Genomic DNA, 57,671 nt, shown 5'->3' with positions numbered 1-57,671 from the left:
CCTGCCGGGTCGCTTCTTCCTTTTGCGCCTTGCGCAGTTTAAGGATTTGGTTGAGACTGTTTAGAACCTGATCGTGCGTTCTTTGATTATAGACAAAGCCACGGACGTTCAGCTCTTGCAGAGTCGCATGCGGCAGCCAGCGCAGCCAATCCCATTGGTCGCGCTCCTCCTCTGGCATGATGGTAATCACCTGCACATCGTGGTAGGAGTGAAAGACCGCTAACTGCATGACTAAGAGCTGGAGCTGTTCCAGGACTAGATTGCGCGGGCCGATATAGCCGACCGGCCCATGGCTGAGATTAGCTACAATCGGAAGATCGGGAATTTTCTTATGCCGAGTATAGAGAGCATAACCTTCCTCTTCCAGCGCATCTTTCTTTCCGCTCCGCTCCTCTTGACCGTAGGTCAGCTTATAGGAGGTCGGCACTTGCCCAAGCCCCAAGCGGTAGTAGAGAAAGTCAAAGTGGAGCGGTGTCTTCTCGTAGATGCGGTGACTGTAGTCTGTCACCAGACTCGTTAATTCGTTAATGTTTGGGAAATGGTAAAGCATGCCATCACGCTGCTCACGTTCCAGCTTGTTCAGTTCAATAGCCTTGTCTTTTAGATAGAGGTGATAAAGATCGATGCGCTCTTTCTTGTCTTCCTTGAACTTCTTGCGGTTTTTGAAGAAACCGCGAACTGAAAAGATAGCACTAGCAATTGACATCGTCACCGTAACGAGGATATAAATCCCCCGCGGCTGAACCAGTGTAATCAATACCGTCACCCCAACCATAAGGAGCGGCGGCACAATCAGTCTCAAGAGCTCATCATTGGGCTTTTGAGGCTCCTTGCTTGGCGGAGCAATCTGGATTTTGTCCTCTGAGCTCCGATAGATAATCCGCGGTGAGCGGTGATAGTCTGGATAGTCTGGATAAAAACCATGGCGAGAAGCCCCCCGCAAGGTCAGGTTAGATCTGACCGTAGCTGGACCAGTCACCCAGATTTCTTCTGGATAGACCTTGAGGCAGATACCCTCCAAGCTTAGCTCGTCGCCGGCTTCCAGCTGGATTTGGTCTCCCGTCCACTCAACGTGATTGAGGTAGACTTGACCTCGCATCTTGGTCAAAATCCAAGAATCATTTGTTCGCTTCAAGAGCAACTCCAAAGGAGCTCCCAAGCTGATGTCAGCCCCCTTCTGGTCGCTGATGAGCAACTCTTTTCTGTCCAGCAGGTCGTAAACGGCCGATTCTGAATCAGATTGATACAAGGTCAGATTACCCAAGGTCAGGCCGTCAGTTACGACACCCGTATCTTCCCCCATCTGATAAAAGACTTGTCCCTCAGCTAGCTGAAGCTGGATAGGAGTTTCCTGATGGGGCAGGTAAAGCTGAGCCTTCTCACTCGCAGCTAGGAGAACTTTTTTGTCCTCTGTCAGCTGTAGCTCATAGCGCAGATGGTCTGTATAGATGATGATTGTCTTGCTCATACTTACTCCTTCGCGCTACTGCTAGATGACGCTTCACTGCTGGAGGAAGAACTTGCTCCTGAAGAACCTTCCTCGCTAGAAGCGCTTGAGCTAGAATCACCAGTTAAAAGCTCCTTGCGGCTATCCCAGTATTTCTTATACTCGCCTTCCAAGGACTCAAGCTTAGTCTCCCGATCCTTACCAGACAAACTATCGTCCTCACGCACCTTTTTCATCTCCTGCGTCAAGGCATAGATAATCAGATCTGAGTCATTAATCCGTTTGGCTGTGTCCAAAGCATCTTCAAAATCATTACGTCCAACTTGAATCCAGTAATTGAGATACAAATCATCTGATTTTAGCGTGACGTTGTTCAAGATGACCTTGCGCTGATCATCGGAAAACTCCAAACCCTGGATATAAGAGTAGGCTAGTTCATATTTTTGTGTATTCGGCAGACTCTTAGGAGAGATTCCCTCCAGCTCATCGATGACCTTGCTGTAGTCCACTTTGATAAAGGCAGTATCCGCCTGTAACAGCTTTTCCTTAAAAGGATTTTGTATGAAAATCAGGTAAATCAAAGGAATAGTCAAAATCACAACAGCTGCTGTCAGCCAGATGGTCGCCAGTTTGTAAATCTTATGCTGGCGCTTGGAGACCAGTGTCTGCTTCTCTGCTTCTTCTGCAGCCTTTTCCTGATAGGATTTCTCCAAAACAGCAACCGCATCTTCCAGAGTCTCAGCCTCACGCAGTTCCACTAGGAAATCTGGCAGAGTTTCTAGCTCTAGCGAGCCCTTGTAAAGCTCCATAAAGTCCAGATCTGCAAAGAGCGTCACCGCAAAGCACTTAGCCTGACGCAAAAAGTCCTCCCGAGAAATAGACTGAGGTGTCATGATGCCGGGAACCCCGCGATAAGCAATCTTAGCCTGCGCATCCTTGGTAATAAATAGATTGCTAGGATGCAGCAAAAAAGTAACCGGCAATTCCAGTGCTGCTTCCAAAGCAAACACATTGAGAGCCAGACGAATCCGCTCAGAAATCGTGCGCTTTTCAATCTCTTCTTTAGAAAGCCCTAAAGGCTCAATCTGATAGGTGAAGTAGACACTATCGTGGTCGGCCTTAGTCTCCTGTTCCAAGAAAAGCGGATGGTGCAGGTCCAAAAGCAAGAGCTCCCGCAAATCCTGCGTTGCTACATCCGAACGCTTCAGTGTTAGGCTCCAATTCTTGTCATTTTTTTCATAGATAAACTCTTGTTCAGCAAATACAAATTTTTCCTCAGTCACCTTAAATCTCCTCAATCTCTACTAAATCTCCTGTTGTGACTGGATAATCAGCCAAAACCTTGCCCTCATCCAGTATCAGCCCCTTGTTAATAATCCGCAGCTGATACTTATGACGCTTTCCTTCGATATTGAAAATCTGATCAATCTCCCGAATGAAACGACGGACCTCAATCCGCTTAGGAATGCGAATATCCACATCCTTATCCCGCAAACGGAGGGTGATATTGATATGTCCTTCCATTTTATACTTCTCCCTTACTGATACGATAGCTGACAAAGACAGTCATACTGACCAAGAGTATGGCTGCTACAAAGTAGACTACTCCCGGCAGAAAATCATCCCAGCTGCTTTCATCATCACTTTTCAAACTCGTCTGCAGCTTGGACAATTTTTCCGTTCCCAGCTGAAAAAGCTCCTTGGAATGGTAAATATCCGTCGGCCCCTGTATAGCAGAAAACAGTTGTCCCGCTTCTGTGGCCAACTGTTTGTTTTGATACTGCTTCATTTCCTGAATTTTTTCCTGATTTTCAGCAACGAAAAGAGACTTGGTGCCTTCCGATTGTGCACCAAAGTTCAGTTCTTGCTCTTTTTCAATCCGCGAATTATCTATCTGCAGACGATTATCCTTTAGCTCATCTGCGGCGACAGCCGTCACCGCAAACGAACTTAGGAGTAGGAATAAAAACAGAATTCTTTTCATACTCTTTTAAACTTCCTCAGTTTTTAATGTTCTAGTCTTGATAAAGATATTAGCTGCAACTAGCAGAGCCAGTAGGACAATCAGACCAAAGATGGCAAAGAAGCCAGCGGTCTTGCCGTCAAAGTAACCTGACAGCATGCCTTCTAGCACAGACAAGGCATTCAAGCTCTTGATAAAGGCTGGGAAGCCAGTCAAGCTAGCTGTCGTACCAATGGCATTAGATAGGTAGACAAAGCTAATAATCATGAAGAAAGCCAAGCCCATACCTATCACGCGCAGATGCTTGAGGAACAAATACTGCCCCTGAATCAAGACAAAGCTAGCAACCACAATCAACAAGACCCAAGATGGTACATATTCCTTGCCGATGTGAAGCTGCATACTGGAGACAATCCCAATAACTAGCCCAATCGTCAGAGACAGGAAGCCTAGGATGCCCACAGTCGTAATATCGGTATCTTGTAGCTTATTAAGCTTAAAGCGGTCTTTAACCTTGCGCACAATATTTTGCGTTGCAAATAGATAGGCCGTAAAGAGGCTAACAATTTCCAACAAGAGAATCCAAGTAAATGGACGGTAAACATTGACAGTCGCTTTGACAGATGAAGAAGACTGAGCAACTGGATTAGACAAGAAGTCCAACAATACTTCATTAGGAACCCCGTTCTCATAGGCATTGTTAAGAACCTTGACAAAAGATTCCACAAAGTTGCCATTATCTTCCAATTCCTTATTGAATTGCCCCATCAAGCTCTCAGCATTCGCAGACAGTTTCTCTGTTGTTCCTTGTGCATTTTCCAGCTCACGATTGAAGCTGCTGAAGATCTGGTTGACACTATCAGCTGCCTGCACATTGGTCTGTGAAGAAGACTTAACGCCAGAAGTTGAAGACAGCAAGGATGAGAATTCTGAGTTCAGAGATGACAAATCGGTGTCTGTCTTTTTCAATGCATCCGTAGAGGTTTCCCGAGAAGTTGAGATGCCTTTCAATTTCTCTCGTACATCTTTGTAAAGATTGAGCTGTTTATCAATCTCAGTTGCGAGTTCTGAATTGGTCCCTTTGACGTCTTCAATCTTGTTTTTCAAGTTACTAATCGTTTCATCCAAGGTTTCTTTAACGCCTTGACTCTTCCCATCGTTACTTTTAGACAAGCTATTTTGATAACTATCTAGATTCGAATTAATAGCATTTATCAAAAGGGTAGATAAAGATTCGGACATATCTTTATTTTTTAACTCATCAAAAGAATTATAAGCTTGGATTAAAGACATAACGTGTTGATAGGCAGAAGAAATCTCCTGTACTTTAGCTCCATATGCTGCTGCCGCTTTTTGTGCATCCTCTACATTCACCGGCGCACTTGCAACCTTAATACCATTCAGAGAAATATCAATTGAGCTGTCAACTGAAGTGGCTGCAGCATCATTAGCTACATTGAACTGCACATTAAAATTAGCGCCTTCAGCCAAATTAATTTCTTGCCCATTTGTTACTGTTTCGCCATTGTATGTAATAGTTTTAATTGTTACACCTGTTGGTGGAGTGACTGACAAAGTAGCCTTTCCAACCTGGCTATTAACTGGGCCGGCTGTAGAGCTAGCTGCTTTCTCTGCAGCTGCTGCCAGATTGTCTAACTCAGCACTTCCATTTCCTTGTGGTGTTCCAAATTGCGAAATGGTTGAATAATCAAGAACAGGAACAGACAATCCGAATTTCACCTCTGTTGGTTGAGAAGCTGGCAAAGCTTTTACTGCTTCAGCTATTTGTGCCTTCAAAGAAGCATCGTAGCTTGTTATAGCATCTCCTAACACTGCGCTAAGAGTAATAGGCTTGCCTTCTTCAACACCATAGTAGGTCCTTAATTTATTATCAACAAAGTCCTTAATCTGTTGTTTATGGACATCTAATTGCCCACGTTCTGCTTTTAAGGCAGCTTCCAACTGCTCTAGTTGCTTGCTGACATTATCAGATTGATTTTGATTTGGCTGATTATTATTATCGTCTGAATCATCACTAGATTGTTTTTTGGCAAGTTCAAGCTGTGCAGTCAATTTTTGTTGCGATTCGCTCAAACTATTATAAAGCGTCTCAGTTTCATTTGCCAAAAGCTGACGATCCATCTCAATCAGCTGGGTCATAAATTCTTCATAACTAGTTTGGTCACTAACTCGCTGTTTGAGAAGACTATCAAAATTCTTTCCATAAGTGGCCTGAGAATTATCCAAGTCATCGAAAGCCTTAGCATAAGTTTCCAGAGTCGTCTTCAGAGAGTTATTGGCTTCAACAGATGAAGCAGACATACTGACCAATGTTGGGAAGATATTCTTAGAGCCAATGGCAGACTCCAACAAGTTGGTTCGATAATTGCCAATATTGGTAATTTGCACCTCTGAACTAGCCTGCACATTTTGCTGAGCTGTGTACAGATTGCTCAAGATACTTGCCATATACATATCAACCAACTGGCTATTCAGATCCGCGATAATATCCTTAGCTAGATTATTGGCTTCATTTTCAATCTGCTGATTTCCCGCAGCATTGACCTTATAAGTAACGATTGTCCGATCAGCACTGATAGCATTGACATCTAGCACTTTCTCTGAAAAGTCACTTGGAATCGTCACGACCAGTTGATATTTCCCATTTTCCAGGCCAGCATCTGCAGCTCCACGCGTCACAATATACCAGTTTTGAGAGTCATCCCGTTCTAGATTTTTGACATAGCTAGCTCCAAGATTATACTCTTTCTTGTCAACCTTAACAGCCCGATCCTCATTGACAACCGCGACATTAAGCTTAGTTTTTTGGTCCGTTCTGAGCTTGCTATCTCTAGCACTGCTTGTATTCTTCTGCACTGCTACATTCAGCGTCACCACTGCTGCCAGCAAGGCGATGACTAAAACAACATTTCCTATATATTTAAATAATTTTTTATTTCCCATGGATACTTTTTCTTTTTTCTTCATTTATTTTTTACATAAGGAGCACTCAAAAAAGACACAGATAGCCCTAACATTCTAATTCAAATACTGATCCAGATTGTTAGAGCTTGTCTTGACATTGTAGCAGTTTTCTTATTTGATATGAAAGAAACCGCCATTTTTTCATTTTTAATCTTTACAAAAATAGGAAGGCTCTCGCCTTCCTAAAGCCGTTATAACAAAATTAGTGAATTTGTGCAGCGATATCTTGGTCAGTTTGCTCAACGATGTCAGCAACTTTAATCAACTGAGCATTGATATCTTGGAGCAATTGTGCAAATTCTTTGATTTTTGGAGACAATTCATTGAATTGTGCTTCAAAGCTATCAAATGCAGAACCATCCCAGTTATCAGCAATAATTGCTTGTTCATTAGTCAATGTGGTCAAAACTTGAGTTACATTTTCAGAACCTTCAGTGTATCTGTTTGCAGATGTACGAAGTTCTTCTGGAGTTAATTTAATTTGTGCCATAGTTGTTTCTCCTTTAGCAAATTTATACAACAAAAACATTATATCAACAATCACTTTAGGTTTCAAGCTTTTAAAGATATTTTTTTAGAAAACATATTGACAAGTTGTCAACCAAATTCATTCAAACATCTGATACTATAACGTTTTCTCCTGTTAGAATTAAGCCTTTAAAACCCCAATTTCTCAAAAATAAGCTGATAGTTTTCTTGGATTTGGTCTAGGCTAACAGTAATCTCCTCACGATTATGGTTGTTCTTAACAGTTACCCGACCACTTTCCACTTCGCTTTCACCCAAGGTGATAAGAGTTTTGGCTTTAAAGTTATCAGCTGACTTGAACTGAGCCTTAAGTTTGCGGTCGAGATAATCTCTCTCCGCAGCAAATCCCTGTGCGCGGAGAGCCTGTACTAACTCCAAAGCTCTGCCATTGGCATCTGCTCCTAGAACGGCTACATACACATCCAGAGCAGTTTCAATCGGCAGCTCTACTCCCTGCTTGTCAAGTACGAGAAGTAGGCGTTCTAAGCCCATACCAAAGCCAACACCTGGCGTTTCAGGGCCACCAAAGTAAGCCACCAGCCCATCATAACGGCCGCCAGCACAAATAGTCAGCTGACTGCCAGCCACCTCTGTCGTAAACTCGAAAATTGTGTGATTATAGTAGTCCAAGCCACGGACCATGTTGGTATTGATGACATAAGGAATCTGTAAGGTCTCTAGCATGGAGCGAACAGCCGCAAAGTAGGCACTGCTCTCCTCATCTAGATAGTCCAGAATAGACGGTGCACCTTCTACAGCCGCCTTGTCCTCGGGCTCTTTAGAATCCAGCACGCGCAGCGGATTCTCCTCCAAGCGACGTTGGCTATCTGCTGATAGGCTAGCCTTCAATGGGGTCAGATAATCAATCAAGGCCTGACGGTAAGCAGCTCTGCTCTCAGGATTCCCCAGTGAGTTAAGCTCCAAGCTGACATTGGTAATGCCAATATCCTTGAAAAACTGAGCCGCCATGGCAATCATTTCTACATCTGTAGCAGGATTACTAGAGCCAAAGCACTCTGCACCAATCTGGTGAAACTCCCGCAGACGGCCAGCCTGAGGCCGCTCATAGCGGAACATAGAGCCCATATAATAGACTTTGACAGGCTTTTGCACTTCAGGAGCAAAAAGTTTATTCTCTACATAAGAACGCACCACAGGCGCTGTCCCCTCTGGACGCAGCGTGATATGACGGTCGCCCTTATCATAGAAGTCATACATTTCCTTAGTCACAATGTCTGTCGTATCCCCGACAGAGCGGCTAATGACTTCATAGTGCTCAAAAATTGGCGTACGAATTTCACCGTAATTATATTTTCTAAATGTCTTGCGGGCAAAGTCTTCTACATACTGCCACTTGGCTGATTCCTGAGGAAGAATGTCCTGAGTTCCTTTAGGTTTTTGTAATTTCATCTTCTGACCTCCGCCTTCTTTAGTACTTATATTCTATCATAAGTCCGCCATTTTGAGGAGCCCGAAAGGGATTTTTCATTTGGAAGAACTAAATCCGTTTTCATGTTCCAAAATAGCTTGAAAAAAAGTCTGAATTGTGAGAAAATAAAAACAATTCAACTCAGATAGAAGGGGATAGCCATGAGAGACGATATCAAAATCAATGATCGAGCAGCTGCCATTCAGGATAAATTGGTGGAGAAGCTCGAGCGTATTTACGATCCGGATGTAGAGCTGGATGTCTATAACTTAGGGTTGATTTATGAAATTAACTTAGACGAAAATGGCCACTGCAAGGTTGTCATGACCTTTACCGACACAGCCTGTGATTGTGCTGAGAGTCTGCCCATCGCCATCATGGACTCTCTTAAGAAAATTGAGGAGATTGAAAGTGCCTCTGTCGAGGTTACTTGGTCTCCTGCTTGGAAAATCACCCGTATCAGCCGCTTCGGCCGCATTGCATTAGGGATCAGTCCTAGATAAGAAGGAACTTAGTTTATCTACATTTAAAATAAAAACACCAAACCCGCTAGAAAAACTAGCGGGTTCTTTTGTCATATATAGGCTATTTCTTACCTGTTTCTTCTGGTTTCCAGAAGTCAGTAACAGCACCTTTAGCGGCAGACGATACCATGTGAGCATATTTACCAAGTACCCCGCGACTATAAAGCGGTGGAATAGTCGTTTCTGCCTTACGTTTCGCCAGCTCTTCGTCAGAGACTGCCATGGAAATTTCCTTGGTATCTTGGTCAACCGTGACCATATCACCTGTACGAAGATAGGCAATCGGACCACCATCTTGAGCTTCCGGAGCAATGTGTCCGACAACCAAGCCGTAAGTACCGCCTGAGAAGCGACCGTCGGTTAGAAGGGCCACCTTGTCCCCTTGGCCTTTCCCTACAATGATAGATGAAAGTGACAGCATTTCTGGCATACCAGGGCCACCCTTTGGTCCAACGTAGCGAACTACAACCACGTCGCCATCGACCACTTCATCGGCCAGTACCGCATCAATAGCAGCTTCTTCCGAGTCAAAGACCTTTGCTGGTCCGACGTGACGGCGTACTTTAACACCAGAAACCTTAGCAACAGCGCCGTCTGGAGCCAGATTACCATGCAAGATAATGAGCGGACCGTCCGCACGTTTTGGATTTTCAAGCGGCATAATAACCTTTTGACCTGGTGTCAGATCAGCAAATTCTGCTAGATTTTCTGCTACAGTCTTACCTGTACAAGTAATGCGGTCGCCATGCAGGAAGCCGTTCGCCAAGAGATATTTCATCACAGCCGGCACTCCCCCAACCTCGTAAAGGTCTTGGAAGACATACTGACCGGACGGTTTCAAGTCAGCCAAATGTGGCACCTTCTCTTGAATGACATTGAAGTCATCAAGTGTCAGCTCGACATTAGCCGCGTGTGCCATGGCCAACAAGTGCAGGGTAGCATTAGTAGAGCCACCCAGAGCCATGGTCACCGTGATAGCGTCTTCAAAGGCTTCGCGCGTCAAGATATCAGAAGGCTTCAGCCCCATTTTCAGCATTTTTACAACAGCACGGCCAGCTGCTTCGATATCCTCTTGCTTGTCTTTAGACTCAGCAGGGTGAGAAGAAGAGCCTGGCAGGCTCATGCCTAGAACTTCAATAGCAGTCGCCATAGTATTGGCTGTATACATACCGCCACAGCCACCAGGGCCAGGGCAGGCATTACACTCAATGCGGCGCACTTCCTCAGCTGTCAAGTCACCATGGTTCCATTTCCCGATTCCTTCAAAGACAGAAACCAAGTCAATGTCCTTACCGTCCAGATTACCCGGTGCAATTGTTCCACCGTAGGCAAAGACAGCAGGGATATCCATGTTAGCAATGGCAATCATGGAGCCTGGCATATTTTTATCACAGCCCCCGATAGCTACGAAAGCATCCACATTATGCCCGCCCATGGCAGCCTCGATGGAGTCTGCGATGATGTCGCGTGAGGTCAGAGAGAAGCGCATCCCTGGAGTTCCCATGGCAATTCCGTCCGCAACCGTAATAGTTCCGTACTGGACAGGCCAAGCACCCTCTGCTTTAATACCTTCCTTGGCTAGCTTGCCCAAGTCATGCAAATGGATATTACAGGGTGTATTTTCCGCCCAAGTGGAAATCACCCCAACAATAGGCGTCTCAAAATCTTTATCAGTCATCCCCGTCGCGCGAAGCATGGCACGGTTAGGAGATTTAACCATACTGTCATAAATCTTACTTCTGTGACGAATGTCCTTATCTGTCATATCTTTCCCTTTCATTACAGTAATCTTTGTGCTTTATTATACCACACTTAGGCTGTATTTTACAGAGGAAAATTTTTAAATTTTCAGAAGATTGGGAAAATATAGAGGCGGATTTGAAACTTTTTCCTATCAAGTCGAAAGAAGACAACTAGAAGCTCAGGGTTTTCTCAATAAAGAAGAAAAAAATCTGTCAAGTAACTTTACTTTACAAAAAAGTTTTGTTATACTGTTAAAGTTGATGAAAATCATCAAATTGAATCGAATTCATAAACTAAAAGGAGAAACAAACAATGGCAGTACCTGCACGTCGCACTTCCAAAGCGAAGAAAAACAAACGCCGCACTCACTACAAAGTGACAGCTCCAACTGTAACTTTTGACGAAACTACTGGTGATTACTCACGCTCTCACCGTGTATCCCTTAAAGGATACTACAAGGGCCGTAAGATTGCCAAAGCTGCTGCAGCAGAATAATAGAAGGGAGCTACCATGCGCGTAAATATCACACTTGAACACAAAGAATCTGGTGAACGCTTGTACCTTACTTCTAAGAACAAACGTAACACACCAGACCGTCTTCAATTGAAGAAATACTCACCAAAACTTCGCAAGCACGTTGTATTTACAGAAGTGAAATAAGGGGTCACTACACGTCACTAGACTTTAGAAACCTTGATTTGAAGCAATTCTTGGAATTCAAAATTTCACTACATTGCAATATAAATCAATCGAATCACTACCTTTTTCACTACCTTTTATGAAATAAGAAACTGATTTGTTTATTTAAAAAGAAAAGGAATTTTAAAATGAATTCCTTTTTTTAATTTCTAAAACGGTAAGACACCCTTATTACTAACTGACTTACACTTGTAACATTACTTTGGTATAATAGAAATGGAGGTAAGCAAATGAAAAGATTTATCACATTAATTTTAGTGTCTCTATCTGCAATTTTATTAATTGCCTGTTCTAACCAATCAAGCAATTCTTTAGATGGCGAATACTACTGGATAAACGAGAGTAGAAATGAAGTTGCCTTTACCATTTCAGGTAACAAAGGAAATATCAATAAAGGGGAGGCTGATGCCTTTACAATTGATAAAGACAGTTCAACAATCGAACTGTCTGGTTCTAATATCATAAACCGAAAAGAGAATTATACATTCAAGGATGGCGTATTCACTGTAGATATTTCAGGAACGAAGCAAGACTATTACAAAAAGGATAGTGAAGCATATAAAGAAGCAGTGAAGAAATACGGCAACAATTAAAGCTCTCAAACTATTCCTTGTTCTTTATACAATAAAAACGCTGATTGAAGCGTTTTTTGTTATCCTATTAACAGAGAAAAATTGGGCATAATTTATTTTTTAGTGCTTTTCAGGTTATATTTTGATCATTTGAGGAAAACAACATTATTTTTAAGAATTTATCTGATAAGATAGGAGTATGAAAAATTTAAAAGAAGATAACATTCAAAAATCCTTATGGCATATCAAACGACATTGCGAAAATATAGAGAAAAATACTGATGATCTTAGAAGAAAAATAGAACTTCTCCATTTGAAGGAAAGTGTCGAGATACTAAAGAGAGTTTTTAACGATGAAAAACCCTATCCAAACTTGGATAGGGAGGAAGTGTTTTGAAACCTCGTTGCAATGAGTTTTAGTTCAGATTCCACTTTTTGTAAAACCTAATTTGACAAGGTCGCTTTTCTTTTAATTTCAAAAAACCTCTATCACAGCGTTTATAAATGCCAATATTGGAAAAAGATTTCAATAAATTTGAATGAATTATTTTGACTTAGGTGAAAAGTTTCCCTATACTCATATCATTGATGAAATCAGTATATGACAACTTTTAATTATATGAATCGTAGTGTAGATAAAAGAAAACAATAATATTAACGAAATTATCCAAACAAAATCTGATGCATTGCTTTAAGGAATTCTTTAGTTATTGGGAATCCAGAGCTTGCACCAATTACAGAATCAATACCACAGTATGGGCATAATGCGGTTCCTCTGTAGTCTATTTTGGTATCTTCCACTAGCCATTCATCAATTTCAAGTGGAGAAAAAATCTGCATACAATAAAAACAACCACAAATTTCATCCCTTTCCAACTCAGGTTTATTATTACTACAATAAGCATGAGCTAAACTGTAATCACGTTTGTTCAAAATCTTTCCCCTTTCTCTCTTTTCTATGATTGAGTCGGAACAATTGTAAGGTCGCTGTGGTTATTTAAAAAAATATACATTGGAACTCCAAAACCATCTTCCGACATATTCTCACATAGAGTTTTTAGAAAAAATTCTATCCATTCACTAGAAGGTTCCACAGCATCGTCAGTCTGAGGAGTGAACCACATTTGAGGAATAAATTCCATTGTGTCTAAATCGAATGCAATCCCAATCATCATATCATAGAAATCAAAGGAAGCACAAAAAACACGCATATTATCGCTAACTTTATCAATTCCTAATTCAGGAGGTATTTCCGTCATCGTAATCATCATATGACCAGTTATTTCTCCATTTTCCTCTTCAAACTTTTCAAGTATCCCTTGCTCACGAAGGATATTTTCCACTTTGAAGAACATTTCTTTATCAACTAACATAATATTCTCTCCAACAATTTGAATTAGCTTTATTATACCATTTACTAACACTATGTTTAGTAAGCATTTATTTCAACCAGTTCCAAAAAGCTTTAACTTCAGCATTTCTAAAGATTCCGTTCAAATTTATTTTTTGCTATATTTGATTAAGTTTTAGTTGAGTGGTGTCAATTTTGACTCCTAGTGTAAGCAAGTTTGTTATTTTAAATCTCGTTACTTTTATTAGCATTATATCATAAATTCGATTCAATCATTTTACGTTATAACGAACATTTTCAAAACTTTTCGTTATAACGGACTTCACATATTTAATTGTAGAGAAATAATTATCTGTTATAATAGTAGTAGAAAAGGAGGTCGTTTGAATGGAAATCAACACAGAGATCTATGATAATCTATATGAATTTATATCAAACCTAGAAATTAGAATCAAAAAGAATGTCTTTCATTCTAATCACTCAGAGCAACTATCAACTTTCAGCAATGAACTGTTCCAACTATGCAAGACTAAAGAACTGAATGTCTTGCTAAATGACATTACTTCACTACCTTCTTATGAAGAACTCATATTAGCTACACCTGATCAATCAAAAGGTTATGTCTTGATGAGCGTTGAAAACATCTATACTGAGATTATTGAACCGTCAAAAATTGAATACTATGAATAAACACTGGAAAAATCTGGTGTTTTTTCATAGCAAACTCAACCACAAGCGGTTGAGTCTGTGATATAATATATCTCAGTATGAAAAAAATAGATAATAATTATTCTAAAATCAGTTTTGCTCCTTTGTGGAAAAAACTAACTACTTTAGGAATGGCAAAAAATGAATTTCAAAAAATTTCTGGTCTTGGCTCAAGTACCCTAACTAAATTACGAAATAATAACTGTGTAACAACCGACACTTTATTAAAAATTTGTAATGTGTTAAATTGTGAGCTCAAAGATATTATAGAATTAAAGGAGAATTCTGATGCGTAAGTACAATGTAATCGATCTGTTTTCTGGCGCCGGAGGATTAAGCCAAGGATTTAAACAAGCAGATTTCAATATTTTAATGGGAGTGGATTTTGACGATCCAGCACTCAAAACATATAAACATAACCTAAAAGATTCAGTTGCACTTAAAGCTGATCTCTTCGATGAAGAATCTGCTATTAAAGATATTGAAAATAATTTAAACGGTAATATAATTGATGTTATTATTGCAGGGCCACCCTGCCAAGGATTTAGCTTAACTGGTTCAAGAGATATAAACGATTCTAGAAATAAATTATATGTCGCTGTTGTTCATGCCGTAAGGCATTTTAAACCTAAAGCATTTTTGATTGAAAATGTTCCAGGTATGGCAACACTATACAAAGGAAAAGTAAAAGAACAAATCATCAATACATTTGAAGATTTGGGGTACGCTGTTTCAGTAACCGACAAACCTTTACTGGCTGCTGATTATGGGGTTCCTCAAATTAGAAAAAGAATGTTTTTTGTAGGTTATCGAAAAGATTTAAATTATGAATATTTCAAATTCCCAGAACCAACTTTAACACCTGAAAAATACATTGGTACTGCTGATGCGATTTCTGATTTACCTACACTCGTTAATGAACTTGGAGAAGAAAATGTTCCATATCACATGGAACCTCAAAGTGAATATCAACGCCTAATGAGGGAAAACTCTCTCGTTATTCACAATCATATTGGTACTAGACATACTGATGAAGTGAAATGGGTAATTAGCCAAGTTCCTGAGGGTGGAAACCATAAAGATCTTCCGCCTGGTGTAGGAGATTCTCGAAAATTCAATGAAGCTTGGACTCGTTATCATAGTCAAAAGCCTTCAAAAACAATTGATACTGGACATCGTAATCATTTTCATTACAAATGGAATCGTGTCCCGACTGTTCGTGAAAATGCTAGATTACAGTCTTTTCCAGATGATTTTGAATTTTTGGGAACTAAAACTCAGCAAAATCGTCAAGTCGGAAACGCCGTCCCTCCATTACTAGCTCAAGCAATTGCCGAAAAAATGCTTATTCATTTAGAAAAAGGATTTACTGATGAAAATAAATAACATTGAATTATTTGCTGGCGCTGGCGGACTTGCAGATGGTTTAGAGCAATCAGGTAATATTCAACTGCTTTCCGCAGTGGAATGGTTGAAACCTCAGGTTAGAACTTTAGTTAATCGTTTAGAAAGCAAGTATAACATCCAAGATGCCAAGGAGATTGTACTTAATTTTGATATCCAGAGAACCGAAGAACTAATCAATGGATGGTCAAACGATGAAGAGTTTGGCTCTTCACCAGGGCTTGCAAAAATAGTGGGAAACAAAGAAGTTCATATGATTTCTGGTGGTCCTCCATGTCAAGCTTACTCTTTAGCAGGCCGAGTAAGAGATAATAATGGTATGAAGGATGATTATCGTAATTTTCTTTTTGAATCTTACATTAAAGTTGTAGAACATTTCCAACCTAAAATTATTTTATTTGAAAACGTTGAAGGAATTCTTAGTGCTATACCAACTGGCGAAAAGATTACATCATTGATAAAACAAGGTTTTAACAATATCGGATACGAAATTATTGATGACCTAAGAAAAAACGCTCTCTTCGACATGTCAGATTTTGGAGTCCCCCAAAAAAGAAAACGAGTCATTATTATTGGAGTTAGAAGAGATAATCAATCAACTGATTATCAGGAAATTTTAAACCAGATTTATTCTTCAATCCATAACTTGAGCACTCTTCAACAAACTAAAACTGTCCGTGATGCAATTTCTGATTTACCACCACTTTATCCAGTTGAAAATCCAACTCGTACAAAAGCTTATACAAATGATACCTCTATCAATGGCCACAGTTCACGTTTTCATAATGAACGTGACAAAAAAATTTTCAAAATGCTAGCGAAAGACCTTGAGGAAGGTACCAACAAGTACACTTCAACTGATGCTCTTAAGGAACTATATTTTGAAGTTACGGGAAAAAAATCAAATGTCCATAAGTATTTTGTATTAAGATGGGATGAACCAAGTAATACTATTCCCGCTCATCTGAAAAAAGATGGCTTACGACATATCCATCCTGATTCTTCTCAGAGCAGAAGTATTACAGTACGAGAAGCTGCTAGATTACAAACTTTTGATGATGACTTTATATTTAATGAGTCACAAATGAATAATTTCGAGATGATTGGAAATGCTGTTCCGCCATTATTTGCGAAAAAAATCGGCGAAATTATACCATCTATTCTAAAGTTAATAAAAGACATGGAAAAAGCTTAGAAGATTAGTTCTAAGCTTTTTTAGTTAGTTGTCTTTAACTGAAAAGTCGGCAAAATATACTCCTTCACCAATCAAAGACAATGTGATAGTATTCCTACCGTAATTATCTAGCATTTCTTTAGTAATCAGATCATCAACATCGACGCCTAACCTATTTCTCAAATATCTCCCTAAGATACTTTTTTTAGAAATTCTCTTCCCATCCAAAAACGGTGTTTTAGGAGAATAGGATGCTAATTGTTTTGGATATTGTTTACCATCATGTTTTTGTTCTCCTTCTAACGAAGCTTCCATGATTGTCCCATCGTCCCATATTAGCTCAATTGGATCAGAATTACGTTTACGTTTGCCGTCAGGTGTAGAAAAAGTTGGATCTAGCGGAGAAATAAGCCCAGGTACCTCTTTTATTATCTCTTTAGGCAATCTTATATAAGCATCTCCTTCAGCCGTATGAGCCCCATTTAGCCTTGCCAAACCCCAATTTAGTCCACTTGATACAGGTACTTCATCAGTTCGTGGATCATAAATAGGAATATCAAAGGATAGTTGAATTTCAAGATCAGCAATATCTTTCCCCTGCTTCATACTACTGTAGTCTATGACAGCCTGATCTTTACGAAACAGTGGTTCTCTAGACGAATTATCTAATACAAACTTGTAATAAGTATCTAGCGGAGCGAATGTATCACGGGTAGCATCCGCTAATGACTCACGATAGTCTGTCCTCAATCCATTTGAAGAAAAATTTGCTGACCCAATTAACGCTCCTAAAGTCTTACTCTGTTTTTTCCAGATATAGATTTTTGAATGGATTTCACGATTAGTAAATAAGATATCGATATGGTCGCTCTCTTTGGATATCTTTTCTAGGGAACTCCATAGCCTAGCATCTAACCCACTCGGATACATCCCTCCAATTACTGTGATTTTCATATCACTTAATTCATTTAGACGTTCTACAGGAGCTGGCCCTAGAAAACCACTTATAACTACAAGTTCATCTGGTTCTTCAGACAACAACTCGTGTTTTGAGAAGATAACTTCTTCTAAACCTTCATAATAAAGCATATTTTCCTCCTAAGCTCAGAATTTAACTTGAAAAAGAAGCTTCATAATAGCCATCCTGAATATACGTAAATTCTACGTATTTGTTTTTAAAAGAATTTAGATCCGACATTGTAATTATGTGAGTAGATGATAACCCCATTCTTCTTCTGATATATGCTCCCAGTTCAGCACCACCGCCATCAGCACTTGTCAATTGCTTAGGATACTGCCTATATGGATCATTAGGGTTACGATTACCTTTAGAGGGTCTCTCTACACCAGTACCAGAAAAAATCATTTCCATTACAGTACCATCATCCCACAAAACGGTAATAGGATCATAATCTCTTGTAATTTTGCCAGAAGTTGTATTTCTTTTTTGAGGTTTAAAAGGAAATACAATAGGATGATTATCTATCAATTCTGCTGTCACTGCAAAATATGATTCCATGCTACCTTTTTTCGTATGGCCTTTTTGATTACCCCAATTTAAACCACTACTGTCATGAACAACTTTTTTAGTTCCCTCAATTCTAAACAAAGGTATCAGTGCAACAAAAGGATTCTTTGAAATCTTATATTTGTTTCTACCTGTACCTTTAGAACGAGTTGTAACGCTTTGTGACGAAACCAAAATTTGGCTACTATTTATCGGAAGTGAAGACTGAGCAACTTCTAAACAGTACGAATCTAAATCATTCAAGTAGTGTTGATTTATCAGTTCGTTTTTGTTCAAATCAACTAATAATTCAGAATTTTTCCCACTTCTGAGACCATTTATTGAACAATTTGCTGATCCAACTAGTATATTTTTAATATCTCCATTTTCTTTAAAAATATAACACTTTGTATGTACATGATAGTCTGATACAACAAAAATATTCAAATTAGCATGATTTCGCTGTAAATCTTGCAACTTATTAAGTAATAACGGAGTCAAAGCTCCTCTATAAGCCATTCCAAAATAAAAATCTAACTTTTTACCTAGCCTAGCTATCTTTTCAATTGTATCTGGGCTACAATATCCGCTTATAATAGCAATCTCATCACTAGAATTAGCATTATCTATAACAACTTGCTCTAAACCATCTACGTATAATCCCATGTTTATCTCCAATTCAATTAGTCTTTGCTAATATTATAACAAATTACTGTAATTAGCTGTTAAAATCACTCGACTTTTGATAATCTCATAAAAATAAAAGAGACAATTATCCTTCTTATTGTACACTACTAAACACCTGCAAATATTGATACTTCCTAACCATCTTACTTTCATCACTCATTCCAATTTTGAAGTAGAAATAGTGATCTCGCCCATCTTTGCTATTTTCCTTATTGAGCTTGAAATAGTTCTTTTGGCTCATAGCCATTTCTCTTAGTATATCATCTGTGAGGAATGTCAATGGTACATTCATAGCTGAATACTTGTAGAAGTCTTCTTCAAACTTGATATAGGAATCCGAGAAATAGTCAAACTGTAATTTATCTTTATAAATCTCTCTCCTACTCATCGGTCAATTCCTCCGTTAAACTAATTCCCAAGACATCATCCACCTGAAGCAGCTGGTACTTATCAGCTGTTTTTATTGTGATTTCAGACTGACTGATTTCTGTTACCTGTCCTGTGTATCGTTCTTTTCTCTTGTCGGACTCGACTTCAAATATTCCTGTCAGTCTTCCAACATACAACTGGCTAATCAAGGTGAGTTTATCTAACTTAGTCAGCTCACTACTCATATCAACCTTGCTCTTATCATCTGTCAATGAGGTTGTATGTTCTGAAAGGAAGAAGCCCATCCATTTCATCATTCCCCTATCTTGATGTTCCCTTGCTGACTGGAAGGGAAGATAACTTCTATCAATCATTTTAAACCATCTAGTCCACCAGCTGAGTGACCACCAATCAACTTACTACGTTCTAAACTCCTTGACGCTTCTAGCAAAGAGTTCCCCTTTTGAATCGTTGTAAATCCAAATTGATTTCGGATAGTATCAATCGCTGTTTGGAGCCTTTCTTCTTTGTCAATTTTCTCTACATCATCAAATAACGAAATGATCTGGATAGAATCATCTACAAAATTTGAATAACTAACGGCTACATTTCTGACTGCTCCTGAATCATATTTCTTTCTAAACAAGGATAGAACATGGTCTGTGAGAACTCTAGTATTATTAGTCGGTTCTACCTTCATCTGAGCCTGGATAGATCGCTTCAGTTCATTTCTTGAAAAGCCTAAGGAGATGGAAACAGTACAACACTTTTTATGAGCTCTTCTTAATCGAATGGCTACCTGCTCTGCCATTTCTCTTAGAATCAATTCAATATCAACTTGTTTGACATAATCTCTAGGCAAGACTTGTGAATTTCCTAGGCCTTTGCTTTTCGGCTTATAGGGATTGTGGACATTACTTTCATCAATACCATTGGCATGAAAGAAGAGGTCAACGCCTACTACTCCAAGTTCTTTTTTGAGAATATCAGGATTGCAGTTGGCTAATTCTCGGATAGAGTAGATTCCCAACTTATGCAGTCTTTTCTCCATACGGGAACCAATGCTCCAAAAATCTGTCATCTTAGGAATGTTCCAGACCTTTTCTTCTACATCTTCATAAGACCAATTTGCCCTCATCGTTGGGGTATGCTTAGCTTCATTATCCAAAGCTAGTTTAGCTAAAAGAGGATTACTGTTTGACATGCCAACAGTAGAATAAATCCCTGTCTTCCGCCAAATGTCCCGTTGAATACGTGCTGATAGCATATCCAACTTCTTTCTTCTTGATAAACCCTTATCTGAGATGAAGTAATTCAAAGAAGAGGTTAAATCAATAAAGCCCTCATCAATAGAATAAGGAAGAATATCTTCTATACTCGCATAGTCTTGAAAGATATGCTGAATTTCCAAATTCTTCTCAATGTACATATCCATTCTCGGAGGGACAATAAAGGTCACTTTTGCCCACTCTTCAATGTATCTGACATACTCAGGAGTTGTTGGGAGACCTTGCCTTCTCGCATTGTAATAAGAAAATTTCCTAGTATGAATGTCAAAAGGTAAATCATAGCTTCGTCCAACATTCGATTTCCCAAAGACTTTTTTGAACGTAGGAGAGGAAGCTAAAATTAGTCCATTAGCATTATCTGCTCGACTCATCACACAAAGTGAGGTCTTTAAAGGGTGCAAACCACGTTCCACACATTCGACACTAGCATAGAAAGATTTCATATCCACAAAAGCAATATCAGATTTTGGTTCTCGTGAATAATCAAAATATCCCATTTTACACCTCTAATGGCATAAAGTCACCTACGATTTTACCTACGATACGAGGATTTTCATCATAAGGAATATGGATGTCTTTATAATCCTTGTTAATGGAAACTAGGCGTAACCCTTTTTCCTCACAGTAAACTTTCTTGATAAAGGTCTGTGAATTCCACACTACCGCATAAACTGCTCCGTCATAATCAAAGCCCGTTTCACGAATAAGAGCAACGGATCCGTTATGATAGGTAGGCTCCATGGAATCCCCTGAAATCCAGGAAGCAAAATCATGAGCCAGTTCCTTATCAAAGTAAACCACATCAAATCTCTTATCATCATAGACAGTAGCACCAATACCAGCCGACAGGCTTTCATAGACACGATAAGGGAAATTAGGCATAGCAATAATGTTAGACTGCTTATCTACTAAGTCTTTAACATAGTTCATAGCCTTGGTCTGATTAGAAGGATTCAGTTGCTTATAAAGCATAGCAATTTCTTCCATATAGAAGAACTCTTCTGTCACTCCTAGAATCTCAGCAATCTTTTTCAAGTTGGTCTTGTTTGGAACTGCTCTGCCATTTTCCCAAGAGAAATAAGAAGATCGGTTAATATCAAGAAGCCGTGCAATCTCACTTTGTTTCATTCCCAACTCTTCACGTCTTTGTTTTAATTTTGCACCGTTGAACATCTCATACCCTTTCTAACAGTAGTTGTGTTTTGGCGTTACTAACTGCTTGTCTCTCTGTTAGTTTATCTTTTTTCCAAGCAAAGTAAATGACTTTACCATAATCAAAAAGTTGACCACAAGAAATATCTGATTTGTCAGCTTCCAAGGCTTGTCTAAACGATTTCTCCTTCAATTCATGGATTTGTCTATCAGACAGGTAGGCATCTCTGATCAGCAAATGGTAGACCTTGGCTAGCATATCTATAGTGACTTGCTTATACTCTTCGATAATAGACGACTTCAACAAGCCAAACATATCTACAATCCTATCCAACTGACCGTTTTTATAGTCTTGAATAGCATGGTTAACCTCATCTATTGAATGAGTTGTTTCATGACTGAATAAGTCTCTCAAGCGATAGACCAAGGCTTCAGCAGAAACTTTCAGATCTTTCATTACTCGTGAAAAACTATCATGCCTATAAAATATCTTCGACAGCAAAACAATACTTGGCATAAGCACAAATGCTGAAAAGAGATTTGCTTCGCTCTCAAAGATAGAGTCAGACTCATCCTTTAACTCTGTAAAGAAAGAGCCACTATGCTTTAGCAGAAAGTGCCCCAACTCATGGCACTTAGTAAAGTTTTGTTTCACTTGCGGATTTTCCCTTTCATAAGAAAATGAAACACCGCTCTCATCAATCAAGGTCAACCCTTCAATCTTGCGACTGGAAAAATGATGATCCATTACCTTGATATTGTGACTCTCAACAATATGGTTGAAAAATCCTTCAAAGTCATACCCCAAAAGAGAAGAGTCATTCTCCTTGATATACTTGTAAATATAACGATTTGCAACTTCCTTAATTTGGCTGTATCGTGTATCCATAATACCTCCTTGAAGTTTTGTTGTTTTATAAACTAACAATAATTATATAGAAAAAGTGGACGATTGTCCACTGGAAAAAGTATTTACTTGAATTCATAACTTAAACCAATTAAATCACCATCTGGACAGTTTGAATCCTGATTATCTAAAACTAAATACGGGTATTCATTGATTGTAATTTCTATATTTAGTGAGCAACTACAATTTTCACATATTTCATTTAGCTCAATAGAATAATACGTATCTGTCCCCATACTTCTTTCTGTGCTACTTTGGTCAAACTCAACTATATCAGGTGCAAAAAATTCAGATTCAGCTCCACAATTGTTACAAATAATTTTATATGTTGGATTGGTAGGTTGAAGATTCACGTCAAAATAAGTTTCGCTAAAGTAATCTCTATGTACTTCTCTACTTACACGACTAGTTTTATCTAACATAATTGGTTTTCTTGTAAAGTTGAGTACTTCTATTTTATCTTCAAAGATTTTAACATCTAAATCTATAAACATATCTACTTTATGATTCTCGCAAATCAGATTATATGAATCTTCCTCTCTACCTTCAATATCAATATTTAATTTAAATTTTAATTCAGCTTTAGAGTTTTGCTCATCAATATCCAGTTTTAAAACCTTAACACTAGGACTCTTTATCTCAAAACCACTTATCAATGCTTCATCTAATTCAGTAAGTTCAGTAATTCCATCTTTATCATAATCAGTTACATCAATTGTTATTCCATTTTCTTCAAAGTAATACAGTTCATTTAAGTCTTCAAAAAAGTCAGATAAATCAACTTTTATTTGTTTAGCTATACTCAAAGACTCTTGTAAGACACCATTACGTACTCTTTTGTAGCCTGGCAAATCTTTATTGAGGTAATTAACGCAATCTTGGTAGTTTATAAATTGTTTTGCGTGTGGAATTTTCAACTTAACAGCTTCAATAAACCCCTTATCTGTAGACACGACTATAAGTTTTTGATTGGAATTTTGAAATTTAGTTTTTAAATTATGTATGATAAGAGCATCAGGAAATTCATTTTTCTTTTTTGCTTTATCCTCAAAAGGTAGTTCTGAATTAAAATAGTCCTCTAGAATCTCAGTCATATTATAGTTTGGAAAAGCCATTTCAAGTTGTTCATTAGTAAAGAAATTCACAAATTCTTCGAACTTGTCTTTTGCCTCACTATAACTATTTGACTTAATATAATCCAAATTATTCTTTATAGAATTGAGAGTGTCAATATTCAGAGCCTTTTTATTAAATTCATTTAAATAAATCAGTATTTCTTCGATTCTATCATTGATATGGGATAGTACTTCTCTATAGATTATCGGATCAACATATATCTTTAAATTTGGATATAATCGTACTTTTAAATCTTTAAAAGTAGTAAAAACATTTGCATCAAAATTATAATTAGCCTGATGATAAATATTTGTATCTAAACAAATTATTATTTCATCATTTATTTTAGAATTCATTTTTTAATTTCCTTACTACTGAAAATATCCATACTAACATCATAGAACTCAGCTAACTTAACTGCCGTACTCAGATACATATCCGTATCTCCATTCTCCCGACGGGCAATGGTACGTTCTGTTGTTCCAAACTATTTAGCAAGCTCTTTTCTATTCTGTCCCTTAGATAATCTTAGTTCTTTTAATTGTTTCACTCTTCACTACTTAAAATAGCCTTCTACTTATTTTTTCAAAAAAGTAAGAGAATTTTAATCGAGCCACTAAATTGAATGATAATACTTAATCATTGATTCGATATAACGCTTTCCCCATGAATCAATTTTAGCTTCTTTAGTTAGCTCCCTCTTCAATTCATTTCTCCATTTTGAATTGTATCTATCAATATTATATTTTTCAACATAATTCCTATGATAAAAATGAATCACTTCATAAGCACCAATATGTGTATTTAGAAGATACTCATCAATAGATTCAGTCAATGAACTGAATAATGCAAAATATGCCATAAGACGTTTTTCGCTTAGAGTATCTGTTTCATCTATTTTTTTAAAACTTCTATTATTTACCGCTACATCTATTCTACGACCAAAAGAATGAGCAGCATTATTTCTAAGCTTTCTAGCATGCTCTAGTTCACTGATACTTTCTTTGAATTTTGAAGGAGCATCTGGAAAGATTCTATAAAACATACTAGTCCTTCTCTGCCAATCTCCTTTTGTAATCTGCTCAACAATTTCTTCGATTAGTTCTCTGTATTTACCAGTAAATGCACCATTTTTTAGATAGCTAACACCATCAATCTTAACACTATTTTCCTTAAGATTGGAATAGTTTAAAAGTAACCCAGGATTCGATTCAAAAGCTACTTTAATGATTGATGACAAGTAAGTTTCAAAATTAGAAATAATGCTTACCAAGGTATTGATTCTGTTCCATTTTTGGAATTTATTGAAATTTTCTTGCCATTCTAATAGATACGGTGGTATTTTTCTTACATCAGGTCCAGAAGCATTAAAAAAAGTCGCAGTACTGAACCTTTGGTTATCGAATCCTGAATTCCGAACTCTATATTCTGCCTCAGATGCTAGTGGAATTAACGTCCAATAATATTGATTGATTTCAGTTAAATAATCCTTGTATACTTTATAACACCATGAATGCTTTTCTCTAGATATATTTCTATCAAACCTATCAATCATATCTAATTTTCCTCATCAAAAAGTTTCTTCCGCTCCTTCATAAACTGAAGCAGCTCTTGTTTGAAGACTTCTTTTTCTTCATTGCTCATACCGTCAGATGTGGTTCTGAAGAGCAATTCTACTTCTGACAAATCAATATCATCAGTCTTATCATTTGATACCAAGGTATCAACAGATACATTAAAGAGTTTGGCAATCTTCACAAGATTGTCATGACTTGGACGTTTTTTTCCTTGTTCCCAATAAGCGTATCCTTGTTGCGAAATTTCGATAGCTTTTGCGACTTGGGCCTGGGTCATTTTAGCCTGTTTTCTCAAGGTCTTAAGGTGTTCCGCAAGATCCATATAGTTCCCCTTAAAAAAATATTTTTGAATTTTTTCAAAAAAAGGTTGACATTTACAACCAATGGTTGTATAATATAATCAACAACTGATAGTTGTATAGCAGTTGAAAATAATAACCTTATCTTCAAGGCTAAATCACGATCATTGACAATTAAATAAAAAGTGCGTCTGACAACCAGAGGACTGATTGCCAAAACTACACTAAACTTCGTACCTTTATTGTAAACGTTTTGGAAATAAAAGTCAAGTCTGTTTGATGGTTGAAGTGAAGATTTAAAACATTTTTTGTGGGCTTCCACGCATTTCGGACTTTCGCACTTTTCCGAATAGTAAAGTGAACTGGCTTCGCCAAAGGGCGTAAGAGAATCTTAAAGGTATGATAATGACTACCTAATGAGATTGGCTGGGAAAGCGATGGTAATTCATGCAAAGCACCTTGCTAAACGTTGCCACCGTGAAGGAGGAATCCTTCAACCAAATAACTTTTCTCTACTGCTATCTATCTAATTTACTAGATAGATTTACTCTAGCTACTAAGTCCATTTTCTTAGTAGCTTTTTACTTTTACAATAAAGGAGAACATATGACTAACTTTTTTCGCACAACAATGTGAACGAATCTATAAAAACTACATTTTCACCTATGATATCTTTTCCTCTTTGGAACAACTCCAGGGGAAACTCTATCATCAAGCCCAAAAGGATTTAGATAAACTAGCCAATCAATCACTACTTACTGGCTTTGCTCATGGTGAAGTACAATTTTATACAAGAATGTTTAAACGAAAACTTTTTACTCATTACTATTCAAGAGTGAAGCAACTGGCTTAACTCTTTTTATTTTACACTCAGAAAGGAAACTCTTATGATCCCAGAAACACTTGTCATGCTACCAGAATTTATCGGCACTGCTTACTACGAAAAATTGGGCAATGCACCACGCTATGTCTTCGGAAAAGAAGGCAAATACCAACGCCACGTGCTAAACAATGAACAACACGGAGCTTTCCACGTAATCACACCCGCTTCAGCTACCGTCTTTCCAGAAGATGCTTTGGTTGAAGTGGTTAATCCCATTTTCCTCGCAGACACTTCCCTAAACGGAAATTCCGTTGCCCCAGCACTTAATGTATTTGCTGAAAAACTGGTTTTAAAAAAATAAGAAAGAATAGGAGAAAACATACATGGCTAAAATTGGATTAAACTACGGAGAAAAACTTCAAATTGCAGATAAGACCTATCGGGTTATTTCAGAAGGCCTTAATATCCCTCAAGTCTTTGGAAAACTCACCTTCCGAGGGATTGAAGGAACAGATACCATCTATGAAATTGACCGTTCCCAACGCAATCCTGACGGCTCCTACGTTCAGGTTAATACGGGGGAAATTCGGGGTGTTGTGGTAGGGATTCATTCTTCAGTCCAACATGAAACCCTCTTTTTCACCATTGCCGATATGGCGGAGTCTGAAATCGAAGACTTGGGTCTCAAGTACCGTGAGGAAGTGGAGCTAGAAGATATTGTCGTAACTCATACTCACGTTAACCGAAATGATATCTATAAGCTATTTGGTTCTAAGATTAAGAAAAAAGGGACAAGTCCTAAAGACTCTAAACCCGTAGAAAACAAGAAAGAAAACTAGGAGGTGACACATGAAACTCTTTACCTACCGTGGACAAAGAGTTCAAGTCTATCATCGACATATCAAGGCAATCACTTGGTTTATCTTGTGGTCGCCTTTTTTATTTGCCTTAGCTTACTATGGCTATCAACACCACTTGGAACTACAAGCCCAACCCTTTCCCAAAACCTACTACTTAGTTGCCTTTACCTTACTTTCCGCTCTAATCTCTCAAGTACTGAATTGGTTTTGCTACGAGAAACTGCTCGCTTTTCAAAAACTCAATAGCTTACGAATTCTCTCTCGTTTTCTCTTAGAAAACAATCTCTATCTAGTCAAAAAAGTCAAACGAGAGAAAAGGACGATAGAGAAAATCAAGCTTCCTCAAGTCTATCTCAAACAATCCCGTTATGGTTTGGAAGTGAGTTTTATCTTAGAAGGTAATAAGTTTCAAGATCGATTTCTCAATCTTGGGGCAACACTTGAAGTCATGTTTAATGGTGACTTTCGAAATAAAACCTTTGATAAACGCTTTATTAAGTACGATATCGCCATTAACCGCATTGATAGCCGTATTGGCATTGACCAAGTAGTGGTCAAGGGTTCAAAACTCCAACTTATGAAAGATGTTGTTTGGGACTTCATCGAAGAACCACACTTACTGATTGGTGGAGGTACAGGAGGAGGGAAGACAATTCTTCTCATGTCCATCATCTATGCTCTTGCTAAGATTGGTTTCATAGATATTTGTGATCCGAAAAACTCAGATCTATCTGGTTTGAAAAAAATCCCTGTCTTTCATGGTCGAGTCTTTACCGGTAAGGAAGATATTATCCAGTGCTTTAGGGAAAACGTTGAGTTCATGGAGAAACGATATGAACTCATGTCTACATCTCCCAAATTTCAAGCTGGTAAGAACTTCACTTATTACGGGATGAAACCTAAATTCATTCTGGTTGACGAGTGGGCAGCCCTTATCGCTAAAATTGATCGGGATTATAGCCTACAAGCAGAAGTCACCGAATACCTTACCCAACTAGTCCTAGAAGGTCGTCAAGCTGGGGTTTATGTGATTTTTGCCATGCAACGTCCTGATGGAGAGTTTGTCAAAACTGCTCTTCGAGATAACTTCATGAAGCGCCTCTCAGTCGGTCATTTAGAATCAACAGGCTATGACATGATGTTTGGAGATGCCAATAAAACCAAAGAGTTCAAAAAACTGGATAAAATCAATGGCGTTAAGGTCAAGGGACGGGGTTATATCGCAAACAACGGAGACCTGGCTGGTGAGTTTTTCTCACCTTATGTTCCATTAGACCATGGCTTTTCTTTCTATGAGGCCTACTCGCAAATTCCCATTTTAGAATTTGAAGGAGAAGAGTTTTCTGTTTTTAAAGACTTTGACTCACTAGTCCCAACAAAAGAACTAATAGAGGAGGTAGAACAGGTAGAAAACCATGTCAACCAACGACCACTAAAGGAGTTTGCAGAAGAACAGGAACTAAAAGTTACAACGCTTCGAAAGATTATTTATCTCTTGGAAGAACAAGGAATCGATTTTGACCGTTCTGACTCAGCTATTTTGGTGACTCCTTTTCAAGAAGAACTCCTTCTAGAAACTCTGGTTCACTTTGAAGAAGGCGGACGAAAATCATATGCAAAAGCCGTTCAAATGGCACTTAGTCATCAGGAACTAGGACAAGGGCAAGGGCAAGCCTGACGGCAAGTCAGGCGCAGACCGTAGCCCGAAGTTCCTAGTTTCTGATGATGAAACCCCCGATTTCTAATAGGGGGGTTACATTTGGCAAAATGGCAAAGTCCAACCCTCCTCATTCCTTATGAGAGTGGGCTTTGCGAATTTTAGAAAGTGTGTCACTTTGGCAAAAAAAGTGTGTCACTCATAAAAAAGGAGGTGTCCCTATGAATGGATAAAATCAGCCCATTCAATCTTAAGAAATTTCGTCAAGAAACTGGTATGAGCCAAAAACAATTTGCAGAAGCGGTTGACCTACCTACTAGAACCTATCGCTCCTACGAAGCTGGCGAAAGAGGATTGAGCATTGAAAAATTTCGTGACCTAAAAGCCAAACTAGGCTTTCATAGAGAGCACGAAAAACAAAGTTTACGTGCTCGGATTGACTACTTGCGAATCTCTTTTCCTGCTCTACGTGACTTAGAATCTTTCTGTGAAAACTTTCTCTTCTGTCATCTGAACGAATTTAGCGCTCAAGAAACACGGCTCATGAACTATACCCATCTTTGGCAACGAGGCAATATCTGGATTTTTGATTTCTTTGATAAAGCAGAAACCAAAGACTACCAATCCTGTCTTCAACTATCAGGGCAAGGGTGCCGTGAGTTGGAAGTACTCCTAGAATACAAGGGAATCACTTGGCAGGCCTTCCTTCAAAATCTCTTCTATGCTTATGAGGATTGCCGAATTAAGAGGTTAGATATTGCTCTAGATGAGCTCTACAAAGGTTTTGGGAAAGAAGACCAGCAGATTCATATCCCTAAGTTAATTGAGAAGCTCTACGCTAAAGAAATAGTTCTTAATACCTTTCGGAAATGGAATGTAACAGGGGGTGGCTCTTTTATTGATAATGAGGATATGGAAGCCAATCACGGTTTATCTCTCTACTTTGGCTCAAGACAAAGCCAACTCTACTTTAACTTTTACGAGAAACGCTATGAACTAGCCCGTCAAGAAAATATCTCCTTGGAAGAATCCTTGGAGATCTTTGGTATTTGGAATCGCTACGAACTTCGCTTTTCAGACCAGAAAGCACAAGGAGCTATTGAGGAATATATCAATGGTGTAGACCTTGGGGAAATCGCCCGTGGTGTTATCAATCATGAAATGCAAGTCTATGATGGAATCAATCAATTTGGAGCCTATAAGCCTGACCAAAAATGGCAACAACTTTTTGGTGGGGTAGAACCCTTGAAACTCTCAACCAGTCCTCAACCCTACTCTATTGAACGAACCATCCGCTGGCTAACTTATCAAGTAGCGAACTCTCTTGCTTTAGTTTCAGAGGCTGATCGTATCATGCAGACCGAATACATGAAGATGATTCAAAATAGCGGGGAAATTACAGATCGTGGGAAGGCAATGTTAAAACTACTCAAAGCTAGTAAACATTATGAACATTAGAAAGGAAAACAACCTATGGAATACAAAGTTGAGATTAATTCACTAGAAAACTTTAAAGCTTGGTCAGGCGGATTAACAACTCTAAACACTGTTCGTGAACGTGGAGGATTGGATACCCTCAACATTATTTGTGAAGATATCTTCTGTGGGGATATCCCAACGGAAACTCAAATCAATGATTGGCTCTGGTTTGATTCTGATTTTATCTTCCAAGCACTTGGCTATGATGATCTTCTAGAGGCTTCTTAAATTGCTTAAGAAAATCTATCAAGCAGACTTCTTTCTCTTACCTGATAAAAAGTTTTGGCATTTCTACATTCTTTTAAGAAAAGGAAAGGAGTTCTACTATGAATGTGCTGGAAGATGCACCGAAAAAGAACCAAATTCTAAAGGTCTCTATAGCTACGAACATGCTTGTTTCACGTTAGAGGGACAAGTTCTTTCCCTCAATCAAAAGATGCGTTCCTCACTTATTGCTTACATCCAACAAACCATCAAGCAAAATCAAGAACAATTTAGAAAGGAAATCGAAATGGCAACAAAAACAACTTTCACCCGACAAGTAGAACAAGTCGCTAATGAATTAGGCGAATCTCTCAAAAAGAAAGATTATAAAGATTCATGGACAAAAGCAGGTGAATTAAATAGCTTGCTGAAAAAAGAGGAAGCAAAAACTTTAGCTCCCCAATTACTGGAACAACTCCAGTATGAACTAAAGGGCTATTACTTTATCAATTCAGAAATGGAAAAACTCAATAAACGATTCTATGCAAAAGGAACCAAACTTATTGAGTTAGTTCAAGTATAACAGGAGGAACTATGGACAATTTAAAATCCTATCTCTTAAAGGTGAGGAAATTTCTAGAACAATTTAAAAAGGTTGAACAGAAAAAGAAACCTCCAAAACTTAAAACCCTCACCAAAAAACAAGTTAATCTTGCCGTAGTTGGCGGAACTTGCTGCCTTCTCTTTATTGGGCTCATGGGTTCTATTCGAGCTATCACTCTATCCAATCAGGTTTCAAGTCTAAAAACAAGCATTGAAAACTTTGAAAAGGAAAAATCAGACGCCCCTTCAACTACTAGGCAATATGACTACCGTCTACAATACTATCTAAACGATTTTGTTTATGCTTACTTTACCCTCTCACAAGAAAATAATAAGCAAACCGAACAAATAAATCATCTGAATTCCTTTTATGGTGCCCTTCCTGATACCAAGTCACAAGGACAAGTCCGAAACCCTAGTGAGGTGATTTATTCGCAACTCGTTACTGTAACAGATAAAGTGGCAACCTACCGTGTCAAATACAAGGAATGGATTAAAAAGGACAATAACACGGAGAAAAAAGAAATCACAACAGGATTTAATATTCCTTTTGAGGAAGTCAATGGTAAATATCGTATCGCTGGTCTACCTTGGTTTTCAAGTCTTGACTCCTCACAAGCAACTCCATCTTCAAAAGACGAGCAATTAACCCTGTCAGCAACCGATCGTCTATCGGAGGATGAACACAAGAAAGTAGACAAGTTTTTAACTATCTTTTTCACCAACTACACTACAAATCAAGACAATCTGAATTTGATTGCTAAAGGTGTTTCTGTAGTCGCAAACACTACCTTTAAAAGTATTGACTACACCTATCTAAAAGAAGATGGGGAAAAGCTCATCGCAACTGTTCAAGTTACTTTTGAAGTAGGGGCTTCAACTCATTCAGAGAATTTCACTCTCACTCTTACTCAAAATAACGGGACTTACTTTGTAGATGAGTTAGCCCACACCATCCCTATTAACTACGCAAAACAAGAAAAATAAAGGAGAACAACATGAACACAGAAAATCTACGAGCCTTCCTACAAGGAGATGCTGTTTGGGTACTAGGAGCAATTGCCGTCCTACTTGCAGTTAAAGCTTGGCGTAACAGCTCCTGGATTCAACTTTTTTCAGTAGTTTGTTTTTATGCTGTCATTGTCTCACTAACTAAAGGACAAGACATTCTAAAAGCTTTTGGCTGGTTCCTTCGTCTCTTTGGGATTGAAACAGGACTCTAACCATGAAAGATGAAAAACTGTATGATTACGCCAAGGGGCTTAACGCTCCTTATTGGATTCAAGAGATAAAAACTAAAAAGGGCACTCGCATTTGGTACTTTGCTACACCCATGCAACTGTCCTTTTTTATAGTCTTTATCTTCATCTTTGTTACCATGCTATTCTTTGGTGGTTTTATTCTTGTACCTCTAGCCAAAGCCACTCATTCGATTTCGTTAATTCTCTACTGGTTTATCCCTTATAAGCTAGCAAAATTTTATACAGAATACGAGCCACATGGAAAGAAAATGCATCTCTTTCTAGCAGATTATCTAATCTACTGTTGGGATTTTAAACTCAATAAAAAAGCAATCTACCATGAAGATCGTATTGAACCAGTTGAAGAAATTGTATTCGAAAAAACAAACCTCTAGAAAGGAGGATCTATGTCTCTAACACTAACTTATCCCATCCTACAAACTCATGACAATCTTGTCCTGAAAAGGGATCGGTCAGTAATGGCCTACTACCGTATTCCAAATACCCCAATCACCATCACGGATGACGGACGAAAAAATAAACACAAATTAACCGTCGCTCAAATGATGAAGAAACTTCAAAAAAATCAATATTTTGAGGTTTCCCTCATTCCTAAGGATTATCTTCTAGAGGAAAAATTAAAGGACTTCTCAGAAGCGCTAGCGTATGATAGTAGAAAGCTCGGTGAAGAACTCCTCCTCTATACCGTAGACCATTTAACAAATGAAATGGAAATCCCTTATCAATTTGATTGGGTGATTGGAGTTAACCTAAGAAAACAAAATCATGGGCAAACAATCAAAGAATTAGCCCTTGAAAGCCTAACTGATTTTTCCGAAAAAATCGCTCAGGGGTTTGGCTACGAATATGAACTCGCTGAAAACTGGTATGAGGACTACCGTGCAGATGAGTTTACCATTTACCAAGCCCTCGCTCCCTTACGAGCAAAAGCCTTATCGGATGAGGAATTGTTCTACTACCAACGGATGCAATATCTCCGCTATATTCCCCACTACAAAAAGGAAGTCCTCGCCAATCGTTCCCAATTTAACATCACGGATACTCTAATCAAAGTCACCAAGGGTGGCTTTTTAAAACTAGAAAGTCCTTATGGTTCTTCTTTTGTTACCATTCTTCCTGTTGGAAAATTTCCCATTCAGTTTAACGGCTTTCATCTAGGAGAATTTGTCCAACGGCTTAACTTCCCTGTTGAATTGCGTATTAAGGCAGAATTTATTGATAACAATAAAATCAAAGGGAAAATGGGACGATCCAATACCCGCTATCGCAATATTATGGAAGAGGCAGAAAATACTGATACTGTCCAACAAGATGAAATCATCATGGGGTCGCTTTCTCTGAAAGACTTGATGAAGAAGGTAGGAAATAAGGAAGATATCATCGAATATGGAGCTTATCTTATTGTCTCTGCCTCCAGTATTGGACAACTACGACAACGTAGACAAGTAGTTCTCAATTACTTTGATGATATGGGCGTTGAAATTAGCGAAGCTAGTCAAGATGCACCCTACCTTTTTCAAGCCCTCCTCTATGGTCAGCATCTTCAAAAGAAAACGAGAACTTGGACTCATATGGTAACTCCTCGTGGTTTCTCAGAACTGATGCCCTTTACCAATAGCTCTTCAGGAAATCGGATTGGCTGGTATATCGGACGAGTAGACAACTGGACAGGGCGTTGGGATTCAATTGAAAAAGCTATCGAATCCTCCAAAAACATTGTCCTATATAATGCCACTGTCGGAAACAAAGAGGATATTGCTGGTAAAATCACCAAGAACCCACACATCATCATCACAGGTGCTACAGGACAAGGGAAATCTTTCTTGGCTCAGATTATTTTCTTAAGCGTTGCCCTGCAAAATGTCAAAACCCTCTACATTGACCCGAAACGAGAGCTCAGAAATCACTACCAACAAGTGATTCACTCGCCTGAATTTGAAAGGCTCTATCCGGAGCGCAAGAAACAGATTGAGGCATTTAACTTTGTCACTCTTGATAGTTCGCTACCTTCTAACCATGGCGTTTTGGATCCTATTGTCGTTCTTGAGAAAGAACAGGCAGTCGAAGTCGCAAAAAATATGTTGGAATTTCTCCTGCAAGCCGTAGATGATGTTACCATGGATCAAAAAACAGCCATTACAGAGGCTATAAACATCATTGCAGAGAAAAGAGAGCAAGGTCAAGCTGTTGGATTTAAACAGGTCTTAGAACGCCTAAAAATGGACGAGAAGGACGATATTGCTTCTGTTGGACGTTATCTAACTTCTATTGTCACGAATTCCATCTTGGAACTTGCCTTTTCAGATGGAGCCACTCAAGGACTCAACTACGATTCCCGAGTCACTATTCTAGAAGTTAACAACCTTAAGCTCCCTAAGGATAATTCCACAAAGATTTCAGACCACGAAAGAAATTCTATTGCTCTCATGTTTGCGCTTGGTGCCTTTTGTACCCACTTTGGAGAGCGCAATGAAAATGAAGATACCATCGAATTTTTCGATGAAGCATGGATTCTGATGAAATCCGCAGAAGGAAAAGCCGTTATAAAAAACATGAGACGTATTGGGCGCTCAAAAAATAATACCCTTGCTCTCATTACTCAATCTGTACATGATGCTGAAAATGACGATGATACGACGGGATTTGGAACCATATTTGCCTTTTACGAAAAATCCGAAAGAGAAGATATTCTTCGTCATGTCAACCTAGAAGTCAACGAACAAAATCTAGAATGGATTGATAACATGATTTCAGGGCAATGCCTCTACTATGACGTCTATGGCAACCTCAACATGATTTCTGTTCACAATCTTTTTGAAGATATTGATATGCTACTAAAACCTATGAAAGCAACAGTTTCTTCAAGTCTTGAAAATAAATACGCTAGTTAGGAGGTGAAACCATGCAAGAAGCTTTTGAGAAATTAAAAGGCGTTGATATTTTCTCGCTCAAGTCCTATATGGAGCCAACTGGGTTCGGTTCCTTTAACGGTGCATGGGTAATGATTAATGAAATCTTCGTCAATTTTTTCTTTTTCCTGCTCAATGCCATTGTCGGTTTCTTCTCTCTTCTAATTCGTATCTTAGAACAAGTAGATCTCTACTCCGCCTACAAGACCTATGTCTTTAACGGTGCAAGTTCTATCTGGGAGGGATTCACGGCTTCAACCACTAACGGAGTTGGAAAAGATTCCCTCATTTCAATGTCCCTACTTATTCTTGGGATTTATCTATTTTATCAATACTTCTTTTCTAAAGGGAGTTTCTCAAGAACAGTACTTCATGTCTGTTTAGTAATTCTCTTAGGATTTAGCTACTTTGGAACAATCGCAGGAACTTCAGGCGGACTTTATCTGCTTGATACCATCCACAATGTTTCAAAAGATGTCTCCTCAAAAATTTCCAAAATTGAAGTCAACTATGATAAAGATAAGTCAATCAAAATTGGCGATTCAATGGCTGATAGCTATATTGCTGAAACTTCCTATAAAGCCTATATCTTTGTAAACACTGGTCAAGAAAACGGCAAATACAGGAATAGTCAAGATGGAAAAGAAGAGGAATTTGATAATAGTAAAGTATTAGGTACTTCTGATTCAAACGGAAACTTTACGGCAGTAAAAGCGAAAGAGCGCTCTGACTATCTAGATAAAATCGGAAATGGTGCTAATGAAGATGGCGAAAAGAATCGCTGGGTCTCTGCGATGCCTGACTTCATCTTTATTCGTATGTTTTATATCATCTTTAAAATTGTAGAAGCCATTGTTTTAGCTATCCCAGTTATATTGATTCAGATTCTAAATATCCTCGCTCAAGTTCTAGTTCTCATGATGATTTTACTATTCCCAATTGCTCTTCTTGTTTCTTTTATTCCTCGGATGCAGGATTTGATTTTTGGAGTTCTTAAAGTCATGTTTTCAGGCTTAACCTTTCCAGCGATTACTAGCCTCTTAACACTATTCATCTTTTACATTGAGCAATTAGTTGAAAACTTGGTAACGTCTGGCTTTGATGGTGTTTTGAAGACTCTCCCTTCTCTTCTGCTTTTTGGACTCGTCTTTAAACTCTTAGTTTCTGTTGCTTCTAAAGCTATGATCTTTTTCCTCCTTTGGAAATACAAGGCAGAAATTATTCAGTTTATTCTTGGTTCTAAAGCTCGTATGGTAGCAAATGATATCGGAAACAAGGTCACGCAAACTGTTAGCCAAACAAAGGAATTAGCTTCACAAGTACCAACTAGAGCACTTTCATCTGCTCAAGGATTAGGAAATTTTGTTCTTTCAAGCGCTGGATATGGAGCTGGTGCAGTCATGAATGCAAGGAGCCAATTCCGACAAGTTGGGTCATACTTTACTAGCAAGCAACAAGATGAGGAAGAGCCTTTACCACCCATAGAAACAGAGCAAGTACAAGAAGATGGGGCTAAATTATATCCTAGGGTTCAGCATAGCACGACGCAACAAGAATCAACACCTTCATCTAACTTTGAACCAGTATTACAACCAAACAATGATAAAGTCAACCCAGAAGAAGAATTTGAAACTCTCAAAGAAGAATGGATTTCTCCTATCAAGCAATACCGGATCAATCGTATAGAGGCAAAACTAGAAGATTACAAAGACCCTCAATCCATGTTTAAAGCGCAAGGTTCAAACGCCTTTACCCGTGCATACAGAAAAACTATGACAAGGGATGATAAAATCAAGGCCAATATTGAACGCAGAAACAGACTAACCGAAAGACTAAACCAATTACGAGGAGAAGCAAATGAACACAAAAATTCGTTCTAGAACAGCATTCCCAAGAGTTCTAGAAGATACGCTCTATCAAGCCTATCAAGAAGGAAAACGCTCAGTCGATTTCCTTCTTTTATTTCCAGTAAAGGATACTGAAAGAGAAATGATTATCTCCCAAGTAAAAGCCCATGCAATTGTCTTAGATGCCAAATGGCGCTTTGGAACAGTACTCTTTACTGCCTATATTCGCTATTAAGAAGAGGAGGGTTTATGAAAAAAATCAAATGGTTTCTCATCCTTGGTCTCCTCCCTCTGCTCATGCCGATTCTTGTTATTCTCATTCTTACCTCTGCCATGGCTGGCGGTTCCATTGGGGGAAATTCCAGCAATCAAAATGGAGTTACCTATTCTGAACACTGGTCAAACGGGGACGCTTACACACATAATCTATTAGTTCATCGTTACGGAATCAAGGCTTCACAATTAGATGGATTCCTAAAAACTCTAGGAATCAACTATGATTCAAGTCGCATCAATGGGACAAAATTGCTAGAGTGGGAAGCCAAGTCAAATCTGGATGTTCGAGCGATACTTGCGATTGCATTGAATGAAAGTTCACTAGGAACTGTTGGGGTTGCGACAAATCCAGGAGCCAATATGTTTGGATACGGAGCTTTTGACTCCAATCCTGAAAATGCCAATAATTTTAATGACGAAGTTGCTGTTGTCGCTCTCACTCAACAAACCATCATTGGTAATAAAAACCAAACCTTCAAAATCCAAGACGAAAAGGCAAAGAAGTTAGCTTCTGGTACTTTGAACACTGCAGTTGATGGAGGGGTCTACTTTACAGACACTTCTGGTTCAGGAAAAAGAAGAGCTGAAACTATGCAAAAGCTGGATACTTACATTGATGAAAACGGAGGAACCCCAAAAGCACCTAAACAAACTACAAGCAAAACAAGAGACGGTGGCGGTGTTACTTCAAGCGATATTCCAGAAGGCTATAGTCTTACCCAAGCTATTGATACTACTAACTATATTGCAAGCTCTTATCCATGGGGGCAATGTACTTGGTTTGTCTATAACCGTGGAAAAGAAGTTGGTGTCAACTTTGACCCTTATATGGGGAATGGTAATCAATGGATGGAAAAACCAGGTTATACAACTACAAATACACCAACCGAACACTCTGCCTTATCCTTCTCATCGAGTCAAGCTGGCGCAGACCCAGTATATGGACACGTAGCCTTTGTGGAACAAGTCAAATCAGATGGTTCCATTTTAATCTCTGAAAGTAACTATAAGGGGCTTGGAATCGTATCTTATAGAACTTTTGATGCAGAAACAGCAAAACAGTTTACTTATGTAATTGGAAAATAGAAAGGAGAATAATATGGATACACTTCAACAAGTTAAATTAGATAAAATTGAAAATCTATTGCAACTACTAGTGAATCTTCTTGATAAGAAGGCTGATATAAATCAACTAGAAATCATGACACAAAAAGAGGTTCTTAAAGTACTTAGTATTTCTCCAAACACACTTAAAAGTTGGGAGCGAAAAGGGCTACCACGTTTGGAGCCTCCAATAGAAGGAACTCGAACAGTATATTATAAACGTAATGACATTCTAAAGTTTTTGACTAATTAGAATAGAATCCAAATAATCTCTATATTTGAGTTTCTTCTTCTGAAATATGCTAAAATAAAATCATCTTTAAAAGATATGAAGGTCTTATTTTAGCCTTTTAAATTAACAAATCAAAGAGGCTATATGAGTAAAGAAATTATACGACACAATAATAAAAGGGTAACTAAGGTCACCAAGAAAAACGGAGATGTCAGTTATTCAATAAAAGGTGTTTACATTGGGACTGATGTCAAAACTGGAAAAAGAATCACAAAAACAATCACTGCTAAAACATTGAAAAGTCTCGATAGAAAAATTATTGAGACTAAAATTCAATTTGAAAAATCTGGCTCAACAATTAAAGAAACAATTTCAATTGACAACTTTGAAAATCTAGCAGAGGTATGGTTCTCAAATTTCAAAACATGGGTATCATCACAAAATACTATTAATAGGGTACGTGGCTATCTTGATACTTACATTATTCCTCAGTTTGGAGATTACAAACCTGATCAAATTGAACCTGCTGATGTTCAACTTTGGGTGAATAAACTAGCTAGAAAAGCAAAAAGGGCAGTTGATTCTGGTGTGAAACGAGCAAAAAAGGGTAGTGCAAAAGACTTTGGAGCCATGGCTCATAAGGTTAGTGATATTTTTGATTTTGGAATTACAAATTGTGGATTATCTAACAATCCTGCTAAAGCAATCAAAATCCCACCCAAACCTAAGGCTAATAAACAGCGTGTTATGGTGCTTCACGATGACGATTTAAAACAATGGTTGTCCTATCTTGAAACCTTACCAGATACAAGAGCAAATCGGCGGTTCAAAGTTATTTGTAATGCACTTTTAGCTTCTGCACTACGCATTAATGAACTGCTTGCATTAGAAATCACTGATTTAGATTTTGACACAAATGAAATAATAGTCAATAAGACTCTCATGTGGAAAAGCGCAAATCGGAAACTCGGTTTAAAAGGACAAATGATATGCAAACCAACACCTAAAACGGATGCTGGAAATCGCAGAGTTGCAGTTCCATCTTCTATTATTGAAGAACTAAGAAATTTCCATGAAGAAATGGAAAGCTATTTTAAAAAACATGATCTTCCTGGTTCTACACTCATTTTCCCAACAATTTATGGAAATTATATGTGTGATAGGAATGAAAGAGCAACACTAAAAAAACGTTTATCAGCTTTAGGATTACCAGACTATGGTTTTCATCTCTTCCGACATACTCATGCTTCAATGATGTTAAATTCAGGTGCTAATTGGAAAGAGTTACAACACAGGATGGGGCATAAGTCAATTACTACTACGATGGATACTTACGCAGAGTTAGCGCCTAAGAAAAAATTTGAAGCTGTTGAAATTTTCCAAAATAAATTGGATGAACTAAAAACTTAATTTTATCACTACCTTTTTCACTACCTTTTTTCAATAAATAGTCTTAAAGTCTGGTATAATAAGCTTTACAGGCGTAATATTTTATTTTTACAGAAGTTAAATAATTGAGATAAAGAAAATCCTTTGAAATCAAAGTTTCAAAGGATTTTTCTTTTTGCTTCAATCCCTAGCTGAACAACAAACTTAATACTAGGTCTCGAAAAGAATTATGCCTCCTCTTTCTGTCTGAGTTCAAAGAGATCTTCCACTTTAAGGTTAAAAACTTGAGCAATTTTGAGAGCCATTTCCAGCGAAGGGTTGTAGCGGTTATTTTCCAAGTGCAGAATTGTCTCGCGCCGCATGCCGATGCGGTCGGCTAGCTCCTGCTGGGTCATGCCCATGGATTCGCGAACGGATTTGAGATTAGTGATAATCTTGCTTTCTTTGGCCATGGTTATCCTCTCCGCTCCAAGATAAGATAGACAACTGCAAAGATGCAAATCAAGGCAGCTATGCTAATAAAGATCTGGCCCATGTAGAGAGTGAGAGAACCCATGTACCCAATGATAACTGCTAGGATCATCAGTGCGCCTAGTATAAAGACAAACATCAAGCTAGCTGCCTTAGCTAAATTAGCATAAAAGCGTTCGTCTGGAGTTTCCTTGACATTTTTCAAAGAGAAAAAACCAAATACAATCGCTTCAATAACGAGGCCAACTCCCAAAATCCATTCCTTAATACTGGATCCTTCGCTTGGGGTTGCAACCCAAATTCCTACTGTATAAAAAATGGTTGCTGCAAACAAAAGCATCGTGTATAGCTTAGCAGACAAGTCAAAAATAGTCTTTCCCTTACCTTTCTGACTCTTATGAGGCCATGGTTTCATATGTAGCCAGCCCCAAATAGCTACAATCTGACCTAACACTGAAATACCAACAATAATCAACTTGGGCCCCCAACTAAGATTAGAACCAAATAAAACAGTAAAATCAATAAAGAGAGCTGCGGCAATCATCGCAATGAGGCCACCCGTTTTTTGACTTTTTTTCATGATCGACTCCTTTCCTGGTGTTAGAAATATTTAACACTCTTTATGTTATAAATATATCACACAGCGATTTATAAATCAAGTATTTATGTGCTAAGGTGGCAATTATTTGAAAAAATTCTATAATAAAAGCCCTTGCCAGATAAATAACCAGCAAGGTCCTATGTTTTTATTGATTATTCAAGAATAGCAAAGTCCCTTATTCCATCTCTCTGAGATAGTTCAAAGCTTCGTTGAAGGTTTTGACAGGGACGATTTTCATTTTACTCTTGATTTTGATAGAAGCACGAAGTGCCTCATGGTAGTTAGAGCGCAGCTTGGGATTGTACTGGGCAATATCGGCGTCAATGGTGTCATCAGGAACAAAGAAAATCTCAGCGCCTGCCTTATCTGCAGCCATGACCTTCATCTCTATCCCGCCAATCCGGCCAACATTTCCCTTGTGGTCAATCGTTCCAGTACCAGCAATAGTTTTTCCTTTAGTAATATCTTCAGACACGAGCTGGTTGTAAAGCTCCAAACTGAACATGAGTCCACCAGAAGGACCTGCTACACCGTTGCTCTTAAACTCCGTCAGAGGATTCATGGCAACACTGGCTTTAGAACCCAATTCGATTCCCAAACCAGGCTTACCAGTTGTCTCATCCACAATCACAGGACCGCTAGCCAAACCGATTACACCATTTCGACTGTACTCAATTGATACCACATCGCCGACTGTCCGCTGTTCCATCTGATCAACGATGTCGTATGGGCTAGTGTAAGTCTGATTGTCAATCTTTAAAATCACATCGCCTCGCTGCAACTCCTTTGACAGAGGTGTCTCGCTGCTGATACCACCTACGTAAATCTCTTTATGTCTGATCTCAACAGTACGACCAGCAGCCTGATAAGCCACCTGCAAGGCATTGAGATGGGAAGATCCCATAGTGCTGTTCTCTCGCTCTTCCCGTCCCTTTTCCTTATCGAAATAGTTTTCAGGAACAGAGACATACTCTGTTTCCAGCCTGTAATTAGGCAGCAGAGTCAAAAAGAGACTGAACACTCGGGCCTTGGAAACACCAACAGCCATGACATAGATTTTCCCTTTTCCTTTATCAGTTCCTCCTTGAACTTGGACAAAGTCTTTGGCATTCAAAGCCGGCCTCACGGTCTCTAATTCATAAGGGAGAGGAATAAAGCCTATCCCAGTTAGCACCAAAGCTGTTATTAAGATTCTTGTTACTGATTTCATATCCTTCCTCTTGTTTCTATCAAGTTACTGTCTGGTCTTGCTACTTCCTAAATTAATCACCAAAATCCACCACTTCTGCATCATTTTCCATCAGAGTATCAGCAAAAACTGTCCGAACAACCAGAACAAATACACAGTAAAAGCTACTGAAAACTAGGACAGGAATCATCTGAATCAGGCCAAGTAAATCATCCAGTTCCCCCAGCAAGGGACCAATATACTGCCTTATCAGATCCATCAGGAGATGAGTGCCCAGCCCAATCAGCCCACCAAAAGAAGCTAGAAAAAAGCTGAGCAGAACATAACGACCCCTGCGCTCCTTCATCAACAGGACTGACTTTCTCAAACAGCCATAAAAAGAAAGCGGCTTGGCTAGATTGTCTCTGGAGCTAGTATCCTGAATGATATAAGACAGCAAAAAGAAGTGCGAATCAACCAGATAAGTGAAGAGCAGGTAAAAGACCATGAACAAGAAAGGAAAGAGAAACTGGAAAATCACAATGGCCTCTGGACTTACTGCTCTCCGATAAAAGGCAAAGAGACTAGCCACCCCAAGATTGATCCCGATTGCCGACCAACCCATGTACAGAATCAGAACCTGGACTGCACTGACAATGAAGGAATAAAAGAGGCGAGTAAGCAAGCCATCTGAGATACTGTACCAAACTGCATAGCCAAAATAGAGCTTAACCATCTGCGGATTTCGTATCACTGTCAAGGCAAATTTATTGACGTAAGCAAAACCGAAGGCAATTATAAAAGCCAAACAAGTCAAGACTAAAATGGACCGGTAAGACCAACTCGAAACCAGCGGAAAAAGAAACCAGCCCAACACTGCAAGCGGGATTCCGACCAGCAAAAGGCCTTTCAGCCAGACAAAATAATATTCTGTAACAAAAATCCAAGCTTCTCTGAAAACCCTTGTTACTTTTACATCATTCATCGTTCATTATCCTAAATCCTAAAACCCTTTCTAATTTTTTTCATAAATATTAATCCCCAAAATTAACTATTTCCCGATCATAAGACATCAAGATGTCGGCCATAACCGAGCGGGCTGCCAAGGCATAAATCAGCAAAAAGCCATTTATCATACTAACAATCATTCCCACAATATTAGACACACCAGCACTAAAAAGTAAACTCAAAATTTCTATCAGACCCAATACTACAGGAATAAGCTTTAAGACAAGCTCTACCAGTAAGTAACGCCCCCTCTGACCATTCATACGAGAAAAGGACTTGCCCAAGCTGCCAAAGGCTGACAGAGGACGCAAGAGGTTATCAGAGGAGTTGGTATCTTGAATAATATAGGGCAACAAGAAGAAGTGAGAGACGATGAAATAGCTGTAAAACAAATGGAATACCAAGTTAAACATTGGTGCTATCAAAAAAAGCAGGAAGAGCATGCTAGCTATCTTCTCTTGATTTTTTGCAACCCAAATCATCCAAGTTCCCATATTCTCTCGAAAATTTGCATCTGACATCAAGGCATTATAGAAGTATACAAAAAGAAGTAACATAGCCAAGACAAACATGAATACGTAAATAGACATAGAAAGCAAACGCCCAAAAAAGCCATCAGAAATACTGTAGCCAACAGCCCTCCAGAAGTTTCTTCGCACCATCTGCGGATTACGAACCATGGTCAAGGAAAACTTATGGATATAAGCAATCACAAAAGAACATAGAAATCCCAGCAGAATTATACTCGGAAGAAATGTAGAAGTCAATGGAGAAAAAAATAGAATTAACAGCCCCAGAATAAAAAATGGCAGTTGAATGATAGCAAGCCCTGCTGTCCATACAAAAAAGTAATCAACAGTCAGTCCCCAGGCTTCCTTTAACACATCGCTTACGTCAAACTTTCTTTTCATAAATCCCCTAATTAAGTCATTTTTTCGCCATAAAAGACGATGTCGCAGAAGCAATTTTTTTGTTTCTAGTCCCGTGAAGACGATTAAGAATTTTTAGAGCCCCAGAGAGCAAGAAAAACTCCGTCAGTCGCCTCACCAAAAGAAATTCTTTCTATAACAAAGCAAGCTGAGACATGATTGTCCCAGCCTCCTTAACCTTTTTTCAAAAAATTTCGAATACGAATCATAATCTTGCTTGACCAAGTTTTGTCAGATGCGTACCTTACATTGATAGCAGCCATGCTCTTACCATTGTAGAACTGACCGCCAGGCTTGAGATAGTGCTCGCTGAGATAGCGGGCAACGGTATCTATGCCATCGTCAAATGTTGCGAAATTTCCTGCACTGGAAAAAGGACTGGAGTCATAAGCCATGAAACCAAACAGGTTGTGCTTGGCCTGAGCAATCTGACTGCGGCCGTAATCCGATTCGTGAATAGCCAGCCCTACGAGAAAAATTGCATTAACTCCATGATCTTTCTCTGCTTTTTTGAAAGCTTTTCCCAATCCAGCCATCGGCGTGCCAGCCAAACGACTATCAATGAAATCGGCTGACACTGTGCTTGGCACTGTTACATCTTCTGAAAAGACGACTGCTCCTGTTTTCTTGGCCTGAAACTGATCTGACACCTGCACTAAAGATGGATCCAAACTGGCCTTTTCATTTGCCGCTAGGCGGCTGACAGGCAACACACTGCCTGAAAGAACAGTAGCTGTCGCTAATGCTATGATAACTTTTTTCTTCCTAAACATTTTTTCTATCCATTTCTATGTCGCTTTTGGTTTCCTAGATTCCTCCCCAGAAATATAGGACGACCGCCATGATACTCATAGCAGGACCAAAAGGGACTTCTTCTTTCAACTTAAATTTGAATTTCTTAAAGATGGTTGCGATTAAGAGAATCGCTCCAGCCACAAAGAAAGAACCATATCCCAAAATCAGCGTATTCAAGGGGCTAAACCAACTGCTCAGAGCAGCTAAGTAGAGAATGTCTCCCATCCCGAAAGCCTCTTTCTTGTAATAAGCCTTGGCCCCAAAATAAATGAGAGAGTAGAGGCCAGCGCCGACTAGCAGTGAAAGGAGCAGTTCCCAATTAAACTCATTGGTAAAAAACGTAACAGCCATGCGGCCCAGCCAGAAAACCAGCAGAACCGAGTCCGAGATGTACTGAGTATCAAAATCGATATAACCAATAATGAGACAAAGCGACACCAAGAGACAGGCTGAAACAACCATCCATGGCCCCTGATCTTGAAAGATCAGATAAGAAGCCAACCAGAGCAGACCCGTCAGGAGCTCCACAATGAGATAGCGCGGTGAAATCTGCTCCTTGCAGTGCTTGCATTTAAAGCCCTGCATGATAATCGACACAACCGGAATCAGCTCCACCGAAGTCAAGACATGACCGCAGGACGGACACATAGACCGACCTTTGGCAATGCTCTTTTCCAGCGGTACACGGTAGATGACGACATTGAAAAAGCTCCCAAATACGACACCTAATATAAATACTAAACTTGCAATCATAATTTTTCCCTTTTTATACTCTTTGAAAATCTCAGGTGACTATGGCAAACTTCGACTTTCCTTGAGTATCACTTAGATGCCAAAATGATGGATACTTGCCCCTCCTCCAAACTTAATGAAAACACCATATCTGTTTCTGTATTGTTTTGAATGGTCAATTCGGTCAAACCTTCAGCAGGTGTCCCGATGTTGAAATACTGTCCTCGATAGGAAATAACATTGGTCCGTGAAAAGGCGAGCTGCTGAATGGCATCTACAATCTGCTCAGCACCCTGACCGTAAACTTCTTTATTATCCTTGCCCTTGACTGGCAGATAGCCAGACTCCGCATTCAAAGCGCCCAGCAATTCTGAGATAGACTTGGTCTCACCAGGAGCCAAGTAAACATTCTGCAGCTTGTAAAAAGCTGTCTTCATGTTTTGAGCTTGGGCAGCGTTAGTCGGCAGAGGTACTTCCTTACGCTCTATAAAGTGCGTATATTGGCTCAGAAGCTCACTCTGATCTTCTGCTTCGACAGGCGTGCTCTCAACCTTGACATCATCAAATTTACCAGTCTTGGCAATCTCCTCAGATGCTTGGATAAAAGCAGCAGGGTCAATCTTATAGCCATTAGACTTGTCTCCCACCTTTACGTTAGACTCGCCGTCCATGACCAGATGATTGGTCGTTGGAAGCTGACTGAGAACATCAGGATGGGCAGCCAAGACATCATTTAAAGGTCTGAGCCAAAAGAGTCGATTGGGATAGATGGAAATCTGCAGGTTTTCCTTGGTATCGAAAAACGGTGTAAACTTATCCCAAACTGTCTTGGCTGAGATATTATCCAGCCGCTTGAGCTCTTCTTCTGTGAAATAGCTCAGTCCTAAAAAGCGCATATCTACAGAGAAGTGTTGCCCTGTAGACAGCTGAAATGTAGCCTTATAGGGCAGTTCTCTGTAAACTTCAATCTCAGCTTCGCTCCGAGAGCGAACCTTCATAGAGGGGCGGCCATTGATACTCAGGTCAATCGTTGGATTAAAGACAAAAATGACATAAAATAAACTACCCAGCAGAAAGGCAGCAAGTGTCGCTGCTGGAAGTAGTTTTTGATATTTTGATGAAACCTTTCTTTTTCTTCTTGACATGAATCTCATCCCAACCTTATACTACGCATTCAGCTAAGCGGATAAGGAATTTACGGTCGATACGGCGAAGAAAATCAATGATGTCATCTGAAACAGTATCTCCGGCATTCAGGATAACTCCTCCATCTGCATTAACAAGATCTTTTTGCAGTGTTTTGCCCACTAGAAGACGTTTTTGCCGATCGATAAAGTCGTTAACAGCTTTCTTTGCTCCTGACTCTTCTTCAGCAACTGGAGCTGTGCTGATAGTTGTTTCTACTTCCTCAGCAGGGACTGCCAATACTTCTTCCAAAGCAGCATCCAGACTCAGCGCTGCATCTGTTTCTTCAACTTCTTCTTCAGCTGGAGCTGTTGCTTCTTGTACCAAGTCTTGGACTTCTGGCTCTTCCGCTGTCTCTACGACTGCTTCAGAAAACTCCAACTCAGGAGCAGCAGCTCCCAGACCTACAGCAGCCAAGGCCTCTGTCAAATCTGTTGCAGCTTCTTCTTTTACATCTGCTTTTTCATCTACAACTGGCTCAAATACAGGCGCTTCAGCAACTACTTCCTCAATTTTTTCGGCAGGTTTTGCAGCTTCAGTTTCATGAAGCAGATCTGCTGCAGCCAGACGGCCCATCTCTACATCTGCTTCAAGATGAGGAGCTGTCTTTTTTTCATCATTGAGGATGATATACTCTTTACCAATCATCAAGATGCGTGATTTAGGAATCTGAATTTCCTCGCTGGCATCTTCAGAATTAACCACCAAGTAACCAATTTCATTCTTTTCATCAATATGATAGTCAACAACAGTTCCCACCTTGTTTCCATCAATTGTGATGACAATTTCGTCAAAGACGCTACCCTGCTTGTCGTTCAAGACCTTCAGATCTGCCTCTTCCAGCTCTTGAAAGACTGAGCTGTTCTCTACCATGACCGCAAAGTCACCGATGCCTTGGATGTTCTTGCTAGACAGCAAGGCAAAAGGCTGTTCAGACTGCTTTGACTTAATAACAAAAGTCAGATTGACCCCCTCGTCAACAAAGACTTCATGGACTTCACCCAGTCCCATCCCTTTTTCAATCTCAATGACAACGGTCCCTGTGATTGTTTTACAACTTTTCATAATTTCCCCTAAAACCCTTCTAATTGATTACAATCAATTGTATGTTTATATAGTATTAATTTTTCACGATTTTGTCCAGCATGTTGAACGCTTCTTGACGAAGATTTTGATCTGAACTGCCTTGGACAATTTCTTTCAGATAGCTCTCAGCTTCTTGAACTGCATTTGAAGCCAATAATTCCTGACTTTCCAGTAGGAGGAATTGGAAATAGACTTCTTTATCTCCCGCTGTTGCTGCAGCTGGTCTTGCTTCTGCCGCTTCCTCAGCCTTGAGGATGTCAGTGATTTTCTGAAGCAAATCTTCTTCTGTTTCATCTACAGCCGGAACGACTGGAGCTGCCTTGACTTGTGCTTCCTCAGCTTTGAGGATATCAGCAATTCCCTTGAGCAAGTCTTCTTCTGTTTCATCTGCAACTGCTTCTTGAACAGGCTCAGCCTGTGTCCAAAGAGCGTCTTCAGAAACTGATTGAACAACTGTTGGTTCAGCAGCTGCTTCAAACTCAAACGTTTCTGCTGCAGGTGCGAAGTTACTTTCTTCCTCCCAAGTCTCTGCCACTTCAGCAGTTAAATCTTCCTCTTCAGATCCCAGCAAATCATGCTGAATCTGGCTGAGAATATCTTGATAACCCTGAATATCAGCGCGATCACGGCTAACCATAGACTCTTCAGAAGCAGAAAACTCTGGCTCTGCAGCTGCTTGACTGAAGGTGGAATCCATCTTAGCTTGTGGCTCAGTGTCTGAGTTAGCAAAGAAGAGAGATTCTAAGCTGTTTGCTGCTCTTGACTCTTCTGCTCTAACTGGCTTGATATCTCCCGTAGCAGCAAAAACATCTTCCAGGCTGTTGCCTACTTCTTCTGCCACTGGCTGCTGAGCTTGTTCTTGCTCAGTGAAGTATTCTTCCTCATCTTGAGAAACAACACCTGTCACCTCAACCGCCTGCGGTCTGAAGTTGCCATAGCTAGACTCCGTATAGGACATCGGTCTAATCTTAGACAGAACAGCAGTCTCAAAGGCTGGATCATCTATATCAGTATAGCCTTGATTGCTGGCTGCATTTGCTTCCGTAGGCTGAATCAGAGAGTTGGCCACCTTAATCTTAGTAGAACCCTTGCGGTGATGAAGCAGGGACTGCAAAAATTCATCATTGGCCTTTTGTGCGCTGTGGTCCATACCCACCATACCGACCTCAGCTGCCGCTAGCTGACTGTTTGGCTCATATTCTCCAAAGGCAGGAGCTGTAGCCAAGTTATCAACAGGGTAGAGAGGTTTTACTTTCTCAAATCTTGTCATATCCTTTTTGATAGAACGGTCTGCTAGGGTGCGACCAGAAGCAGATACCCTCTGCCTTGCCGGACTTTCCTCAGCCTGAACCCTTTCTTTACTTTCCTTTCTCATCTTACCGGTTGAAGCATTGGAGAAGTTCAAATCCCTAGCAGATGACAAGCTTGCTTCCTTAGCTTCCTTCCGCGAGCTCTTAGCATGCTTCTGGCTTCTGCTTCGCGCAGAAGCAGTTGCTCTCTTCTTGACTGGAGCTAGCTCCTGTGAAAAGAGCAGCACCATATAGACAGCCAAGGCCAAAGCACAGAGTCCAACAAAGGCTATGCCGGGAACTTGTTGAAAGAGGAATGGAGCACCAATCGCAAATAGCATGACCCATACTACGAGAAAAAGGCGCTTTATTAATGAAATCCTAGAAACAAATAAAATGCTAATCGTATGCAGTGCTATAAGCCCTGCTCCAAAAGGTAAAAAATATGCCATTTGAATATTTTCGACACCCCCCACTTTCTAAATGATGTTAAACTTTTTCAATGCAAAACCAGTCTTGATTTTGTTTTTCCATAAACTCCATTAAAACCCAAAATAGACTCGGGCGTCTATTCTGAGTTTGCTTGTATTATACTTCAAATATCTCTATGTTTTAGTTTACTATAAATGCACCGTGAATACTAGTCTAATAACTTGGTTTTTAGCATTTTTTTAAGAAAAAATTTAGTCATGCTCTTGAAATTTTAAACCATAGACTTATTTGGTATTTTTTCAAAGTATTTTAGCTAACTACCAAGTTGTTCACAGATAGGTTATCCAGTTTCATAGTCGTTTCAGGGCTTTCTCCGCTCGGAGTTTCGAAGTAGTAACCCACAATAGTCATTGGATAGCTGAATCCTGGAATGTTTTCAGGATTGAAGCTAACTTCGCGCCAGCCAGTCCAGCTATTAGGACGAATGACGTGAAGATAAATCTTCTGACCGCTGGCATTCTTGACAATCAAGCCAATCTTACCCTGCCATTGATTAGACAGAGATAGAGAGAAGCTGATAGCATCCGGCTTATTGTTCAAGGATACATACGGTGCTGCAAATTCCATTTCATACATAGTAGAAGACTTGGTTGCTGGAATCTTAACCACATTGGAACCTGAACCCTCAAGGAAGTCCGTATTGTCAACTGTCACATCATACTGATTGCTGCCGCCTGACTGAGTCAGCTTCAGTGGTGATTCGAAGCGGTAGATAGTTGATGAATTGTAATAAGCTGACAGACCATCGTTCCGACTAGACTGAGTGCTAAGCTGCTCCAGATAAGACGGAGCCAGATTGGTACTGCTGTTAGCATTCGCGCTGCTAGTTGTATTGGTTGTTGCGGCCCCCAAACTGCCCTTATTGCCAGTTGCATCTGTGCCGCCACCAGCTGTTGTTACAGATATAGAGCCTGCCTGCCAAGTTGGAATAGCAAATGGAGACTCCCAGTTAGCAAACTGAATAGGCGTCTTATCAACATTACTCTCTAGAGTCACATAGCGCTCGACGTCTTTAACCTGATAGAAACGCAGCTTGATTTTACCGCTGGTTAGATCAGGGTTTTTGTTTTCCTCCGTGCTAGATAGGCTTTTCTTTCCGCCCAATTCCAGCTCGCTGGAAACGATTTTTTGTTGATTGCCATCAATCAATTCCAACAATTTCAGAACCTGTGTATAAGTTCCTTCGAACTCAATGTCCGCTGTCATCTGCGTGATGTTGGTATTATTGGTCGTTCCGTTCCCTGGTGTCGCTGTATTAGCTGCAGTTGTTGTTGCAGTATTCGCATCTGATGAAGAGCTGCTGCTAGATGAAGATGAGGACGATGTACCAGACGAGCTAGAGGTCGTACTGGATGAAGAAGACGTCTCACTCGAGCTTGAACTGCTAGTCGTACCAGAAGAGTTGGAGTTTTGACCCTTAGACGAAGTCGCAGCCAATCCCTCCTGTTGGAGTTCCAACTCTGTGCTCTCAGTGTAGTTGACAGACTTGAATTTAATACCGCTTTCGTTGACTAGCTTGTCAATCAAGAAGATGAACTCCCCTTGATTGGTCGTACCATAGTATTTCTTAGCCTGATCCAGAGTCTTAGCATTCAAAGTTTGGAGCTGTTTGGTAAGAGACTTCCTCTGACTAATCTTGGCATTCTTGCCTTCCAACTCTGTCGAGATAGTTGCATGCTCTTCAGCTAACTGCGCCATCCGTGTATAAGAATTTGTTACCAGATACCCACCACCAGCAAGTACCGCTACTCCTCCAACACAGGCCAACAATTTCTTGTCACGCTCATTTAAATTACTCAGGATTTTTTTCTTTTCTTTCTCATTTTTGCTCTTCATTGAAATCTACATCCTTCGTCAAAATTTTAATGTTAAACTTGTACACTGTATTGTTATCCTTTTCCTCGCGAGTAATGTTATCCACAAAAATATGGTTAAACTTCTCAGATTTACGAAGCTCTTCCTCAAACTTAGCGATAGAAAGATGCTCTTGAGATGAACCATTGATTTCTACATTGTCGTTATTAATCTTGATATCGTCAAAGACCAGGTTCCGTGTCACGTTTTTATTAAGGAAGTCCATAAAGGCTTTGTTTACTCGGTGCAGGCGGCGGAAGTCGCCTTCTAGGCTGGTAAAGAGAAGTTCGTCATTCTTGACCGTTACAATCTTATCTTCAGTCTCTGATACTGCCTTCAGCTCTTGAGCCATCTCTGGACTCTTGAGTGTCTGCTCCGCCCGGTCAATCTCGCCTTGGAGGTGCATAGCGCTAAACTGGAAAAAGCCAATCAGCACAATCATAATCGCTGCAATCCCAGCAAAAGCGGAAATAGCAGCAAGTTTTAGTGGACTGGTTTTAGCCGGTGCCACATGATATTTTGAAAAGTAGTTTAAATCTCTCCGCATTAGTTCGCTCTCCTAATCAACATGGCTGTAGCCGGAATGAACTCCGCATTAAACTCGGCAGAACCTTCCCACAGTACATTCTCATAATCTACATTATCAATTGAGATGAATTCCCGATTCATGCTCTGCTTCAGAATAGCTGCCAACTGCCAGCAGATGTCTTGGTCACCAAAGACGTAGAAGCTGTCAATGTTGAGACCAGTTGACCCGCTAAAGAAGTTTTCAGTATTGAGAATGTGGTTCTTCGCATCAGCCACCCACTCATCCAAGGCCCTCTTCAAGAGACCTGTGTCCAGATCATCTGAAGCCACTGCTGGAAGCTTCTGCAGCAGGCTAGCGTCGTCTGCATAGCTCAGGATATCCTTGTAGCCACGGTTGAGATAGTTACTGGTCACAAACTTGCCTTCTGAGTAGAGATAAACACCGATGAAGCTCTTGCTCAGATGTACCATGCCGACATTTTCCTTGGTCAGCTTCTTGGCACGATTGTTAACCGCCTGAACGCGTTCCAGCCATTTTTCAAAGGTATTAGACTGAAGGTCAAAGACATAAGGTGTCAGCTTCAAATTCTCAGCCAAGCCCAGATATTGCTCTACCACGCCTTTTGGCACAGCATAGACCATGAGTGAGCGAGTATCTTCATCAAGCGGAAAAGCTGAATTAGACTCCTGCTCTTGGAATTGAATAACATAAGAAGTCGGATCAATATCCAGGTATTGCTGGAGCTCGTAAGATACCAAGCCCTCAATATCCTCATCATTCTGCACACTAGCTGCCACATCAACCGAACGGGCGATGATATTGGTATTGCCCAGAGCAAAGAAAGCGTACTTAGCAGTGATCGCATGCTGCTCCATCAGGTCGCTGATAATGTTTTTGAGAGTAATCGGATCGATAATCTCACTATTCAGTACAACACCTTCTGGCAGATTGGCAGAAGCCATCTTGATAATCTCCAGTTCATTGCGCTTTTGTCTAGCAACAACCAGATAGACTGATTCGTCAGTGAAGTCAATGGCCATCAGATTGCCCTTGATTGGCTTGCCAAACATAGTGTAAGGTGCATGCATTCTAGTGACCGGTTGACTCGCCACACCACTGCCTTTCTTAGCAAAGAGCGAACGATTGCCAGACTTAGCAGGCATATCATCACTGCCACTATTCTTAGAAAAGAGCGGCTTGTTGAGCTTGGTTAAGAAGCTCCCTTTTGCCGTTGACTTTTCCTCATCGTCAAAGTCTTCTTGACGATCTGACTTGATCTGAACTCCTTGAATAGATAAGTGTTCTTTATGTTTCCCTTTTGATGAGAAGAGCGGTTTATTTAATTTTCCTAAAAATGAGCCTTTTTTCTCATTATCTTCTTCGTCCAGAGCTCTTCTGCGCCCCTTGGACGAAAACATATTTTTTGCCATAATCTCCTAATCTCCCTTATTTTTCCTAAAAACTATTTCCCTAATTATTTCGCTCTGTATTTGTCGCTGAAATACTCAGCAAGAATATTAATCTCGCTGTCTGTCAACTTCTTGTTATAGACAGCAAACTCATTTATAAAAGTTTTTCCGCCAAATATAATCTGACTTCTCCTAATATCATGAGTCACACCATTGCGCTCCATGAAGAGTTCGTGTGTGTGAGCTAAAGCACCATTGACGAAGACTTCAAGTTTTAAAATCTTGTTTGTCACAGAGGCGCGAACCTGAATGGAATTATCCTTTGTATAATCTAGTACAACATTTGCATATTGTCGACCACCATTATTAGCATTAGTGTTATCAACTGTCTCGATAGCAATTTTACCATTAGCTTCCAAGCTAACTGTCCAGTTCAAGGAATTATCTAGCTTATAAGTTAACAGCGAGCCTGTCTGCTGACGATTCCCAATTAAAATTGAGGTCGTATAACCCTTATTGAAATCGTGATTACTAAACTGAATTTTGGAGTCGTTAAGAGCGATTAGCTGTCTGGTCTGATTGATAGCTGGTTCCTTATAGTTGATAACAGGAATAACAACTCCATAGACTCCATTCTTTTTAGTTTCCGCATAGTTTGCCACAACAGTATTAGTGTGCGCTACCCCATCAGCTGGTATCGCTGAAATTGTGTTATCAGAGTTCCGCATCAGAGCTAAATCAGCATCTGTATGAAGCACTAGATTAGGTCTCATCCCACGATTAGGAAGACCCATAACCCAAATTCGCTGTGTAGCTTCTTGGTATTTTCCAACACGTCCAAATGAGTTAATTCCTCTTGCAGCAAAGGTGAGATAACGTCCGCGCATCTCATCTGTGATAGTAATCGGTTTCTCATTACTACTTATTTGTTGAAAATCATCTGGCATCTTAGGTAATACTATACCAAAACCTTGGTCCTGCACATTAGAACCCAGTGTACCTACTGGCACAATCCGACTATTATTATAATTAATACTAGACTCGCTCAAAAACCAGGCAGAACTGGTATGAATCTTAGCTTTTGTAGACTGTTTATTGTCTTTGAAGCCTGCTTGACCTGCCGGACCAGTCTCACCAGCATAATAGTAATAGCGATTTGTATCTTTTAATGAAACGACCAAATCCTCAGGAATATCCAAGGGGATTTCCTTTTTATTTGCGGCAAAGAGATGGATATTCTTAACTTTATTATCTTTATAAGACAGGGTCGTCCCCTTGACGCTAACGCTGTTACTCCGGCCGTTTTTACCTATACGATAGGTGAAAGTTTCAACATCGTTGCCGCTTCCACCATCTTTTTTAATTTTTGCTAGCCGTGTTTCAAAATCTTCTTGAATATCAAAGTTCAAAGCATTTTGATTCCGCTGTCCCAGAATATTCTGGTAGCCAGTAGAAAAGAAAGTCAATAATCCTGCTGCAATGACCCCTATCAAAACGAGGGCTATCAAAACCTCAACTAGAGTAAAACCTCTGGTTCTTCGCATTTTTTTCATCGCTCTTCCTTTCTACGGACCAGACACAAACCAAAGATCTTGTTGAATTTGCTTTTTGATATCAGCAAATGTCTGTTCCAAAGCAGCTTCATTAGTCGCAATGACAAAGGTAGACTCTACCTTTCCGACTGTTTTGATTTGATCAGCTATTTTTTGTCCATCCTTTATTTCTCCTACATTCCCTGAAAAGCCGATAACACTGATACGCTTAACGCCAGAGCCGAAGGTCTTTGCTACTTGTCCCACATATTCTGTAGTCAATGAAACAGGTTGATCAGCTTTAATTTGTTTATTATCTGTTGGGAAATTCGCTGTCAGATCATACTTCCCAATCCCGTCAGGAGAGCCTGTATAAGCATTTGGAATACCATCTGTCAGCAAGACAACATATTTTAGCTGGGCTGGATTTCTCTGAAGACTTACCAAGCCATAACGAAGGCCATCTCCTGGATTAGTAATCCAACTTGTAGGGAGGCTCTTGATCTTTTCCTTGATTTTCCCTGTGTCTTTATCTAACTCTACAAAATCTTCTTGAATATAACTTGCAGAACCAGAAAATCGAACTAAATTAACACTAACATTTCCTATTTCCTTGAGGTCATCAACCAAAAGATTAGCTTTTTTCTTCAAGATATTCATCCGTGCCCTAGGATCATCAGCGTCTAATGGACCCCATTTCCCTTGGGAATTACGTTTCGCTTCATTCCTTAATCCATAAGCCATAGAACCTGATGTATCAAAAACGAAGGAAACAGCAGTATTTACCTGACCTTCAATAGGATCATTCCGATAAGCAAGGGCGATCCCTTTCTTGCCCTTGGCTACTTTCGATATAACCTGCTTGGTATTTAGAGCTGAGATTGCTGTATCAATGGAGAGTTTATTCTTAGAGTTTTTATATTGACCAGTCAGATTGTAGTTAATCAAGCGATTATCCTGATAAGATTCATCTGCCTTAAATTCCAGGTCCAGTTGCATATCATAGAGGGAATTAGTTCCTAACACTGACTCATCCCAGCTTTTAGTTGACTTATTCCAAATATAATTTATAACTTTCTTCCCATCAGGTGATAAGCCAATATAATTCCAGCCCTCAGTTTTTCTGACATCCTTGCCATATTTGCTCTCGTCAAGAACGAAAACAGAGGTCGCCTTACCAATGGTACGATCCACATATTGCATAGAAGTTCGCATTTCTGATTGGATACTAGCTTCCCGCTCGATTATATTGCGGCCTGAAAACATTGTGTTAAATACAAGACCTATCAGAAGTCCCACCATACTTGTAAGGATGATGGCAATAATGATTTCAGTCAGTGTAAAACCTCTTTGTATTTTTTTCATCATTCTTTCCTATTTAAATTTTTTTATCCATTTACTTAGCCGAGATTAAGTGGCCCTCTTCAGAACGGATACCTTGCGTTTCCCAGTTAAAGATTACCACATGTTCATAATAATCTTTACTATTAGCCAAGGTTGATTTTGATTTAATAGTTATAACATAATTTCTAGGGCTACGGTCATCGCCCTCAAAGGCTCCATTCATCTCAATCTCAGCTTTACCTCCATCTTTGAAGGTATGGGTCGAGATAATAGGATCTTTAGGGATTCTTCCTTCCTTATCTTGTGCCCGCCTACTAAACTCTGCATAGAGAGGAGAAGACGCTCCCTCACCTAAAGCCCCCCAAGCAAGCTGAGAGCCAGATGTCGCTATGTATTTGGCTTTAAGGTAGCTATACATACGTTGGGTTTGCATCTGTCCCGTATCTACTATAGAAGCCATAATCCCCAGCATGGCCACCAGCAGCACAATAGCCACAATAACCATAGGCAGGGTTGAGCCTTGTCTTTTTTTTCCTTTCATGGATGATATCTCCTAATTTTCTCTTTTGATATTGCCAAAATAGTTGTCATCATCTGACAACTACTTTGGTAATATCCGACTGCCTTGGCAGTCGGAATAGAGATTTTCTCTAATTTTCTATTATTAGCTAGCGCTATTAGATCTCCAGTCAAATTCCCAAGTAATTGGCTTCCCGCCACTAGCAGGCGTATAAGTCGAAATCAGCTTATGACTCGTCTTATTAACCTCATGGGCAATCTTGCCATTATCTGCTGCGAGGGTCTTAGAAAGCTCTCCTGAACCCTGAGATTCCTTGGCTATATAAGGCTTGAGCGCATCAAGGTCTGGTACATCAGCCGTTTCTGGTTCGACTTGCGAGCCAATATAGGACTGTACAGCCTGAACCAGCTGACGATGTTCCGACTGGATACGTGCCTTGCGAGCAGTGTCCTGGAAAGAAACAAGAGAAGGAATAGCGACTGCTGCGAGAACTGCGATAATAATAATCACCACAATCAACTCAACCAAGGTAAAACCTTTACCTTTTTTCTTCAAGTCCTGACGGAGCTTTTTCAGCCTATTCAGCATTCGTTGATGTTCTCCTATTTCTTTTTTCTTAATGTATTCAATTTCGTTATAAGTATCCCAAAGG

60 protein-coding genes and 1 pseudogene (1 of these 61 running past the window's edge) are annotated in these 57,671 nt (G+C 39.5%); 24 read left to right on the top strand and 37 right to left on the bottom strand.

What is annotated here, in order from left to right; translation table 11 throughout:
- From O3627_RS11495 to hisS, 7 genes and pseudogenes are all read right to left on the bottom strand, one after another.
- Nucleotides 1–1,468 (bottom strand): annotated as a pseudogene (locus tag O3627_RS11495) (type VII secretion protein EssC); its annotated part reaches 500 nt to the left of the window's first position; the annotation flags it as partial.
- Nucleotides 1,469–1,470: 2 nt separating this feature from the next.
- Nucleotides 1,471–2,730: a type VII secretion protein EssB gene (gene essB, locus O3627_RS11490; RefSeq protein WP_343092189.1), complete on the bottom strand. Its 1,260-nt coding sequence runs from the start codon at nt 2,728–2,730 to the stop codon at nt 1,471–1,473.
- A gap of 1 nt (nt 2,731) precedes the next feature.
- Nucleotides 2,732–2,971, bottom strand: coding sequence for an EsaB/YukD family protein (locus O3627_RS11485; protein WP_002894139.1), 240 nt, complete (start codon nt 2,969–2,971; stop codon nt 2,732–2,734).
- Between the two features lies 1 nt (nt 2,972).
- Nucleotides 2,973–3,431, bottom strand: coding sequence for a type VII secretion protein EssA (gene essA, locus O3627_RS11480; protein WP_371621459.1), 459 nt, complete (start codon nt 3,429–3,431; stop codon nt 2,973–2,975).
- 6 nt (nt 3,432–3,437) lie between these two features.
- A complete protein-coding gene (esaA, locus tag O3627_RS11475; protein WP_185760019.1) occupies nt 3,438–6,374 on the bottom strand; it encodes a type VII secretion protein EsaA in 2,937 nt (978 codons plus the stop codon).
- 223 nt (nt 6,375–6,597) lie between these two features.
- Nucleotides 6,598–6,885, bottom strand: a complete 288-nt coding sequence (locus tag O3627_RS11470; protein WP_032913686.1) for a WXG100 family type VII secretion target — start codon at nt 6,883–6,885, stop codon at nt 6,598–6,600.
- Nucleotides 6,886–7,052: 167 nt separating this feature from the next.
- Nucleotides 7,053–8,333, bottom strand: coding sequence for a histidine--tRNA ligase (gene hisS, locus O3627_RS11465; protein ID WP_011837670.1), 1,281 nt, complete (start codon nt 8,331–8,333; stop codon nt 7,053–7,055).
- A gap of 180 nt (nt 8,334–8,513) precedes the next feature.
- On the opposite strand from hisS, the gene O3627_RS11460 reads away from it, so the two are divergent.
- Complete coding sequence (locus O3627_RS11460; protein WP_048773772.1) at nt 8,514–8,855, top strand: metal-sulfur cluster assembly factor; 342 nt, start codon at nt 8,514–8,516, stop codon at nt 8,853–8,855.
- An 82-nt stretch (nt 8,856–8,937) separates the two neighbouring features.
- Here O3627_RS11460 and ilvD read toward each other — a convergent pair whose 3' ends face one another.
- On the bottom strand, nt 8,938–10,641 hold the full coding sequence (gene ilvD / locus O3627_RS11455; RefSeq protein WP_023917059.1) for a dihydroxy-acid dehydratase: 1,704 nt from the start codon (nt 10,639–10,641) through the stop codon (nt 8,938–8,940).
- Nucleotides 10,642–10,931: 290 nt separating this feature from the next.
- On the opposite strand from ilvD, the gene rpmF reads away from it, so the two are divergent.
- The 4 genes from rpmF (at nt 10,932) to O3627_RS11435 (ending at nt 12,287) form a co-directional block, all read left to right on the top strand.
- Complete coding sequence (rpmF, locus tag O3627_RS11450) at nt 10,932–11,114, top strand: 50S ribosomal protein L32 (protein ID WP_002894148.1); 183 nt, start codon at nt 10,932–10,934, stop codon at nt 11,112–11,114.
- Between the two features lie 15 nt (nt 11,115–11,129).
- Entirely contained in the window at nt 11,130–11,279 is a 150-nt protein-coding gene (gene rpmG, locus O3627_RS11445; RefSeq protein WP_001265622.1) for a 50S ribosomal protein L33, read from the top strand.
- Nucleotides 11,280–11,548: 269 nt separating this feature from the next.
- Nucleotides 11,549–11,911: a hypothetical protein gene (locus O3627_RS11440; RefSeq protein ID WP_223355337.1), complete on the top strand. Its 363-nt coding sequence runs from the start codon at nt 11,549–11,551 to the stop codon at nt 11,909–11,911.
- A 178-nt stretch (nt 11,912–12,089) separates the two neighbouring features.
- Nucleotides 12,090–12,287 carry a hypothetical protein gene (locus O3627_RS11435; protein WP_223355339.1) on the top strand — a complete coding sequence of 66 codons (198 nt, stop codon included), beginning with the start codon at nt 12,090–12,092 and terminating at the stop codon, nt 12,285–12,287.
- 266 nt (nt 12,288–12,553) lie between these two features.
- On the opposite strand, the gene O3627_RS11430 is transcribed toward O3627_RS11435, so the two are convergent.
- Together O3627_RS11430 and O3627_RS11425 are read right to left on the bottom strand one after the other, a co-directional pair.
- Nucleotides 12,554–12,823 (bottom strand): cytoplasmic protein, encoded by a 270-nt coding sequence (locus tag O3627_RS11430; RefSeq protein WP_371621458.1) that lies wholly within the window; start codon nt 12,821–12,823, stop codon nt 12,554–12,556.
- A 23-nt stretch (nt 12,824–12,846) separates the two neighbouring features.
- Nucleotides 12,847–13,263 carry a hypothetical protein gene (locus O3627_RS11425; RefSeq protein WP_223355342.1) on the bottom strand — a complete coding sequence of 139 codons (417 nt, stop codon included), beginning with the start codon at nt 13,261–13,263 and terminating at the stop codon, nt 12,847–12,849.
- A 365-nt stretch (nt 13,264–13,628) separates the two neighbouring features.
- On the opposite strand from O3627_RS11425, the gene O3627_RS11420 reads away from it, so the two are divergent.
- From O3627_RS11420 to O3627_RS11405, 4 genes are all read left to right on the top strand, one after another.
- Complete coding sequence (locus tag O3627_RS11420) at nt 13,629–13,931, top strand: hypothetical protein (RefSeq protein WP_223355343.1); 303 nt, start codon at nt 13,629–13,631, stop codon at nt 13,929–13,931.
- Nucleotides 13,932–14,008: 77 nt separating this feature from the next.
- Nucleotides 14,009–14,245 carry a helix-turn-helix transcriptional regulator gene (locus tag O3627_RS11415; RefSeq protein WP_223355344.1) on the top strand — a complete coding sequence of 79 codons (237 nt, stop codon included), beginning with the start codon at nt 14,009–14,011 and terminating at the stop codon, nt 14,243–14,245.
- A complete protein-coding gene (locus O3627_RS11410) occupies nt 14,238–15,335 on the top strand; it encodes a DNA cytosine methyltransferase (RefSeq protein WP_371621457.1) in 1,098 nt (365 codons plus the stop codon). The genes O3627_RS11415 and O3627_RS11410 overlap by 8 nt, the downstream gene beginning before the upstream one ends.
- A complete protein-coding gene (locus tag O3627_RS11405; RefSeq protein ID WP_371621456.1) occupies nt 15,322–16,548 on the top strand; it encodes a DNA cytosine methyltransferase in 1,227 nt (408 codons plus the stop codon). Before O3627_RS11410 ends, O3627_RS11405 begins: the two co-directional genes overlap by 14 nt.
- Nucleotides 16,549–16,572: 24 nt before the next feature.
- On the opposite strand, the gene O3627_RS11400 is transcribed toward O3627_RS11405, so the two are convergent.
- The 10 genes from O3627_RS11400 to O3627_RS11355 all read right to left on the bottom strand — a co-directional run bounded on the left by O3627_RS11400 (nt 16,573) and on the right by O3627_RS11355 (nt 25,453).
- The gene (locus O3627_RS11400; RefSeq protein ID WP_223355348.1) at nt 16,573–17,616 is read right to left on the bottom strand and encodes a restriction endonuclease PLD domain-containing protein; all 1,044 of its coding nucleotides are present in this window, start codon (nt 17,614–17,616) and stop codon (nt 16,573–16,575) included.
- 22 nt (nt 17,617–17,638) lie between these two features.
- A complete protein-coding gene (locus tag O3627_RS11395) occupies nt 17,639–18,700 on the bottom strand; it encodes a restriction endonuclease PLD domain-containing protein (protein WP_371621455.1) in 1,062 nt (353 codons plus the stop codon).
- A 115-nt stretch (nt 18,701–18,815) separates the two neighbouring features.
- Entirely contained in the window at nt 18,816–19,109 is a 294-nt protein-coding gene (locus O3627_RS11390; RefSeq protein WP_371621454.1) for a DUF5960 family protein, read from the bottom strand.
- Complete coding sequence (locus tag O3627_RS11385; protein WP_371621453.1) at nt 19,102–19,464, bottom strand: hypothetical protein; 363 nt, start codon at nt 19,462–19,464, stop codon at nt 19,102–19,104. The genes O3627_RS11390 and O3627_RS11385 overlap by 8 nt, the downstream gene beginning before the upstream one ends.
- A complete protein-coding gene (locus O3627_RS11380; RefSeq protein WP_371621452.1) occupies nt 19,461–20,876 on the bottom strand; it encodes a Y-family DNA polymerase in 1,416 nt (471 codons plus the stop codon). The genes O3627_RS11385 and O3627_RS11380 overlap by 4 nt, the downstream gene beginning before the upstream one ends.
- A gap of 1 nt (nt 20,877) precedes the next feature.
- The gene (locus tag O3627_RS11375; protein ID WP_371621451.1) at nt 20,878–21,552 is read right to left on the bottom strand and encodes a S24 family peptidase; all 675 of its coding nucleotides are present in this window, start codon (nt 21,550–21,552) and stop codon (nt 20,878–20,880) included.
- A gap of 1 nt (nt 21,553) precedes the next feature.
- Nucleotides 21,554–22,420: an ImmA/IrrE family metallo-endopeptidase gene (locus O3627_RS11370; protein ID WP_371621450.1), complete on the bottom strand. Its 867-nt coding sequence runs from the start codon at nt 22,418–22,420 to the stop codon at nt 21,554–21,556.
- Nucleotides 22,421–22,503: 83 nt separating this feature from the next.
- On the bottom strand, nt 22,504–23,910 hold the full coding sequence (locus tag O3627_RS11365; protein ID WP_371621449.1) for a PIN domain-containing protein: 1,407 nt from the start codon (nt 23,908–23,910) through the stop codon (nt 22,504–22,506).
- Between the two features lie 260 nt (nt 23,911–24,170).
- Entirely contained in the window at nt 24,171–25,109 is a 939-nt protein-coding gene (locus O3627_RS11360) for a hypothetical protein (RefSeq protein WP_371621448.1), read from the bottom strand.
- 2 nt (nt 25,110–25,111) lie between these two features.
- Complete coding sequence (locus O3627_RS11355; RefSeq protein WP_223355358.1) at nt 25,112–25,453, bottom strand: helix-turn-helix domain-containing protein; 342 nt, start codon at nt 25,451–25,453, stop codon at nt 25,112–25,114.
- Nucleotides 25,454–26,317: 864 nt separating this feature from the next.
- Here O3627_RS11355 and O3627_RS11350 point away from each other — a divergent pair.
- From O3627_RS11350 to O3627_RS11280, 15 genes are all read left to right on the top strand, one after another.
- Nucleotides 26,318–26,614 carry a hypothetical protein gene (locus O3627_RS11350; protein WP_000611955.1) on the top strand — a complete coding sequence of 99 codons (297 nt, stop codon included), beginning with the start codon at nt 26,318–26,320 and terminating at the stop codon, nt 26,612–26,614.
- A 22-nt stretch (nt 26,615–26,636) separates the two neighbouring features.
- Complete coding sequence (locus O3627_RS11345; protein ID WP_223355359.1) at nt 26,637–27,092, top strand: conjugal transfer protein; 456 nt, start codon at nt 26,637–26,639, stop codon at nt 27,090–27,092.
- 10 nt (nt 27,093–27,102) lie between these two features.
- A complete protein-coding gene (locus O3627_RS11340) occupies nt 27,103–28,791 on the top strand; it encodes an FtsK/SpoIIIE domain-containing protein (protein WP_223355361.1) in 1,689 nt (562 codons plus the stop codon).
- 204 nt (nt 28,792–28,995) lie between these two features.
- Nucleotides 28,996–30,228 (top strand): replication initiation factor domain-containing protein, encoded by a 1,233-nt coding sequence (locus O3627_RS11335; protein WP_371621447.1) that lies wholly within the window; start codon nt 28,996–28,998, stop codon nt 30,226–30,228.
- 15 nt (nt 30,229–30,243) lie between these two features.
- Nucleotides 30,244–30,477: a hypothetical protein gene (locus O3627_RS11330; protein ID WP_371621446.1), complete on the top strand. Its 234-nt coding sequence runs from the start codon at nt 30,244–30,246 to the stop codon at nt 30,475–30,477.
- 1 nt (nt 30,478) lies between these two features.
- Entirely contained in the window at nt 30,479–31,036 is a 558-nt protein-coding gene (locus O3627_RS11325; protein WP_371621445.1) for a conjugal transfer protein, read from the top strand.
- Nucleotides 31,037–31,047: 11 nt separating this feature from the next.
- Nucleotides 31,048–32,043 (top strand): conjugal transfer protein, encoded by a 996-nt coding sequence (locus O3627_RS11320; protein WP_371621444.1) that lies wholly within the window; start codon nt 31,048–31,050, stop codon nt 32,041–32,043.
- Nucleotides 32,044–32,054: 11 nt separating this feature from the next.
- Nucleotides 32,055–32,279, top strand: coding sequence for a TcpD family membrane protein (locus O3627_RS11315; RefSeq protein WP_001091060.1), 225 nt, complete (start codon nt 32,055–32,057; stop codon nt 32,277–32,279).
- A 2-nt stretch (nt 32,280–32,281) separates the two neighbouring features.
- Nucleotides 32,282–32,692: a conjugal transfer protein gene (locus O3627_RS11310; protein WP_371621443.1), complete on the top strand. Its 411-nt coding sequence runs from the start codon at nt 32,282–32,284 to the stop codon at nt 32,690–32,692.
- Between the two features lie 12 nt (nt 32,693–32,704).
- Nucleotides 32,705–35,209 carry an ATP-binding protein gene (locus O3627_RS11305; RefSeq protein ID WP_371621442.1) on the top strand — a complete coding sequence of 835 codons (2,505 nt, stop codon included), beginning with the start codon at nt 32,705–32,707 and terminating at the stop codon, nt 35,207–35,209.
- Nucleotides 35,210–35,220: 11 nt separating this feature from the next.
- Nucleotides 35,221–37,107, top strand: a complete 1,887-nt coding sequence (locus tag O3627_RS11300; RefSeq protein WP_371621441.1) for a conjugal transfer protein — start codon at nt 35,221–35,223, stop codon at nt 37,105–37,107.
- Nucleotides 37,085–37,309: a hypothetical protein gene (locus O3627_RS11295; RefSeq protein WP_049490247.1), complete on the top strand. Its 225-nt coding sequence runs from the start codon at nt 37,085–37,087 to the stop codon at nt 37,307–37,309. The genes O3627_RS11300 and O3627_RS11295 overlap by 23 nt, the downstream gene beginning before the upstream one ends.
- A 14-nt stretch (nt 37,310–37,323) precedes the next feature.
- Nucleotides 37,324–38,436, top strand: coding sequence for a CHAP domain-containing protein (locus O3627_RS11290; RefSeq protein ID WP_371621440.1), 1,113 nt, complete (start codon nt 37,324–37,326; stop codon nt 38,434–38,436).
- Between the two features lie 13 nt (nt 38,437–38,449).
- Nucleotides 38,450–38,707, top strand: coding sequence for a MerR family transcriptional regulator (locus O3627_RS11285; protein WP_371621439.1), 258 nt, complete (start codon nt 38,450–38,452; stop codon nt 38,705–38,707).
- 123 nt (nt 38,708–38,830) lie between these two features.
- Nucleotides 38,831–40,096: a tyrosine-type recombinase/integrase gene (locus O3627_RS11280; RefSeq protein ID WP_371621438.1), complete on the top strand. Its 1,266-nt coding sequence runs from the start codon at nt 38,831–38,833 to the stop codon at nt 40,094–40,096.
- Nucleotides 40,097–40,302: 206 nt separating this feature from the next.
- Here the strand turns inward: O3627_RS11280 and O3627_RS11275 are convergent, their stop codons facing one another.
- The 17 genes from O3627_RS11275 to O3627_RS11195 all read right to left on the bottom strand — a co-directional run bounded on the left by O3627_RS11275 (nt 40,303) and on the right by O3627_RS11195 (nt 57,607).
- Entirely contained in the window at nt 40,303–40,527 is a 225-nt protein-coding gene (locus O3627_RS11275) for a helix-turn-helix transcriptional regulator (protein ID WP_002894155.1), read from the bottom strand.
- A gap of 2 nt (nt 40,528–40,529) precedes the next feature.
- Entirely contained in the window at nt 40,530–41,126 is a 597-nt protein-coding gene (locus O3627_RS11270; RefSeq protein WP_125383010.1) for a DUF3796 domain-containing protein, read from the bottom strand.
- Nucleotides 41,127–41,322: 196 nt separating this feature from the next.
- Nucleotides 41,323–42,357, bottom strand: coding sequence for a SepM family pheromone-processing serine protease (locus O3627_RS11265; protein ID WP_002894161.1), 1,035 nt, complete (start codon nt 42,355–42,357; stop codon nt 41,323–41,325).
- Between the two features lie 52 nt (nt 42,358–42,409).
- A complete protein-coding gene (locus tag O3627_RS11260; RefSeq protein WP_002894163.1) occupies nt 42,410–43,300 on the bottom strand; it encodes a hypothetical protein in 891 nt (296 codons plus the stop codon).
- A gap of 49 nt (nt 43,301–43,349) precedes the next feature.
- Nucleotides 43,350–44,234: a hypothetical protein gene (locus tag O3627_RS11255; protein ID WP_125332618.1), complete on the bottom strand. Its 885-nt coding sequence runs from the start codon at nt 44,232–44,234 to the stop codon at nt 43,350–43,352.
- A 191-nt stretch (nt 44,235–44,425) separates the two neighbouring features.
- Nucleotides 44,426–45,025 (bottom strand): glucosaminidase domain-containing protein, encoded by a 600-nt coding sequence (locus O3627_RS11250; RefSeq protein WP_002894168.1) that lies wholly within the window; start codon nt 45,023–45,025, stop codon nt 44,426–44,428.
- A gap of 34 nt (nt 45,026–45,059) precedes the next feature.
- A complete protein-coding gene (locus tag O3627_RS11245) occupies nt 45,060–45,800 on the bottom strand; it encodes an A24 family peptidase (RefSeq protein ID WP_023917077.1) in 741 nt (246 codons plus the stop codon).
- A gap of 68 nt (nt 45,801–45,868) precedes the next feature.
- Nucleotides 45,869–46,933, bottom strand: coding sequence for a VanW family protein (locus tag O3627_RS11240; protein WP_042763105.1), 1,065 nt, complete (start codon nt 46,931–46,933; stop codon nt 45,869–45,871).
- A gap of 7 nt (nt 46,934–46,940) precedes the next feature.
- On the bottom strand, nt 46,941–48,029 hold the full coding sequence (locus tag O3627_RS11235; protein WP_343092188.1) for a hypothetical protein: 1,089 nt from the start codon (nt 48,027–48,029) through the stop codon (nt 46,941–46,943).
- Between the two features lie 55 nt (nt 48,030–48,084).
- The gene (locus O3627_RS11230; RefSeq protein ID WP_002913925.1) at nt 48,085–49,815 is read right to left on the bottom strand and encodes a hypothetical protein; all 1,731 of its coding nucleotides are present in this window, start codon (nt 49,813–49,815) and stop codon (nt 48,085–48,087) included.
- 265 nt (nt 49,816–50,080) lie between these two features.
- Entirely contained in the window at nt 50,081–51,667 is a 1,587-nt protein-coding gene (locus tag O3627_RS11225) for a hypothetical protein (RefSeq protein ID WP_124765706.1), read from the bottom strand.
- Nucleotides 51,651–52,232: a PilN domain-containing protein gene (locus O3627_RS11220; protein ID WP_002899352.1), complete on the bottom strand. Its 582-nt coding sequence runs from the start codon at nt 52,230–52,232 to the stop codon at nt 51,651–51,653. The genes O3627_RS11225 and O3627_RS11220 overlap by 17 nt, the downstream gene beginning before the upstream one ends.
- A complete protein-coding gene (gene pilM / locus O3627_RS11215) occupies nt 52,232–53,644 on the bottom strand; it encodes a pilus assembly protein PilM (RefSeq protein WP_124765708.1) in 1,413 nt (470 codons plus the stop codon). Before pilM ends, O3627_RS11220 begins: the two co-directional genes overlap by 1 nt.
- 44 nt (nt 53,645–53,688) lie before the next feature.
- Complete coding sequence (locus O3627_RS11210; protein WP_125383007.1) at nt 53,689–55,176, bottom strand: type II secretion system protein; 1,488 nt, start codon at nt 55,174–55,176, stop codon at nt 53,689–53,691.
- A 12-nt stretch (nt 55,177–55,188) separates the two neighbouring features.
- Nucleotides 55,189–56,523: a VWA domain-containing protein gene (locus tag O3627_RS11205; protein ID WP_125383005.1), complete on the bottom strand. Its 1,335-nt coding sequence runs from the start codon at nt 56,521–56,523 to the stop codon at nt 55,189–55,191.
- Nucleotides 56,524–56,551: 28 nt separating this feature from the next.
- Complete coding sequence (locus tag O3627_RS11200) at nt 56,552–57,040, bottom strand: hypothetical protein (RefSeq protein WP_011837686.1); 489 nt, start codon at nt 57,038–57,040, stop codon at nt 56,552–56,554.
- A 123-nt stretch (nt 57,041–57,163) separates the two neighbouring features.
- Nucleotides 57,164–57,607, bottom strand: a complete 444-nt coding sequence (locus O3627_RS11195; RefSeq protein ID WP_125383004.1) for a prepilin-type N-terminal cleavage/methylation domain-containing protein — start codon at nt 57,605–57,607, stop codon at nt 57,164–57,166.
- Nucleotides 57,608–57,671: the final 64 nt, after the last annotated feature.

Source organism: Streptococcus sp. 27098_8_82 (assembly GCF_041431615.1).
Taxonomy (GTDB): Bacteria; Bacillota; Bacilli; order Lactobacillales; family Streptococcaceae; genus Streptococcus; species Streptococcus sanguinis_K.
This window is presented reverse-complemented; position numbering and strand designations above follow the sequence as displayed.

Bases quoted from the DNA above. Each gene is read 5' to 3' on its own strand.
- O3627_RS11425 (WP_223355342.1), bottom strand. From the start codon at position 13,263: ATGTTAGTTGATAAAGAAATGTTCTTCAAAGTGGAAAATATCCTTCGT.
- O3627_RS11370 (WP_371621450.1), bottom strand. From the start codon at position 22,420: ATGGATACACGATACAGCCAAATTAAGGAAGTTGCAAATCGTTATATT.
- O3627_RS11415 (WP_223355344.1), top strand. From the start codon at position 14,009: ATGAAAAAAATAGATAATAATTATTCTAAAATCAGTTTTGCTCCTTTG.
- O3627_RS11485 (WP_002894139.1), bottom strand. From the start codon at position 2,971: ATGGAAGGACATATCAATATCACCCTCCGTTTGCGGGATAAGGATGTG.
- O3627_RS11470 (WP_032913686.1), bottom strand. From the start codon at position 6,885: ATGGCACAAATTAAATTAACTCCAGAAGAACTTCGTACATCTGCAAAC.
- O3627_RS11385 (WP_371621453.1), bottom strand. From the start codon at position 19,464: ATGATTGATAGAAGTTATCTTCCCTTCCAGTCAGCAAGGGAACATCAA.
- O3627_RS11280 (WP_371621438.1), top strand. From the start codon at position 38,831: ATGAGTAAAGAAATTATACGACACAATAATAAAAGGGTAACTAAGGTC.
- O3627_RS11225 (WP_124765706.1), bottom strand. From the start codon at position 51,667: ATGAAGAGCAAAAATGAGAAAGAAAAGAAAAAAATCCTGAGTAATTTA.
- O3627_RS11265 (WP_002894161.1), bottom strand. From the start codon at position 42,357: ATGAAATCAGTAACAAGAATCTTAATAACAGCTTTGGTGCTAACTGGG.
- O3627_RS11380 (WP_371621452.1), bottom strand. From the start codon at position 20,876: ATGGGATATTTTGATTATTCACGAGAACCAAAATCTGATATTGCTTTT.
- hisS (WP_011837670.1), bottom strand. From the start codon at position 8,333: ATGAAATTACAAAAACCTAAAGGAACTCAGGACATTCTTCCTCAGGAA.
- O3627_RS11250 (WP_002894168.1), bottom strand. From the start codon at position 45,025: ATGTTTAGGAAGAAAAAAGTTATCATAGCATTAGCGACAGCTACTGTT.
- O3627_RS11315 (WP_001091060.1), top strand. From the start codon at position 32,055: ATGAACACAGAAAATCTACGAGCCTTCCTACAAGGAGATGCTGTTTGG.
- O3627_RS11330 (WP_371621446.1), top strand. From the start codon at position 30,244: ATGGAATACAAAGTTGAGATTAATTCACTAGAAAACTTTAAAGCTTGG.
- ilvD (WP_023917059.1), bottom strand. From the start codon at position 10,641: ATGACAGATAAGGACATTCGTCACAGAAGTAAGATTTATGACAGTATG.
- O3627_RS11300 (WP_371621441.1), top strand. From the start codon at position 35,221: ATGCAAGAAGCTTTTGAGAAATTAAAAGGCGTTGATATTTTCTCGCTC.
- O3627_RS11205 (WP_125383005.1), bottom strand. From the start codon at position 56,523: ATGATGAAAAAAATACAAAGAGGTTTTACACTGACTGAAATCATTATT.
- O3627_RS11335 (WP_371621447.1), top strand. From the start codon at position 28,996: ATGGATAAAATCAGCCCATTCAATCTTAAGAAATTTCGTCAAGAAACT.
- O3627_RS11355 (WP_223355358.1), bottom strand. From the start codon at position 25,453: ATGGATCTTGCGGAACACCTTAAGACCTTGAGAAAACAGGCTAAAATG.
- rpmF (WP_002894148.1), top strand. From the start codon at position 10,932: ATGGCAGTACCTGCACGTCGCACTTCCAAAGCGAAGAAAAACAAACGC.
- O3627_RS11195 (WP_125383004.1), bottom strand. From the start codon at position 57,607: ATGCTGAATAGGCTGAAAAAGCTCCGTCAGGACTTGAAGAAAAAAGGT.
- O3627_RS11270 (WP_125383010.1), bottom strand. From the start codon at position 41,126: ATGAAAAAAAGTCAAAAAACGGGTGGCCTCATTGCGATGATTGCCGCA.
- O3627_RS11360 (WP_371621448.1), bottom strand. From the start codon at position 25,109: ATGATTGATAGGTTTGATAGAAATATATCTAGAGAAAAGCATTCATGG.
- O3627_RS11375 (WP_371621451.1), bottom strand. From the start codon at position 21,552: ATGTTCAACGGTGCAAAATTAAAACAAAGACGTGAAGAGTTGGGAATG.
- essA (WP_371621459.1), bottom strand. From the start codon at position 3,431: ATGAAAAGAATTCTGTTTTTATTCCTACTCCTAAGTTCGTTTGCGGTG.
- O3627_RS11340 (WP_223355361.1), top strand. From the start codon at position 27,103: ATGAAACTCTTTACCTACCGTGGACAAAGAGTTCAAGTCTATCATCGA.
- O3627_RS11255 (WP_125332618.1), bottom strand. From the start codon at position 44,234: ATGAAAAGAAAGTTTGACGTAAGCGATGTGTTAAAGGAAGCCTGGGGA.
- O3627_RS11310 (WP_371621443.1), top strand. From the start codon at position 32,282: ATGAAAGATGAAAAACTGTATGATTACGCCAAGGGGCTTAACGCTCCT.
- O3627_RS11245 (WP_023917077.1), bottom strand. From the start codon at position 45,800: ATGATTGCAAGTTTAGTATTTATATTAGGTGTCGTATTTGGGAGCTTT.
- O3627_RS11260 (WP_002894163.1), bottom strand. From the start codon at position 43,300: ATGAATGATGTAAAAGTAACAAGGGTTTTCAGAGAAGCTTGGATTTTT.
- O3627_RS11290 (WP_371621440.1), top strand. From the start codon at position 37,324: ATGAAAAAAATCAAATGGTTTCTCATCCTTGGTCTCCTCCCTCTGCTC.
- O3627_RS11420 (WP_223355343.1), top strand. From the start codon at position 13,629: ATGGAAATCAACACAGAGATCTATGATAATCTATATGAATTTATATCA.
- O3627_RS11440 (WP_223355337.1), top strand. From the start codon at position 11,549: ATGAAAAGATTTATCACATTAATTTTAGTGTCTCTATCTGCAATTTTA.
- O3627_RS11400 (WP_223355348.1), bottom strand. From the start codon at position 17,616: ATGCTTTATTATGAAGGTTTAGAAGAAGTTATCTTCTCAAAACACGAG.
- O3627_RS11395 (WP_371621455.1), bottom strand. From the start codon at position 18,700: ATGGGATTATACGTAGATGGTTTAGAGCAAGTTGTTATAGATAATGCT.
- O3627_RS11390 (WP_371621454.1), bottom strand. From the start codon at position 19,109: ATGAGTAGGAGAGAGATTTATAAAGATAAATTACAGTTTGACTATTTC.
- rpmG (WP_001265622.1), top strand. From the start codon at position 11,130: ATGCGCGTAAATATCACACTTGAACACAAAGAATCTGGTGAACGCTTG.
- pilM (WP_124765708.1), bottom strand. From the start codon at position 53,644: ATGGCAAAAAATATGTTTTCGTCCAAGGGGCGCAGAAGAGCTCTGGAC.
- O3627_RS11200 (WP_011837686.1), bottom strand. From the start codon at position 57,040: ATGAAAGGAAAAAAAAGACAAGGCTCAACCCTGCCTATGGTTATTGTG.
- O3627_RS11320 (WP_371621444.1), top strand. From the start codon at position 31,048: ATGGACAATTTAAAATCCTATCTCTTAAAGGTGAGGAAATTTCTAGAA.
- O3627_RS11435 (WP_223355339.1), top strand. From the start codon at position 12,090: ATGAAAAATTTAAAAGAAGATAACATTCAAAAATCCTTATGGCATATC.
- O3627_RS11410 (WP_371621457.1), top strand. From the start codon at position 14,238: ATGCGTAAGTACAATGTAATCGATCTGTTTTCTGGCGCCGGAGGATTA.
- O3627_RS11460 (WP_048773772.1), top strand. From the start codon at position 8,514: ATGAGAGACGATATCAAAATCAATGATCGAGCAGCTGCCATTCAGGAT.
- O3627_RS11345 (WP_223355359.1), top strand. From the start codon at position 26,637: ATGGCTAAAATTGGATTAAACTACGGAGAAAAACTTCAAATTGCAGAT.
- esaA (WP_185760019.1), bottom strand. From the start codon at position 6,374: ATGGGAAATAAAAAATTATTTAAATATATAGGAAATGTTGTTTTAGTC.
- O3627_RS11285 (WP_371621439.1), top strand. From the start codon at position 38,450: ATGGATACACTTCAACAAGTTAAATTAGATAAAATTGAAAATCTATTG.
- O3627_RS11305 (WP_371621442.1), top strand. From the start codon at position 32,705: ATGTCTCTAACACTAACTTATCCCATCCTACAAACTCATGACAATCTT.
- O3627_RS11210 (WP_125383007.1), bottom strand. From the start codon at position 55,176: ATGAAAAAAATGCGAAGAACCAGAGGTTTTACTCTAGTTGAGGTTTTG.
- O3627_RS11275 (WP_002894155.1), bottom strand. From the start codon at position 40,527: ATGGCCAAAGAAAGCAAGATTATCACTAATCTCAAATCCGTTCGCGAA.
- O3627_RS11220 (WP_002899352.1), bottom strand. From the start codon at position 52,232: ATGCGGAGAGATTTAAACTACTTTTCAAAATATCATGTGGCACCGGCT.
- O3627_RS11295 (WP_049490247.1), top strand. From the start codon at position 37,085: ATGAACACAAAAATTCGTTCTAGAACAGCATTCCCAAGAGTTCTAGAA.
- O3627_RS11405 (WP_371621456.1), top strand. From the start codon at position 15,322: ATGAAAATAAATAACATTGAATTATTTGCTGGCGCTGGCGGACTTGCA.
- O3627_RS11235 (WP_343092188.1), bottom strand. From the start codon at position 48,029: ATGAAAAGTTGTAAAACAATCACAGGGACCGTTGTCATTGAGATTGAA.
- O3627_RS11350 (WP_000611955.1), top strand. From the start codon at position 26,318: ATGATCCCAGAAACACTTGTCATGCTACCAGAATTTATCGGCACTGCT.
- O3627_RS11365 (WP_371621449.1), bottom strand. From the start codon at position 23,910: ATGAATTCTAAAATAAATGATGAAATAATAATTTGTTTAGATACAAAT.
- O3627_RS11240 (WP_042763105.1), bottom strand. From the start codon at position 46,933: ATGAGATTCATGTCAAGAAGAAAAAGAAAGGTTTCATCAAAATATCAA.